Origin of the sequence: Cohnella herbarum (genome assembly GCF_012849095.1) — a bacterium.
Classification (GTDB): Bacteria; Bacillota; Bacilli; order Paenibacillales; family Paenibacillaceae; genus Cohnella; species Cohnella herbarum.
The window spans coordinates 8,194,043-8,251,713 of sequence record NZ_CP051680.1 but is presented as its reverse complement, the minus strand read 5'-3'; the positions used below and the strand labels follow the sequence as shown (position 1 = coordinate 8,251,713).

The window sequence follows — 57,671 nt, the reverse complement described above, 5'->3', positions numbered from 1 at the left end:
CGAAGTCGCCCGCTATTGGATCGAAGAGATCGGAGTAGACGGCTGGCGCTTGGACGTTGCCAACGAGGTGGACCACCGTTTCTGGAGGAAATTCCGCGACGTGGTCAAAGCCGCGAACCCGGAAGCGTACATCCTCGGGGAAATCTGGCACGATTCCCAGCCTTGGCTGGCCGGCGATCAATTCGATGCGGTCATGAATTATCCGCTAACCGACGCGATACTTGATTATGCCGTGAAGGAAACCCGCGACGGACGCCAATTCGCGGATCTGGTCGGATACTTGCATGCCGCTTACCCGCAACAAGCAGCCGAAGTCGCCTTTAACCTGCTCGGCAGCCATGACACCCCGAGATTGCTCACGATATGCGGGGAAGATAAGCGGCGGATGAAGCTTGCGACCGTAATTCAATTCACGTTATCGGGAACGCCTTGCGTATACTACGGCGACGAAGTCGGTTTGACCGGAGAGCACGATCCCGGTTGCCGCAAATGCATGGAATGGGACGAGTCGAAGCAGGATCGGGATCTGTTCCGCTTCTTCGCGGAACTCATCAAGCTTCGCAAAGACCACCGCGCTCTAAGAGACGGAACGTACGAGCTGCTTTATTCCGAATCAGGCATCCAAGCGGTAGCCTTCGCGCGCGAGTATGACTGCGAGAAGTTCTTTATCGCGCTGAACGCCGGAAACGTCGATGCAACCGTTGTTGTCGCGGCTGGAAAAGCTTCCTCGTATGAGGTCGTTTTCGGCGAGGCTCAGGTCGACTCGACAGGAACCAAGGTGCAAGTAGCGCTGCCTCCCGTCGGATTCGCGATCCTCAGAGCGAACTAAGGAAGTTATGGCGAGAACCAACATCATAAGTTGATTCGACTATTAGGATAATAAAGAAGACCGTCAGGAAATTTATCCTGATGGTCTTCTTTGACCGGTATCGGCTTGGGTTTATAGTCAGTTTTTCCGACTATGGCGAAGGGATTTCCCATTGCTCCGCTCTTATAGTCGGTTTTTCCGACTATGGCGAAGGGAATTCCTATTGCCCCGCTCTTATAATCGGTTTTTCCGACTATGGCGAAGGGAATTCCTATTGCCCCGCTCTTATAGTCGGCTTTTCCGACTATGGCGAAGGGAATTCGTATTGCCCCGCTCATATAGTCGGTTTTTCCGACTATGGCGCGGGATGCCGCCTATTTTCCGCCCCAATCAAACCAAAAATATGGCCACTAGCGTCGTTACGGCAAGACCGATAACGACCGGTTTCAAGTTGCGCCGAGCGAGCTCGAACGGGCTTACTCCGCAGATGGCAGCCGCCGGGATGAGCGCCCACGGAATAAGCGTTCCGCCGCCGACCCAGATCGCGGCAACCTGACCGAGCGCGGTTAAAGTCGCGGCTCCCGTTCCGAGGGCCGTCGAGAACATGTGCGCGATGGAGCCGACGAGAGAGATGCCTGAGAAGCCCGACCCATCCAGGCCCGTAATCGCGCCGGTTGCCGTTAAAGTAACGGAGGCCACCGCTCCGTTCACCGGCACGTGATTCGCCAACGCTACGCCCAGGTCGTTGACGATCCCGTGCGAGCCTTGCAGCATCGCGTCTCCGAATAAATCCTTGAACGCCGAGTCCCCTAGGTAGAAGAAAGCGGCGATCGGGATAACCGGTCCGAATACGCGAAATCCGAACTGAAAGCCCTCGATTAAATACGAGGTCGTTTCCTCCAGTCCTTTATTCCGATGGGCAAGCATCGTCACGCCGATAAGAATGATGACCGCGGTTCCGCCGATCAATGCGGTGGCATCTCCGCCTTGGAGATCGAACACGAACATGGCAACCACATCGATGGCGAACAAAATCGGGATCACGATCGCCAATACCCGTTTCATCGCATGCGGCAAAATGACCGTTGTTTTTCCGCCGCCCTCGACTCCGGTTCCCGCTCCGGCTACCAATCCGTCTCTCCACTTTCCGTTTTTCATGTCCTTGCGCATCATCCAGAAGGCGACGATCGTCGTCACCAAACCCATAATGATAACAAGAGGGATGCTAGCCTCCATCACTTGAGACACCGGCAGACCGGCCGCGTCCGCCGTCAGTTTGGGAGCGCCTTGAATGATATAGTCGCCGGAAAGCGCGATGCCATGTCCGAACAGGTTCATCGCGATGGCCGCTCCTAGAGCGGGCAAACCGACGCGCAGCGCTACGGGAAGCAGCACCGCACCAATCAGGGCAACCCCCGGAGATGGCCAGAAAAACAGCGACGTAACGAGCATAATGATCCCGATACCCCAGAAAGCCAGCGTCGGCGTTCGCAGAAAACCCGTAAGCGGCCTAACCATCGTTTCGTTAATCCCGGTAATAATCAATACGCGGCTCATGGCGACGATAATCGAGATAATGAAGATCGTCCCGAGCAATTCCTTAGTCGCATAGATAAAGCTGTTGAAAATACCGGATACCGAACCGTTCAAGCTTTCCGTCGCGATCAAGCCAAGAGTGAAAATCCCCGCGACGCAGATTAACGTCGTATCCCGCCGTTTGACCAGCAGCGCTAAAATAAAGGCGATAAAAGCTAGGTACACCCAATGCAACGACGTTAATTGAATGTCCACCAGAGCCACTCCCCAGTCCTTCGTGTAAGTGCTTCATTGTATGTAAGGGAGTACATAGGCGTTCGCAGAACAACGCAATCCCCCTACCGGGTGACTCTGCCTGCTAGCCGACAGAGGGCGCAACGCGAGATCTTATCATTTAGCGGTTATTTTAATTTTTTTAATCATTTTTTCCATCAACCGCTATTTCCCGGCAACCTGAGTGAACTGCATATCCCTGCACACCCATATCCGATTGGATATGGGTGCTTTGCTCAGGAGCTAGATTCCGTAGAATCAAGCAAAGAAGTTTAGCCACGCTACCAGCCGACGCGTTATCCGCAATTTTTGATCGAGTAAAATTTCCTTTACAATAAAAAATCCCCGCGAACCTGAAGGGGGTTCAGGTTCGGGGGAAACTTGTCGTCAAGATTCGGTTAAGGCTTAAGCACGACCGTTGAGTACGGCGGAAGCTCGAGAACTTGATTGTCCAGCTTAGCGTCGCCGTTATTCGTCAGTGCCAACTTTGCGAACGCAATAGGCTGCGCCTTCGTCGCTTGCAGCGTTAAGCTCTGAGGTTCCTTCGACATATTGTGAACGACCAATACCTGCTCTTCTCCGCTCGCTCTAACATACGAGGTTAAGGACGGATTGTCCGTATCATAGTAAGCGATCGTTCCTTCCCTGAGCGGCTTCTCCATCGCCCGCCAGGAAATCAGCGTGCGATAGTGATTCAGCAGAGAATCGGGCGCTTCCTCTTGCTCCTCCACGGATACTCCCTCAGCCCGGTAACTCGAGCTTTCCCAGGTCGTCTCGCCGGATTTCCCGGCTTCGGCAGCCCACGGAAACGGCTCGCGGAGCTTCTCGTCCGGCTTCATTCCGCTCATTCCCAGTTCTTCGCCATAATAGATGAAAGGATTTCCCGGCATCGTAAGCAGCAGCGAGGCTGCCAGCTTCGCATGATCGACGTTGTTGCCGACGGCGCTCATGACGCGGGTCTGGTCGTGATTGGACAGAAACGGCGCATCCACGAATTTGCCATTTGAAGTTTTCGCGAAATATTCGTGCATCCGGGACAGGGTGAAGCCGATGCTAGCACCCGACTCAGAAGTCGCCGCGCCCAGGAGCGTCCCTGCCAGATCGAAGTTAAAGGCGGAGTCCAGCGCATTGTCCAAGTAAGGAGCTACGATAGAAGCTCCGTCCCATACTTCTCCCACCAGATAAGCTTCCGGATTAACGGCGTTCATGCCCTGTCTGAATTCCTGCCACCAGGCTTTATTCTTGCCTTGAACGGCGGGAGTCGCGATCGTCGATTTGAAATCTCCGAAAATGTGCTTGGCGGCATCCAACCGGAAGCCGTCAACGCCTTCCTTGAGCCAATACTGGCCGACGGCCACCATTTCCTTGCGCACTTCCGGGTTATCGAAGTTCAAATCCGGCATCCCTCCCCAGAACACGCCAAGATATTGGCCGTTCTCGGTTTCATGCCATGGGGCGCTTCCCGTCGCGCCGTCCGCCGGCCGGGCGCTCTCGGCATCGTCTACCCAGGTGTACCAATTCCGATAAGGACTTTCCTTGCTTGCTGCCGAATCTACGAACCACGGGTGCTCCACGCTGGAATGATTGACGACTAAATCCATCAGGATGCGAATATCTCTCTTGTGAGCTTCCGCGATTAGCCGTTTGAAATCTTCCATCGTGCCGTAGTCGGGATGAATCCCGTAATAGTCGGTTACATCGTAGCCATGATAACTCGGCGAAGGTTGAATCGGCATTAACCAAAGCCCGTCTACCCCTAATCGGTCCAGATAGTCCAGCTTATCCGTCAATCCGTTCAAATCTCCGATGCCGTCGTTATTCGAATCCGCGAAAGATCGCACGAATACTTCGTAATACACGTTCGTTGGTCCTTCTACCTTCGGGGGGATAGGTTGAAGAGACTGTAACGCTGCCGGAGACTCCGCAGGGGGAGCGGAGGTACACCCGGCCAGCAGTAACGTCGCGGTGAAGAGCCCAAGCGTTTGCTTGATCGTCTTCTTCATCCTTTAGACGCTCCCGCGGTTAAGCCGTCCACCAAGAATCGTTGCGTGTACATGAACAGAAGCGTAATCGGGATCGCCACAAGGACGCATCCGGCTGCGAACAAGGTAAACTCGGTACTGTTATAAGCGTCGATGATATTCCACAGTCCGACGGCTAACGTCCAGTTTTCCGGCGTTCTTAGAATCGCTCTCGCGAAAATGAAGTCTACCCATGCGCCTGCAAAAGTCGTAAGAGAGATGTAAGTAATAATCGGTCTCGACAACGGCAGGATAATGCTGACGAAGATCTTCATATGGCTGGCTCCATCGATTCTGGCCGCTTCTTCCAAGCTTCTCGGAATCGTATCGAAGAACCCTTTGGCCACGAACATCCCAAGAGCCGCTCCGGCAGAATAAACGAGGATAAGAGCCCACAAGGAATCAAGAAGATTCAGCGTGTTAAGAATCGTAAAAATCGCAATAAGGCTTAAGAAACCCGGGAACATGCCGAGGATCAATACGATCATGAGCATGGATTTGCGGCCTTTAAAGCGGAATCGCGAGAAGGCGTAAGCCGTCAATAGCTGGATAAGCGTTCCAAGCACCATGCTTGCCACGGCCACTTTCAACGTGTTCAAGTACCAGGTCGCATAAGGAATCGCCCTATCGGTTCTCTCTACGAACAGATCCCGATAGTGGTCTAATGTCCATTTTTTCGGAATAATCGTATCGCTGAATAAGGAATTGCCTTCCCTGAAGGAGGACAAGATCGTCCATAACGCCGGATAGATACAGGCTATCGCGATCAAGATCAACAATAGGTAGCTGAAAAGTATGCGCGGTTTCATTGGATCATGTCCTCCTCCTTGAACGATCTAGTTCTGCTATATAACAGAACCGACATTACGGCGATGATCAGGAATAGCAGGATCGCTACGGTAGCCGCGATATTGTACTGGTTGAAATCGAGCGTCAGCTTATACAACCAGGTGACGAGCAGATCCGTCTGTCCCGCGTTGTTGTACTTCATCGTCGCGGGATTACCGCTGGTCAGAAGGAAGATTACGTTAAAGCTGTTGATATTGCCCGCAAACTGCGTAATCAAGATCGGCGCCGTCGCAAACAGGACATAAGGCATCGTGATATTGCGGAATTTCATCCACGCGGACGCTCCGTCTACGTCTGCTGCCTCGTACAAGTCTTTCGGGATCGTCGTCAAGATTCCCATGACGAGTACCATCGAAACCGGTATTCCGATCCACATGTTGACGACGATAACGGATACTTTTGCCCAGAACGGATCGTTCAGCCAAGGCAATCCTTCCAAACCGAAATATCTGAAATATTGGTTTATCGGTCCGAACTTCTCGTTCAGCATATTTCTCATAATCAGCAAGGAAACAAATTGAGGAATCGCATAAGGGATAATAAACAGCATTCTCCAGAAGCCTTTCAGCTTGATCCCCTGTTGATTGATGAGCAACGCAACCAGAATTCCTCCGAAATAACAGGTAACGGTAGCTAATACCGCCCAAATAATCGTCCAGGTCAGAACCCCCGTAAAGGTATCGGCCCAGACGTTCATGTTAAACAGCTTGTGAAAGGTGTCGAACCCGACCCAGTCCACCAAATTTTTCGGCGGTATATGATTGGGCGAAGCGTAGTTGGTAAATGCGAGTAAAGAAGTAAACACGATAGGCATGATCGTGAAGAACAGGACTCCGATAATCGGCAGCGCTAGAAGCGCCCAAGGGAAAATATCGTTGTTTAATCCCTTCACGGCACTGCCGCTGTCCCGTTTACGGCCTACAGCTACGGCATCGCGAATATTCAAAATATAGAAGACGATATACAGAGCCACAATAATGACAGAGAGAACCCCGTAAATCATCATGAAAATGGAGTGGTCTCCCGGAACGTTTTTGAATATTTTGCCTACTTTTTCCAGGTGCTGCCCTTGATCGCCAAGAGTAATTAGCCCTTTAATTTTAGTTAATAACGTCGTCGAGATAAGATAAACCCCAGTAGCATGAATAAGTACGAACAGCAGGCCTTTGGAGTATTGCTTGTTATACCACTGTCCCAAGCCGGCACACAATACCGAAAGCCAACCGGCGGCTACCGAATTTTGCTTCAAGCTGAGTCATCTCCTTTCTGAACCCATTACACCCGCCGATGAGCGGCGGGTGAATGGTATTTATGAATGCCGAACGAAGATTACTGCGCGGCAGCGTTGCTGTCTTTTACTTTTTTAGCCCAATCGTCCATAGTCGTTTGAGCATCCGCTCCGTCGTTCCAGAGGGAAGAGAGCGCAGCTTCATGAGTTCCCCAGAAGCCGGCCATTTCCGCGATCTTAGGCATCGGAGTGGAATTGTCGAATTGTTTCAAGAACACGCTTGCGAACGGATCGCCGCTTACCGTCGCGCTTGCCGCCACGTTTTTGTTGGAAGGCAAGCTTCCGAACAATTCGAAGTTTTTCGCTTGAAGCGCTTCGGAAGAAATAAGTTCCGCGAACAATTTCGCCGCGATCGGATATTTCGTGTTCGCGTTGACCAAGAAGCCTTTAACGCCGGAGAACGGCATCATCGGTTTGCCGTTAGGCAAGGTCGGATATTCCATTACGCCAAGATTAGCTACGGATTTTTTGAATTCCCCCACTTGCCAAGGACCGCTGACGTTCATTGCCAGTTTGCCTTCGTTGAACAAGCTCGTTTTGATGTCGGCTTTAATATCCGCTGCTTTAATTGGAAGAATTAGATTTTTTAAGCTACCGAAGAATTTAGCCGCTTCAACGCTACCGGCGTTGTTCAGACCGATATCGGCGGGATCCGTGCCGTCTTTGCCGAATACGTATCCGCCGTATCCGCCGAAGAAGCCCCAGCTCCAGTAACCATTGCCGACTTCCCACATGTACGCGTATTTTTGTGCTTTCGCGTCATTGAACTTTTTAGCGAATTCGATAACTCCGTTCCAGTCCTTCGGAGCTTCTCCGTTCGTATCGGGGAACAGATCTTTGTTGTAGAACACGGCCGTTGTCTCAACGGACATCGGATAGCCGTACAATTGACCGTCGATCGTCAATGCTTCTACCGATTTATCGGAATTGTTTGCGGTGGACTCTTCGCCGTGAAGATCGTTCGGAAGAACGACGCCGGCTTGAACCGCGGAGCCCAAACGGTCATGTACGGCCAAGAATACGTCCGCGCCTACTCCGGCAGGACCGTCCGTGATCATTTTCTCGATCGACTTATCCGGACCTACGTCTTGATATTCGATGTCGATGCCGTATTTTTCTTTGTAAAGTTTAGCCGCTTCGTCAACGAGAGCTTTCTCGCTAGCGGAATACCATACGACCAGCTTAGCTCCTTCTTCGGGCAAATACTCTTCTGCCGGTGCTTCTTCGGAGGCAGGAGCGCTTGCGCTTTCAGTAGCTGCCGGGGCGCTTGCGCTAGGCGTCGAAGATGCGTCGTTATTCTCTTTGCCGCCGCATGCCGCAAGCACGAATACCATCGCAAGCACGAGAGACACGAGTAACCATTTGGATTTGTTCATAAAAATGTAGAACCCCTCTCTTAATTCCATGATTTGGTGCGATTGCAACATCCCATAACTTAATGATTCCCAATTTCTGAATTTCAGATTATTGTGCAAACGTTTGTACAAATCCGCAAAATAATTCTGAAATCCGATGAAACCGCGGTCAGCTAAGCATTTCCGGATGATGTAAGCGCTTTTGAACATAGTTTTATAATAATTGTTTTCACGGAAAAGTAAACCGTTTGCACAGTTAAAAATCTATGGAAAAACGTATGTTTATTCAAATTTACTCCGAATATCTCCTATTTACGAAAAATCGCTATTATTGTGCGTTTGCGCCACATATGGCACAATGTAATCGCATATCTGTGCAATAATAGCACGCTGTAATCGCATACTTGCGCAACGATGGCACAAAACTCGTAATGTTCATCATTACGTATTCATCCAAGTTAAGATACAATAGGAATAATCATAATGAATCGAAAAGGAAGATCGCTATTATGACGGTAACGATAAAAGATGTAGCCAAAAAAGCGGGCGTATCTCCTTCAACGGTGTCCAGGGTCATTGCCGAACATCCCCGGATCAGCGCGGAAACGAGTAGAAAAGTAAAAGAAATTATGGAAGAATTAGGATATCATCCGAATTTGATGGCGAAAAGCCTCGTTTCCAGAACAACCCGCACGATCGCGGTCGTTCTACCGAAGCCTGCCGAAGAGTTGCTGCTCAACTTTTTCTTTTACGAATTAATAAGAGGGGTTCTTGCGCAACTGACCCGTGCGGGATACGACTTGCTGATGGCGGCGGGAAGCAACGAGCAAGAGGAGTTAGAAACCGTTACCCGGCTCGTTCGGGGCGGGCGAATCGACGGCTTGCTGTTGCTCTATTCGCGTTCATCCGATCCGATTATCGCTTTCCTGCGGAAGGAAAAAGTTCCCTTCGCTCTCATCGGAAGAAGTTTGGACTACGAAGACGTTCCGTCGGTGGACAACGACAACGTGTTAGCCGCGTATGACGCCACGAAACATTTGATCGCCCAGGGGCAGCGGCGAATCGGATTCGTAAGCGGCCCGACCAAGCTAGCCATGACGCAAGATCGCATGGCAGGGTATACCAAAGCTCTCTCGGAAGCTAATTTGCCGATCAAACAAAGCTGGGTCGTAGAAGGAGAGTTCCTCCTCGAAAGCGGATATCGCGCAATGGCATCCATCATGTCCCAGCCGGAGCCTCCTACCGCATTGGTCGTCATTGACGATTTCGTCGCGTTCGGCGTTCTGAAAGGGCTGGCCGAATTAGGCTACCGGATCCCTCAAGACGTAGCCATCGTCAGCTTCAACAATATCGCCTTATCCGAATTAACGATGCCTCCTATTACAAGTATCGACGTAGGCACCTATCAGCTCGGCTATACCGCTTCGCAAATGGTGCTGCGGATGATCCAGCAAGTCGAGATCACGACGCGCCAGATTATCCCTCACCGTCTCGTCGTGCGCGAATCTTCGCTGCAAACGGTTACTCGCGCATAAGCGATATTGTATAATAACCCTATCCGGAATCATGGAAAGGGAGCGCTGTCGCTTGCGATTCGTCAAACTCGATATCCGTAAACCATTGGAATTCCTATCCTCGGGACAATTTCATTCCCCCGTCCCTTGGACCCATTCGAGCCGTAAGATCGACAGCTACGAGTTCATCGTCGGCGTTCGGGGCACGCTTTACATCGAGCAAGACGACGAACGGTATTGCGTATCGCCGGGAACCGCCTTGCTTATCCCGCCCGGGATCCCGCATTCCGGCTATCAACCGAGCGACGGAGCGCTATCCTTCTACTGGTTTCATTTTCTATGTACGGACGCTTTGCAATTTTGCGGCGAAGAGGAATGGGAACAAGCCCGTCTGCTCGGGCAATCCAACGAATTTCTCTCCTCCATCAACGGCTCCCTTTTCCTCCCGTTATTTTTCCGTTTAAGCAGCAACGAACGTATCGATGTTCTTTTCCAACAGCTCCAGCATCTGGCGAACTCGAAGCTTCATTATCGGCGAGCCCTTCACTATGCGGCTACTTCGATCGTGCTCGAACTCGCGGAGCAAGCGGAGAGCGGCCTTATACACGGCAAACGCTATTCGCCCGACCCGCTCGTCTCCTCGATCGTGGAATGGATCCGGGTTCATGCCGCCGAGCCTTTAACCGTATCGTTCATAGCCGAGAAATACGGCTACAATCGCGATTACTTATCTAGGCTGTTCAAGAGAACGATGGGGATGAACCTTCAGGAATATATCCATATCCAGAAAATGGCCCGAGCCAAATCGCTTCTTACGAGCTCCAATCGCACGGTTAAACAGATCGCTTTCGACATCGGAATGTCCGACGAGAAGTATTTTATTAGACTTTTTCGTAAATACGAACATTTGACTCCCACCGGATACAGAAACGCCTATTATCGCAAACATTTAAACATCAAATAGCGGCCATAGCGCGGACTTAACGGAGCAAGAAGCCTCGAGGCAAAGGGTCTTCCGGGTCCAAGAGGAATTGATGGGAGCCGGTTACGAAGGCGCGACCGCGCAATTCCCATAACAGTTGCTCCCGCCCTTCGTTCACGCGGCCGCTTTTGACGGCTCCATGAAGAACGCCGCCGGAAAGTCCTTCTACGATGATGCCCGATGGGTTTATCTCGTCGCATCTACGGGACATGACTGCAAGTATCGCCCCGATTGCTCCGCCCTCGGGCGCGCGGAGCAATTTGCCATTCTCGTTGCATACCGCCATGCGAAGATGACCCTCCCGTTCAACTCTCTTATCCGCGATTACGATCCGCAAACCCGCTAGAGCGTCTTTGGGCTCGAAGAAAGGTTTTTCCCCGGCCTCCTGCCGGCGAATGGTCGCCTCCATTGCGATTTGTCTCGCTACCCGTTCCAACGCCGATCGATGAGAGAGCGACAATGCTAACCCCGCCGCTTCCGCGTTAACAATGACGTATTCGTTGCCGCAAATCGCTCGGTCCACGATGAAATCGCGGCCTCCCGCATGGATGATTTCATCTAGCGAGACGCATTCCGACAACTCCCCTTCAATAAGGATCTCATCGACGGATGTACCCAACTTACGCGTAATTGCCTTATAGCAGTGTCCTGGCGTTCGAATAGATGCATCGTTTCCAGCGATTAATTCCGCCTTAGCGACAATGGCGCACGCAGCGTCTAAGCTATCCCCGCGACAAGGTCCTTCCGAATCGAAAACGAGCATGCGAACTTCGTTAGGCCGCGATGAATCGACAATCGCCACTCTCATCGCCGCATGGCCTCGCGGCTCCCTCTGCAACCAATGAAGGATCGAGTTTTCGTCTTCCCAGATTTTTCGAGCTTCCTCGGAAAACGACATCTCGTCGTTCTCATCGCCTATTATCGTTCCGTTCACCAATCTTATCGGCCATCCCGCGACATGAACGTCGATCGTATGAATCAGATGAGATGCTTGCATAAGACCGCCTCCTAAAAATGATCATCCTCGGGAATAAACAGAAATCCTTCATTCAGCGGATCGTCGTCATGCGAATAGAAAGTATGCATCCCCATTAACCATGCCGAGCCCGCGATTTCGGTAATGACGGCAGGCAACCCGCCTACCGACGTTTCCTCGAGCACTCGCCCATGGAATAAAGAGCCTACGATGCTCTCGTGAACGAACGTTTCGTTTAATCCAATCTTTCCTTGCGCGTACAAGGTCGCCAACTTGGCGGACGTACCCGTGCCGCAAGGCGATCGGTCGATCCCTCCAGGCGGAACGACAACCGCGTTACGCAGGTTCGCGTCGACGTGCGCGGGATCGCCGTAAAATTCGATGTGCGTAACTCCTCTGATAAATGGCGATTCGGGATGCTCGACAACTTTATGCTCGTTAACGGCTTTGCGGATCAACAAAGCCGTATCGACGACTTTACCCGCATTCCCCGGTTCCAATGCCAACCCAATGCGCCTGGCGTCCACGATCGCATAGAAATTGCCTCCATAGGCGATGTCGCAGATTACGTTTCCGACACCTTCCGCCTTCACAGTCAGCTCGCCGTGCAGGAACGCAGGGATATTGCGGAACGCGACGCGCAATGCGGATCCGCCGCGCACCGTCACCTCCGCGCGTACGAGTCCCGCCGGCGTATCCAAATGAATGACGGTTAACGGCTCTTGAACCGGCACGAGTCCGCATTCCACTAGAGCCGTGCAGAACCCGATCGTATCGTGCCCGCACATCGGTAAATAACCGCCCGTTTCGATGAAAATCACCCCTACGTCAGCGGCAGGATCGCAAGGTTGAACGAGGCATGCGCCGGACATCACCTCGTGTCCGCGCGGTTCGAACATCAACAGTTTTCGTACCCCGTCATGATTTCGTTTCATGTCCAGCATTTTTTCGGCCATCGTGCTTCCGTTCAGCCGCGGTAACCCGCTAATGACCGTGCGTGTCGGATTTCCTCCCGTATGCGTATCTATCGTTCGGTAAACTCGATTCGCGCGCATGCGGCAACTCACCCTCTCGTCTCTTGGAATCGTTCGTACCGAAGCGGCTCTGCGGGTATGCATGTTTTCTCCGTTCCGGCCAGCAGTTCGCTCATCAGCTTACCCGTCACGGCCGCCAAGCTGATGCCGTCCCCCTCGTGACCGGCTGCGATATAGTACCCGGGAATAGCTTCCACTCTGGACACGATCGGCAGGTGATCCGGCGTCCATGGACGCAAACCCGTATAGGTACGAATGATCTGGAAATCCGCTATCCCGGGATAGAAACGAATCGCTCGCCTCGCCATGGCGCGTATCACCTCCGGCCGGACGGTCGTATCGAACCCGGCGAACTCCCTGCTCGAACCGATCAGGAAATTCTGGCTCTCCGTCGGCTCGAACACTAAGGCGACTCCGTAACGATCGGTATCTTCGTCGACTTGACGGCTGCCGCCGAACTTGGACATTAAATATCCGAACTCCATGACTTTGCGCATGCCTACCGGATTCTGTCGGGCAGCCACGATTAAGTGACCTTTGCGGGGAACGATCGGAATATCCAATCCGACCATCTGTCCAAGCCGGGGCGCCCAGCAGCCGGCCGCGTTGACCAGCTTGCCGGCCAGCCATCGACCTCTATCCGTCTCTACAGCAAATCCCTCCCCTTCGGATCGAACGATACTCCGAACTTCCGTGCGCAGCCGGATATCGACTCCGTGTTGCCTGGCTCCTTCGGCAAGCGCGTAAGTCAGTAAATAGGGGTTCACGGTCGAATCGGAAGCGCATTCCAAACCGCCCGCTAGATCATCGGAGAACATCGGGGATTCTTCGCGAATGTCCGCCCTGTCCAACATCCTGAAAGGAAGACCGAGCGCGGATTGGCGATCTACCCATTGCCGCGCCGCCGATAGCTCATCTTCCGTCTCGCATACGAAAATACTCCCCGGAGCCCGGTATTCGAATGCGAGAGGGAGCCGACGAGTCAGATCGGCGATGATCTTCTGGCTTTCCAGAGACATCAAGCTATCGAACCCGGGTTCCTTATCGATAACGAGAATATTGCCGTCGCATCGAGACGACGTGCCTTGAGCGATTTCTCCTTTTTCCAGTACCGTTACGGATAACCCCGCCCGAGAGGCAAAATAGGCGATGGACATTCCGACGATACCTCCCCCCATAATCAACACGTCAGCGGTTCGCCTTTCGGACATGCTCATTTCCCCCTTTCGTATGTATAAATTTATTTACATTTATTTCTGTACAGTGTAATAATTTAGATACATTCAGAATTCGGTCGGAAAAGGAGATTTCGCGCATGGTTAAGATGAATTCCGCTCATCAAGAAGATCCGTTCGCTTCACTGCTAGACACGAGCACTAGCCAGACCTATCTCGACGCGATCGACATGGCCCGCAAGCTTGCCGGTATTGGCTCTACCGTGTTGCTGACCGGCGAAACCGGCGTAGGCAAAGAACGTTTCGCGCAAGCGATTCATCGCCTGCGCGAACGGGAAGATGCCCCTTTCATCGCGGTTAACTGCGGCGCCCTGATGGCTTCCCTTGTCGAAAGCGAGCTGTTCGGCTACGAGAAAGGCGCGTTCTCCGGCGCGGATGCGCGCGGCAAACCCGGCAAGATCGAATTGGCCCGAGGCGGCACGCTATTTCTGGACGAAATCGGCGAACTCTCGTCGGAGCTGCAGGTCAAGCTGCTGCGCGTGCTGGAAGAGCGCTCCTATTACCCGGTCGGAGGCACACGGTCGGCCGATGTCGATTGCCGGTTTGTCGCGGCGACGAACCGCGACTTGGAGGCAAGGATACGAGATGGCCGATTCCGGGAGGATCTCTACTATCGGCTCAACGCGATTGCCATCGATATTCCTCCGTTGCGCTCGCGCAAGGAAGATATTCCGTTACTGTCGCGCGCGTTCCTGCGAGAGTTCAGCGAACGATATCATAGACCGGTCGCGGATTTCGGTCCTAACGTTACCGAAGCTTTATCGGCGCACGATTGGCCCGGAAACGTGCGCGAATTGAGGAACGCGATAGAACGCATAGTCGTCTTTTCTCAGAACGGAGAAGCCCGGTTATCCGATTTGCCTGCTTCCTTGCGCGATTTCATGCCGATAGCTTCTCGCGATCAGCCAACGTCCGGATTCAATAACTCGAACGTGTCGCTTCCTACCTTTGGGTCATTGCCCGAATGGCTTGCGCGGCGCGAACGGGAGTACATCGATGCCGCACTCGAGCAATGCGGCGGCAACAAAGTCGCGGCGGCGAAACGACTAGGAATTTCCCGGGTGTCTTTGTACAAGAAACTTGGGACTTCGGCGAACGTCGTGCCTACCCGTCAGCTATAATCGCCGAAATTCACGGGCAAAGTCGGTCAATCGCTCGGTTTCGCCTTGATCGTTCACGTAAATATCGTCTTCGATTCTTACTCCCCGACGCCGGGCACGTAGATGCCCGGCTCGATGGTAAACAACATGCCCGGAGCGACAACATCCCTGTTCCGTCCGTGGATCGAAGGCTCTTCGTGGATCGTCATGCCTAAACCGTGACCGACGCGGTGGATGAATCGAGCGCCGTATCCCCGTTCCGCGATCCAAGACCGAGCGGCTTCGTCGATCTCGCTTAACTGGACGCCCGGACGAATGGCGGCTATCGCTCTTCGATTCGCTTCCTTCACGGTTTCGTACATTCTCTCCTGCTCCTTCGTGCCTTCGCCGATTATGAAAGTTCTGGTCAGATCGGATAAGTAATGGCCATAGGAAACTCCCATATCGATGAGCAAGAAATCGCCTTCGCGAATGGGCGTATCTCCGGTTTCCCCGTGCGGAAGCCCGGAACGGACTCCCGCCAACACGGTAGGCGAGAAGGCGGGGCCGTCTCCCCCCAACATCCGGATATGCAGCAAAATCTTTTCCGCGACTTCCCTTTCCGTCATTCCCGTCCGAAATTCTATTAAAGCCGCTTCTACCGCTTCATTGGCGATTTTCGCGGCTTTGCGAATGAGCTCCGCCTCCTCCCTCGACTTCCGGCCTATGATCGCGCCGATATCCCCTCCTACTTCATGAAACAGAGTTTCTCCCCAAAGTTCGCCCAACCGCTCCCCGACGTGCAGCGATATCGCTTTTTTCTCCACTCCGCAATGAGCCGGCCTTGATCCGCATTCCCGCGCAAGCGTCTCATAAGGAGAACCGCTGTCGCTAATCGGAACGATACGTCCGATATTGTCCGCTTTCAGCGCTTTAGCCGCATCCAATTCGGGGACGAACAATACGACTTCGCCTACCGCGGGAATCCATAGCGCTAGAAACCGTTCCATCGGATCGGACTGAAATCCGGTCAAATAGAGCAAAGCCGTTGGCGAAGTCAGAAGCGCCGCATCGATTCCCCTTGAGGCAAGACGTTCGCGAAACTGGTCTAACCGTTGATTTCTTAAACTAGCAAACATGGCGAATTTCTCTCCTTTAGCCCGTATGTCGTTGCATTGGAACGATTGATTAGGTAGCTATCGAATACGCTATTCCTCTAACCGTATAGTAGCAAAATCGATGCCAGCTATGTTATAAGGGAAAATTTTCGGGAGCGGGGACGAAGGTAATCTTAATGTTGGCACGATTATTGCACGAACAATAGATGACAGTGATGAAGGAGGAGTCCGAGATGAACGATCCCGATATCGTCGTCTGCCGCTGCGAGGAAGTCACCTTATCGCAGATTGCGGACACTTTGAAACGATACGAATGCTCGTCGAGAGAGACGAAGCTTAGAACCCGAGCCGGCATGGGCATCTGCGGAGGCAGAACTTGCCGACCTTTGATCGAACTGCTCGTATCCGAGGCAGGCGGATCGGAATTCGATGCTTCCGCGCCCCTGAAAGTCCAACAACCCGTTAGGCCGATAACCTTCGGGAATTGGGGGGCTAACCAATGACGTTCGGACGAATCGAGCTTCACCCCGTGTTGGGAAAATTACCGGATGCGCCGCTAATAGAGGTGGTTTTCGACGGGCAACGGTTGTTCGGTCTGGAGGGGGAGAGTATTGCCGCGACGCTGCTCGCTAACGGCATTCGCAAGCTGCGGGTACAGGAGGAGAGCGATAACCCCCGCGGAATCTATTGTAATATCGGTCATTGTATGGAATGTCGCGTATCGGTAGACGGTTTTAGCGGAATTAGAGCATGTATGACCCCTGTAAAAGAAGGCATGACGATCTCTTCCGGCATCAAACTGCCCTTGCCGTTTCGGCATACGCCCCCCTCCGAAAGGAGCGGAGGCGCATGAACGGCATTCGTGACGGGAACATCCGAGATGCCTTAATCGTGGGAGCGGGACCCGCGGGGCTATCCGCGGCGATAGCGGCAGCCGGATCCGGGAACGGAATGCGGATTACCGTTCTCGACGAGTACCCCCGCGCCGGCGGAAGATTGCTCGGGCAGCTCCATCAGGAGCCGGACGGAAGCTGGTGGAACGGCATAAAGGAAGCGTCTCAGCTTATGGAACGTGCACTTCGCGATGGCGTGGACATTCGAACGGGAGTATCCGTTACCGGACTGGAAAGAAACGGGGATGAAGGGTGGACGGTCTGGACGAACGAGGGTCTGTTCCAAGCGAAGAGACTACTACTCGCGACGGGTGCCGCCGAATCGGCCATTCCGGTACCCGGTTGGACTTTGCCCGGAGTGATGTCCATCGGCGCCGCTCAAGTGATGACGAACGTGCAGAGGGTAAAAGTCGGCAATCGAGGAGTCGTCATCGGCATGAACGTGTTGGCAATGGCGATCGTCTCCGAGCTTCGACTGGCCGGAATAGAACTCGCTGCCATCGTGCTTCCGCCCAAAAACGCGTTATCGGGACATGCTTCCGATCCGAACCGCGTCTTCAACTCTCTGCTTAGATTCGCGCATATGGCGCCGAACCCGATGTTTCGTTGGGGAGCCTCCTTGATTCGGCCGTCATGGCTGCAACGGCTCGTTGTAGCCGGGTACCCCGGCAGCGGTTTGCGAATATGGGATACTCCGCTCCAACTTAGGCGTTCCGCCCTGGAGATCGTCGGCACGGATAGCGTAGAAGGGGTTCGAGTCGCGAAAATCACGCCGGACGGCCGAGTCGTCGCAGGCTCCGAACGTTTCGTGGAAGCCGACTTCGTATGCATCGCCGGCGGACTTTATCCGCTAGCGGAGCTCGCTGCCGTAGCGGGTTGCCCTTTCCGATATGCGCCGCAATTAGGCGGGCACATCCCTCTGCATGCCGAGAGCATGAGAACGCCGCTTTCCCGACTATACGTGGCAGGCAACATTACCGGCGTAGAAAGCGCCAAAGTTGCCATTGCCCAAGGCGCCGTCGCCGGTACGGCAATGGCGCTGGACGATAGCGGAGGCGCTTCGATTGCCCTGTCCGCGGAGCTTGAACGAGCGATCTCCCGGGTCAAGCAGGTCAGGCGCGAAGCGGTTATTCAATTTCACCCGGACATTGAACGATTCCGCGAGCAGATGTACTTGGAGCAGGGGACTATTTTACGCTATCGTATCAATTAAAATCGGGAAACATCCGAATGCGTTCTTCTTCCCTTCCGAACCCGACCGATTTATTCGTATATCATAGTTGTGATAATCATTTTCAGTTATACTGAGGTTCAGTCTTATATGGATACCTAACACTCGTGTATCGGGAAGTGATCAGAATGATTTGGAATGATCATCTATTGCTGTGGAACGAAGCCAGCGTCAAGCTGCTCGATATTAGACATCGGTTATTGGCCAAAGGAGACGAGCTTCGCGATTACGAGTTGCCCTCCAGCGCTTTTCTGTGGATGACGCGCGGACGCGGACGGGTGATGCTGAACGGGAACGGTTATACCGTTAATGGCTTTCATTTACTGCATGGCGGTAAAGGCATGAGTCTAGATGTATTCGCGTCTGAGGATAACTTTGAATACTATCTTATTTTGTACAAGGCTCAGCTAGCTGTTCCTGGCAACCGCTACCTGCATCGGCTGCTGAAACACGGCAATCCTTTCCGTATTCAATATGGATTCGTCCCTAATGCCCCGCTCGCCCTTCATATGAAATTCCAGATGATGGAACGAAACTGGAGGAAGTTTACTCTGCCGGATAAGCTGTATGCGAGAGGCGTTCTCTATCAATTTGCATCCGAATTGTTTGGTCAGATGGCTACGCAGAAGGCTGGAACGATGAAGATTGACCTTGTAACCCAAGCTATACGCTACATAGAGGACAGCTATTCGGAGCCGATAACGGTTGAAGGGATTGCCGGATTACTGGGCTGCAGCGCCAGCTTCTTGTCCCGTTTGTTCAAAAAGCAACTAGGAACGACGACTATTGAATATTTGACCGGAATCCGGATCGCGCACGCTAGCAGGCTTTTGTCGGAGACAAAGGCAACTCTGCAAGAGATTACGTCTAGCGTAGGATATCTGGATGTCTACTATTTTAGCCGAGTGTTCAAAAAACAAACCGGATTCCCTCCATTACGCTTCAGATCTCTGGCAACGGAGAAATCAATTCAGAAAAGTCCATTTATTCGTTCAGGCCAAGCCATTGTCCCTCCCAAAGGCGGCAGATATAATGATAATGATTCTCATTATGAACCAGAGGGAGATTTAACGATGATTAAGGATTTAAAAATGTCGGTAGGCACAGTGATGCTGCTCTGCATGACTTTGCTATTCAGCGGCTGTACAACTTCAACAGGTTCGACCGAACCAACTGCAACGTCTGGGACATCAACGACTGTCGCGCAGAACCAATTGCAGACAAAGGTAGTTAAACATATGATGGGAGAAAGCGAAATTCCGATCAACCCGCAGCGCATAGCCGTGAACGGGTTGGAAGACATCATGCTGGTACTAGATGCTCCAATGGTACTTGCCCAGTCCTTGAAGGGACAATACTTGTACGATAGGCTACAAGAAAAAAAGGTTCCTTCCGTATACACGCCAGGCAGTATAAATTATGAGTCCATTCTTGACTCCGAGCCCGATTTAATTATTGCCAATCTCTTAGCCTCAGACAAAGAGTCCTATGAACAGCTAAGCAAAATCGCTCCAACCATCGTCTATGATCGGAGCGACTGGAAAAACTCCATAGTCGCTATCGGCAAGGCAATTAACCGTGAAGACAAGGCAGCTTCCGTCATCCAAGCCTACGATGAAAAGCTGAGTAAGGCCAAAGCGGCTATTATCGCAAAAATAGGGGCTGATCGCACCTTAGCCTTTATTCGTCCGTCGAACAAGGATGTTCAGCTATTTTTTCCGGCATTCTCCTATACGAGCATCGCTTACAAAGATTTAGGCATGACATTGGACCCCGTTCTGGCGAAATTCCGTGAAAAAGAGGGTGAAGAAAGTTGGGGCATTGAAGCATCGCTTGAAACGTTGCCCGATTTAAGCGCGGATTATTTGTTTGTTACCGCAGGCGGATCTTTCGATTCCGAGGATGAAGCAAAGGTTGCTCTTGAAGAACTGACAGAAGTAGAAAACCTAACAATTTGGAATAACATCCCCGCGGTTAAGCAAGGTCATGTTTACAAAATGTCTGCCCGGCATTGGATGCTAAACGGACCTATCGCTGACAATATGAAAATCGACGATGTTCTCGCTGCCTTCGAGTTACAATAGCATGTAGGCAGACGCATCCGAATCCGATGGAACTGAACGCCGTTGTCCGCAATTCCGGACAACGGCGTTGTGTTCACTAGCTTATTTTCCAAGAGTCCTACCGACTCTAATAACCGTAAACTCTCCACTGCTCTATTCCCGTGGAGGTCGACGCCTTAGCCGTTATGTTGAGCCGAATCTTGGTCGTGGCGATCGGCGTGAACGTCGTGACGTTATACTGATTAGCTAACACGCCTAATCCCGAAGGATTGGCCACGTTCGCCCACGCGGTTCCGTTCCAGTATTGGACGGAGCTCGAGGCCGGAGTATCGATCCCTTGGTCGTCATCGAACCAATACACCTCTATTTTCGACAGCGTTTTGCTTGAGCTGAAGTCATATTGCACCCACTGCGTCGTCCCCGGATTGTTCCAGTTTCCGTACACCGGATGTCCCCGATCGTTCGAGCTTGTCACGTTATACCCGTCGTTCAGGCCGGCCAAGCTTTCCCAAGAGGAGACGAAGGAGGTCGTAGCCGTGCCCTGTGCGGCGATATTCGTCGGCGTCGGGTTCGCGGTCGCGGGATCGAGCTTAATGTAATCCAATTCCGCATACCCCGTCGCTCCTTTCGTCAGCCGTATCGTATTCGCTCCGGCATTCAGATTGACGGTAACGATCTTGTTGGCGAATTGCCCCCACCCTGACGTAGCCGGATAAGTTACGGTTTGCGACGCGCCGCCATTCACGCTCAAATTATGCGTGGAATTCGTCCCCGTACCGTTCGCGTAACGAACCGTCATGTCGTATGCTCCCGCGCTCGGCGCTTGAACGGCGAACTGGACATAACTAGTCGCGCTGTCGATCCCTCCGACGTAGGAGCCTCCGGAAGCCGACGATCCGCTATATACGACTGCGCCGTTCACAGTCGCCGTCTCGGCTTCGTAATTTCCGGTACCCGTCGATCCGCCCGTGCTAATGGTGAATGATTTCGTTACGGGTGCGCTTAGCGCGTCATAATCCTTTAATTGAACGGTGAACGAATACGAAGACTGCGGTTGGCTGCTTGATACCGTGCCGCTGATCGTTCCCGTGAAGCGATCCAAGCTTAGGCCGGCCGGCAATGTTCCGCTCGTGATCGTCCAATCGTAATAAGGAATTCCGCCCTTAACCGCGAGCTTCTGGCTATAGGCTTGCCCTGGAACGCCGGCCGGCAGCGAAGCCGTCACGATTGAAGGCGCAAGGAACGGAGTAAGGTTCTTGTTGAGCTTCCAGCCCGCGTTCTCCGCGATAAGCAGAGACAGCTTCGTATGCATCCATCTTTTCGGATGGAACAAGTTGTTCCGGCCGCTGCCCATTCCGCTCAAGCGGTCAAAATTAGCCGGATCGGTATCCGGAATATGATAGCTGCTATCCAGCGGCACGGTATGTCCCATGTAAGCTACGACTTCCGGATCGTTACCGTTGGAGTTTTTGTAAGCGGCCATACCTGCCCAATCGCTATGGAAAGCTACCGCATGGCCGAATTCGTGCATGATTAGCCCCAGGACGTCCGTCTGGCAATTCGAGACGCAGCTCGAGCCTGGCATTTGCGTTAAGTACCACTCTTCGTCGTTCAACGAGGTAAACGGCGTAAAATTCGGATAGAAATCCAATATCGTTCCCAATGACCGATGGATGGGACCGGGGACTTGAACGCCCGCTCGTTTGTGGTAATTGCCGTTAGCGGCCGGCCAACCCGTGGAATAGGGATCGTTAAGTCCCCTGAACACGATCCACATCCCGTTGTACGCGGCGTTGTTCGTCACGGTTATCGGATTCAGCCAATTATCCCCCGGAATCGTTATGCTCTCCGCGTTAACGGGGACGGTGTCGAACGATGCCATGTCGAAAAAGTAAAACCAGTCTTTGACCGCTTGTTCCGCCGCGGCTTTAATGGCCGGATCGCTAAAATAGTTCTTTATCGTATCGAACCGGTAATCGAATAATAATGGCATCGTAGGCGCCGCGTTATCGTCCTGGTCCAATACCCGAATCGGAATCGTTTGCGCGTTCTGCGTCCCGTTATTCTGGGCTACGTTAAGCGACAGCGTGTAATTCTCGATCTCGTTCGGGCCGCCTACGCGGTCGGGATGGATTTCCAAGTAAAACGGCTTCTGTTCGCTAGAGTTGGCGAATGTCAGCACTTTCGTTGCTCCCGTAGCGGACAACGTACTCGGGCTATCCATCATTAACCTTGAAGTTCCTTGGGCGTTGAGGGTGATCGTAACCGGGAAGACGGCATTCGAAGGAGGTTTCACGGTAAGTTTGACATGCGGGTTCGCGAGATAACCTTGCCAATCTAGCAGATCGATTCCGTAGTCGTTAATCGTCCGGCCGAAATTATCTACGACTTCCGCATAGTTCGCGGCGGCTTTCGCCCGTTGGATCGGCCCGTAGCAAAACAAGCTGACGACGACCGCCAAGCTTAGAACAAACGATATGACCTTTCTCATCGTCATTACCCTCCATTCATTTTTTACTTCCGTTACCGTTTCGTTCCAACCACGTGCGCCTTACGCGTTCTCCCTTCCCCTGCGATCGTTCAGTTCATCGGCCTCACCTCCCTTCCATTATCCATCGAACGGCATTCGGCAACGAAGAGCCGACGGAAGCAACCGTTCTTCCTCCCGGTACTTGGCGACCGTCCGACGGGAAACGCGAATCCCTTCCTCCTGCAGCGCCGAAGCCAGCTCGCTATCGGATAGCGGTTTGCTTCGGCACTCTGAAGCTATCAAAGTCCTTATTCTGCATTTAATAGACCGCGATGAGACGGTTTCACCGGTATCCGTTCCTAACCCGGCGGAGAAAAACCGACTCAACGGGAATACGCCGAAACCCGTCTCGACGTATTTGTCGCGAATGGCGCGGCTGACGGTTGACGGATGATATCCCGATTTGGCCGCGATTTGCTCCAACTTCAGGGGTCTGATCGCTTCCGGACCGCAGCGAACGAATTGCGACTGCTCCTCCACCACCGCTCGTATAACGGTACGAATCGCATTGCGGCGAAACCTCAGTCCTTCGATGAATATTTTCGCCTCTTCGCGTTTCATCTCGGCATTGCGTCTCCATTGCGCGGAACTTCCGTGAACGGTTGTCTTTGCGATGGGATGCAAACCGAGTGCCGGCATATCGTCGCTATTGAATCGTAGGGCATGACGTTCCTCTCGCCACGTTATTCGGGCTTCTGCAATGACATAAGGAGTCGCCGTAACGCTGAAAGCCAGTCCGGGACGCGGAGTTAATCGCCGCATATACCGGACGGCTTCCATCGTTTCCTTCTCCGTCGTTCCGAGGCTGCGGCTTATTCGTTGCCACCGTCCCTTGGCAACGTCCGTCAGATGCTCTTGAATAAGTCGCTCGATCGAACAAGGAGCATCGGAATCCCTCCGAGCTTGTAACATCAGGCATTCCGTCAGGGAACTTGCGGCGGCTCCGGCAGGCTCGCAGGACTGCAATAATCGTAACCCTTGCATGACGGATTCCGTCGATCCCCCCAAGCACGCAGCAGCTTCCTCCGGCGCGATCGCCAAGTAACCGTTATCGTTCAGATTGCCCGCGAGAAAAGCGGCCGCCCGCTTCAATTCGGCGGGAGCATCCGTCAATCGAAGCTGTTGCAGCAGCGTCTGTTCCAACGTCTCCTGCCTCTCCGTTGACCGGGAATCCGAACCGCTATTTCGCTGGAATTCGTCGCCACTCCGCGGCGATTTCCGAGCGGAACCGTATTCAGGCCAACGTACTTCCAGCAGCGGATTTTCTTGCTCCATTTCGCGAATCCGAGTCAATATATCGACCGTAGACATTTGCAGCAACCGGAGCGATTGCCTCAGCTCGGGAGCTAGAACGAACCGCAGCTGAGGCTGCTGCGCGAGCACCATCCCTTGAAACATGCCCATCCTCCTCGAGGTCTTCGTTATCGGTATTGAATGGAGCAGGTTTTGACGGCGGAGTAGAATTCGAGAGCGGATTGCCCTTGCTCTCTCGTATGCGAGCTCGATCCTTTCATACCGCCGAACGGGGCCTGATATTCGACGCCCGCGGTTTCTTGATTGACCCTCACCAAACCTGCGTCCATCTCATCGAGAAACCTGAAAGCATTCGCCAAGTTCGTCGTGAAGACCGAGGCGCTAAGACCGAATACCGTTCGATTGGCCAACTCGATCGCTTCGTCTACGTCTTCCGCGGGAAGCACGACCGCGAGAGGACCGAATACCTCCTCCTGAACGAGAGCATGCTCGGGATCGACTCCTTCGATTATCCGCGGCGCGATATAATAGCCTAGTTCGGAATCAGGCGCTTCCACGGCAGCTAAAGTCCTTCCGTCCGCTTTGGCTTGCTCGACATAAGCCATGACCGTTCGGAACTGTTCCGCCGATGCAACGGGACCCAAATACGCCCTTTCGTCCAGAGCGTTGCGGACTTGCAACTGCAGCATCGCCGTCGAGAGCTGTTGTACGAATTCGTCGTAAACCGGCTTCTCCACGATAATCCGACTGGTCGCCGTGCATTTCTGCCCGGCCGACCGGAATGCCCCGCTTAGCACCGCATTCACGGCCATCGTTACGTTCGCGTCTTTCAACACGACCGCGGCGTTCTTGCCGCCCATCTCCGTCTGATATTTCACGTTTCTGGCCGCGCAAGCCGCTCCGATCATCATCCCCGTCGCCGTCGATCCGGTAAAGCTAAGTCCGTCGATGGAAGCCTCTTCGAGCAACGTTCTTCCCAAAACGCTTCCTTTGCCGATCACCAAATTTAAAGTCCCGGGAGGCAAACCCGCTTCCGAGAATAGCTCCGCGAGCTTGGCTGCCGTCAAAGACGCGAATTCCGCCGGTTTCCAGACGACCGTATTCCCGCAAATCAACGCCGGAGCAAGCTTCCAGATCGGAATCGCCACCGGGAAATTCCATGGCGTAACGATCGCGACGACGCCAAGCGGCACTCGCTTGGCGTATTGCATCACGTTAGGCTGAGTCGACGGGATAACATCGCCGATTGCCCTAACGCCTTCCGCCGCATAATAACGCAACAATTGGACGCCTCGGGCTACCTCGCCGCGCATTTCCACGATCGGTTTCCCCATCTCCCGGCTAGCCAACCTCGCGACGTCTTCGGAGTTTCGTTCCAGCAGCAAGGACATTCGATAGAGACATTCTCCCCTTGCGGCTCCGGTCATTTTGCCCCAGATTCGCCATACCCGACGAGCCGCGTCTACCGCCTGAAGCAATTCCGCCCCCGAAGACAGCTTAAGCGTACCAACCGTTTCCGTTAACTCCGACGGGTTTCGAACGGAAACTTCCCCCGCGTTCGGCGTCGACCACTCTCCGCCGATCCAATTTCTCGTTTCCAAGCCCATTCCCCCTTCCTATGACGAACGGATCTATTTCGCTATCGCATACTCGTAGGCATCTCGAATCTCTCTCTTCTCTTCCAGCGTTAATTCCAACCTTGGCGGTCTTGTTATGCCAACCGGCCTTCCCGCCAGCTCCATCGTGTATTTAATCGCTTGAACGAGCCGTGGGCTTGCGTCCCAATGAAACAGCGGTAACATTCTACGATATAGAGCCAAAGCCTCTTCCATTTTCCCTTGCTGCGCAAGCTTGAACATCCGCACGCTATCCCCGGGAATGGCGTTGGTTAAGCCCGCAATCCATCCCGTTGCCCCCAGCAAACCGCCCTCCATCGCCAGATCGTCCACTCCAACGAGAATTTCGAGATCGGTCTCTCTCTGAATATCGTGAACCCGGCGAATGTCGCCGGAAAATTCCTTTACGGCCACTACATTCTCTATCGCCGACAGCTTGTGGAGAAGCGCCGGTTTCAAGTCCGTCGAATAATCGTGCGGATTGTTATAAGCGATAATCGGCAAGCCTTCTTCGGACAGCCTCTCGTAATGCGCGATGACTTCCGCTTCCGACGGCCTGTAATTGATAGGCGGCAAAGCCATGACACCCGCGGCACCCGCTTGCTTGGCGTGGGCGATCCATTCCGCGGCGATCTTCGTTGAAGGGGCCGCGGATCCGACCACCACGGGAACGCGTCCGTTCGCGACGTCGATAACCGTCTCCACGACCGAGGCTCGTTCCGCGGCCGTCAGCGAAGCGTATTCCCCTACCGAACCGGTCGGGACGATACCGTCGGCTCCTTCTTGGATCAGCCAATCCACGTGTTCTTTCAACCCCTGCAAATTAAGCTCCAGATTATCGTGAAACGGGGTGATGATCGCGACGTAAACGCCCGGAAAACGTACCATTCGAATCCTCCCTTTCGCTCTCTTATCGTTTGTATTTTATAGAACCATCAACTGCTTGGAAGATGAATTCAGCAACCGGATTCCATCTTCCGTAATCAATACGTCGTCTTCGATTCGGACGCCGCCGAAGCCCGGAATATAGATGCCCGGTTCGACGGTCAGAACGTTACCCGGCTCCAACAAGATCGCTTCGCTGTTCGTCGAAAGCCGCAGCTGCTCGTGAATTTCCAAACCGATGCCATGGCCTAATCCGTGGCCGAAATATTCGCCGTACCCGCTCGCGGCGATGACGTCTCTGGCGAGAGCGTCTCCTTCTCGACCGTTCAAGCCGGGACGAAGACCGTTCAGCGCCGCTAGATTCGCTTCCAGTACGATCGCATACAACTCGCGGTGCCTTTCCGAGGGCGTGCCTACGAACACCGTCCTCGTAATGTCCGACAAGTAGCCGTCCACGTTCGCTCCGAAATCGAGCGTCACGAATTCGTCCTTGCCGATCTCCTTGTCGCTGGCGCTGCCATGAGGCAAAGCCGAACGTTCACCCGAAGCCACGATGAAAGGATAAGCCCCGCAATCCGCCCCCGATAATCTCATCCGGTATTCCAGTTCCGCAGCGATGCGTCGTTCCGTAACTCCCGGTCGAATCCACTCCAGCGTTTCTGCGAAAGCGGCCTCGGCAATCGTTGCTCCGCGTTCCAAGCAGGCGATCTCATGGGCGTCCTTCACGTTGCGCAGCTTCTCGATGACATCGGTCATCGGAACGTATTCCAGCTCGCCCAGCGCTTCCCTAATTCCTTCGAACTGCGCGATGGTCAAATGCTGGCTCTCGATCCCCAATCTGCGAATGCCTAACTTTCTAACGCTTTCGGCAACGGTTTCCATTGCTTTGGCCGCGAGCTTGATGACGGTAAACCCTTCAGCTTGATCGTTCGCTTGGGAAACGTAGCGGAAATCGGTGAACAAGATCCGCTCCCGATCGGTTACTAGCGCATAACCCGCCGAACCCCTGAAACCGGTCACGTATCTTCGATTGGGCCCATGCCAGACTAGAAACGCGTCAACCTGTTTTTGCGCCATCGCTTCCCTCAAACGGATCAATCTCGACCTATCCATCGCGTATCCTCCTCGCCGCCTGCTTAACCTTGCCCATTTTCCAAACCTATCCCTTGATCCCCGTCAACGTGATCCCCTCGATGAAATAACGCTGTCCGAGGAAGAACAGCATGATGATCGGAGCAACCATAGCCATAGAGGCAGCCATGAGATATCCCCACTGCGCGTTGTACAGTCCTTTGAAGGTCGCCAACCCTAAAGCCAAGGTGAAGTTTCTCTCGCTATTCAGATAGAGAACCGGCTCCAGAAAGTTATTCCACACGTCTATAAACGTAAAAATACCGACAACGAGCAAAGCCGGAGTTGAGAGCGGAATCACGACTCGCCACAGCACCGCGAAAGGCGTACCTCCGTCCATATAGGCCGCTTCGTCCAGCTCCTTCGGGATCGTCATGAAAAACTGACGCAGCAGGAAAATCTGGAAAGCCCCTTGCCCGATATACGCTCCGCTTCCGAACCAAGCCGGAACGATTAGCGGAACGAGGGAATCCAGCGCATCAAGCTCCCTCCAAATGACGAACAGCGGGATGATCGTGACGGCGCTCGGAAGCATCATGGAGCCGAGAATGACCGCGAAGACGACATTCCTCCCGCCCCAACGCAGCCTTGCGAGACTATATGCCGTAATGACGCTCGTCAGGAGCACGCCGGCCAGCACGAACACTTCGATCGTGAACGTATTCATGAAGTATTTGCCGAATGGAACGCTCGTCAGCGCCTCAGGGTAATTGCTCCATTGGAACGGATCTGGAATCCATTGCGGCGGAAAAATGAAAATCTGCGAATTATCCATCAATGAGCTACGCACAAGCCACGCGAGCGGCATGATCATCAACAAGCTTCCGAGGATCAATATCGCGTAAGTGGCGATTCGGGAAGGCCTCCAGACGAAGGACCGCGCGGATAATGCCTTCTTCGTACGAACGACGGCCGCCGTATCCGGCATTATTTGTTCCCCCCTTCGTAGTGCACCCATTTTTTCGACGTTTGGAAAATGATGAAGGTGAGCGTCATGACGATGAGGAACAAGATCCATGCCAGCGCGGAAGCATAACCGATCTTCGTTTCCGTGAAGGCCGTGCGGAACAGGTAGTACACGTAGAACAAGGTAGAATTGTTCGGCCCGCCTTGCGTCATGACGTAGGCTTGATTAAACGCTTGGAAGGTTCCGATGAGCATCATAACGAGATTAAAGAAAATCGTCGGCGTCATGGAAGGGATCGTAATGTGATAAAACTTGCGCCAGCCGCTGCCGCCGTCTACTTCAACCGCCTCATATAAGTGGGCAGGCACCGCTTGCAAGCCGGCAAGGAAAATAATGACCGTATTTCCGACGGACCAAGTGCTCATCAGAACGATGGAGGGAATAGCCGTCGCCTCATCGTAGATCCAACGGCTACCGGAGAAGCCCATGCTTTCCAGCATGGAATTCAACAATCCGAAATCCGGATTGAACAGCCATAACCAGAGCATCGTGCTCGCGATGCTCGGCACTATGGTAGGCAAGTAAAATATCGTACGAAATATCGATAACCCCTTCACCTTCTGGTTCAGCAAGAAAGCGATCAAGAAAGCGATGGTTAGGCATACCGGAACGCTGAATAACGAGTAATAAGTCGTTACGTACAGCGACTTCGTAAAAGTCGAGTCTTCGGTCAATATCGTTGCGTAATTGTCAAAACCGATAACCGTCATTTCATTGCCGATTCTCCAATCCGTGATGCTGAAGAAGAACGATGCGATAACCGGAACTACGGTAAACATCAGTAATCCCAGCATAGCCGGCAATGCCAAGAGGATTCCCCATTTGCGCTCCATGCGCAGAATCCCCGATTTATTTCGTTTCATCCGCGCTCATCCCCTAAACGAAGTATGGTCCATAACAAGCGAACGGACGGAACGTTGCATCCTTCCGACTCGTTCCGTCCGCAGCCTGGTCAGCGAATGCTATTCGTTGGGATATCTCCCTTGGACAAGCGGCTGAATTTGCGACTCCAGCTCGTCCAGCGCTTCCTGGGCGGACTTCTTGTTCGTCCAGATCAGATCGAGCCCCGGCGCGAGCTTGGCATTGATTTCCGGCCAATTTTTAATTTGCGTAGATGGCGATTTCACCGCGTAGCCCTTCGTATACTCGATGCCCGCTTGAAGGAATTCAGGCGGGTGCGCCTCGTTATCCGTCCACGATTTGATCGCTTCGTCCTCGGTATAGTATTTTTCCTCCGTCGGCATCCACAAACCGGTTCTGTAGAGATCGACTTGCTCCGGATTGTTGTGGTAGAGGTAAAATTCCAGCGCTTCCTTCGGATGTTTCGTGCTATTGAACACGACGGTCGTACCGGCAAGGATGACGGTTTTAGGCTCCTTCAATTTAGGCAGAACGCCGATTCCCCACTTCAGCTTCTTGTTGTTCGTCAAATCTAGCAGCGCCCACGTCCCGTCGAGCACCATGGCCACCTTGCGGGTTTGCAGCCTCACGTGGTTATCGGGCATGTTCTGCTGCTGGATCAGATCCGGAGAAACATGGTGAGTGTAGATCAGATCCTGCAGCTTCTGGAACACGTCTACGGATTCCGGTGAATTGAGCGCGTATTTCGTGCCGGATTCATCCAAAATGTTTGCCCCGTTGCTCTCTAGAAGCGGACCGTAAGTACCGCGATCGCTGCCGAACGAAAAGCCGTATTGATCGATGTTCTTCGCATCGAAACCGTCTTCTCCGGGATGTTTGCCGTTCTTATCCTTCGTTAATTGCTTGGCAACCGTAACGAATTCGTCCCACGTCCAAGCTTTGGCCGGTTCGGCCGGCGGAACGGGAACGCCCGACTCCTCGAATATTTCTTTGTTATAGTACAGCACCATAACTTCAAGCGCGGTAAAGTTCGCCACCGCTTTGCCCGGTTCCGTGTATAAATAAGAAGCTTTCAACTTGTTCTGCAACGCGGGGTATTGATCGTAATACTGACTGAAATCAAGAAGCTTGCCTTCGCTTCCCCATTTATTCGTCAGGCCGTCTCCCAAATAAGCGACGTCCGGCAACTGGTTGGCGGCCATTAACGTGTTCATCTTCGTGTTGTAATCTCCCGGTACGTGTTCGCCTTTCACCGTAATTTTCGGATGGCTCTTGTTAAAGGCTTCGATCATGCTTTCCATCGCTTTCTTCTCGTCGTTGCTTCCCCAATACATGAAGGTCAGATCGACGTGTTCCGCGGGCGGAGCTTCCGATGCCGTCTCTTCGGCCGGTTCGGAGCTAGATGGGCCAGAACTGGAGCTCGCGTCGTTTCCTCCCTTATTCCCGGAGCTGCAGGCCGTTACTCCCGCTAATATCAATACCATAAGAACGGCAAGCCATCTGTGTTTGCGCAAGTTGAGCATACTTTGGTCCCCTCTCGTATCGCGTTATTGGGTTACTCAACTTGATTATCGATTTTTACGGAAAGGCGAACCATACAACCATTCCATGCCGTCTTTGTTTTGGTTCGATCATTAAACTCGAACTATAGATATCGCTTGCGGAATTCGGTCGGCGTAAACCCCGTGTTTTTCTTGAACGCGATGCTAAAATAATTCGTATCCCCGAATCCTACCGCTTCGGCGACTTCCCCGACCTTCCGCTCGGAGTCCAATAGAAGCTCTCTCGCCCGCTCGAATCTTACGCGCGTCAGGAAATCCGCGAAACATTCTCCCGTTACCTGTTTAAATCGCGAGCTTAAATACTTCGGGCTCAAATGCAAATGCCGGGATAACCCGATCAAGCTGACATCTTCGTGCAAGTGCTCCCGAATCCACGTCTTCGCTTGCTCGAACATCCGCGGCACGACCGCTTCCCTGGAGTCCCGTATGCAACGGCCCACTTGGATGAAATAATTCGTCACGAACCGAATCATGTCGTTAGCGTTATGCATCTGATTCAACGCCAATAACGGATCATGCCAACTTTCGTCCCTGTTGTCTTCCGGCAAAAGCATCAAGCTCTGACTTTGCACGACCCGCATCACGAATAGCACGAGTTGGGTCGCCATGATCTTCACCTGTCTCGAAGGCAGCTCCGCGAGCTGAGCAGACCATTCTTGCAGGATAGCAACGACCGCCCCGTCATTGCCGGCCCTGATCTCCGAGATCAGGATTAACTCCTTGTCGAGCAATGCATGCTGGGTCGTCTCGACAATCCGCACGCTCTCGTAAGGAATGACTTGGCCGTTCCCAACCCAGCCCTTATGTTCGGCCGCGCGCAAGGCTTCCCGATAGGCTTCGGGTAGCCGGTTCAAATTCGGCGCGACGGCGCTGATGCCTACCGTTACGGAAATATCCATATAATCTTGCAGCACCGAGCGCACCTGCTGAGAGACGGCCGCGATCGTCCGCCCGTCCACATTCGGCAATACGATAATGACGCGGTCCGGGGCGATTGCCGCGCCGACCGTTCCCGCGACCATCGAAGCCGCTTCCATCGCCAGCTTACTGAACGCATAGCCGTAGAGCTGCCTCTCGTCACCAGCGGACACGCGAGAGGGAATGACGTCCAGATCGCAACACATAACGACGTAAGGGGTGCCGGGTTCTAATGGAAACCGGATCCAGTCGTGCAGATCTCCGATCGTATCTTCAACCGAACGGCGCTGCAACAATAAGTCGAGCAATGCGTATTCCTGCGCGTTGCTACGTTGTTTCCCATTCCAATGCTCCCATCCTGCGACCGCTTTTCTATTTTTCTCGACGCTTTCCTGAGCACGTTTTAGCCCAATGGCCAATTCATCGTTCGCCACCGGCTTCAGCAAGTAATCCACGGCTTGCAGTCCGATCGCTTCCCGAATGTATGTAAGAGATTCGTACCCCGTAAGGAAGAGCAGCGGAGTGTCCTCGCCTCTCTCGCGAATTTGCCGGGCGACCTCCAAGCCGCTCATATCAGGCAGGTTAATGTCGAGAATCGCGATGTCCGGTCTTTCCTCCCCGAATAGCCTTAGCGCCGTTTCCCCGTCCTCCGCGAATGCCGCGATCTCGATAGGCAAACCCGTCTGCGCGACAAGATGCTTCAATCCTTCGCGAATATGGAACTCGTCATCCACGATCAATAATCGGAGCATGTTTTCTGCCTCCTTCCGGCCGATTCGCCCACCAAGGAACGGTTAACGTGACCGTCGTATACAAGCCTGGCTCGCTAGCGATCTGCAAGCCGTATTGCGGACCGTAATATCGCAGCCGAGCATGGACGTTTTTTAATCCGAAGCCGATAGCGTTCCTGTCGTCGGTTTCTTCCCCATCTCCGACGCTGCCTTCCGCGTCTTCCAAGGCATGGATAATTTGCTCTAGACGTTCCGGCTCGATGCCGTTGCCGTCATCGCTGACCGAGAATTTCACCAAGTGGTCTTCCCTGCTTCCGGTAAGCATCAAATAAGCCACTCCCTTTCGCTTCTTCAATCCATGGTAGATCGCGTTCTCGACCAGAGGTTGCAGCAATAGCTTAGGAACATAGCCGGACAATATCTCTTCGTCTACTTCCGAGATCCATTCGAATTTATCTCGAAACCGGAATTGCTGGACGCGGACGTAGGCATTCACGTGCTCCGCTTCTTCTCCGATCCGAATGACCTCGCTGCCTTGGCTTAGCGCGATGCGGAAAAACTTGCCGAGCGCCCCGATCATATCGGACATTTCCCGTTGACCGTTTGCCAATGCCAAACCATTCAGCGATTCCAACGTGTTATATAGAAAATGCGGGTTGATCTGCGCCTGCAAAGCCCGAAATTCCGCTTCTTTCCAAGAAAGCATCGCTTCGTAGACTTGGTCGTTCAGACGCTGATTTTCCCGCATCATCCGCTGCAGCCGATCGCCGATCTGCCCGACTTCGTCCCGGGTATCGAAATGAACCGCCGGCGTCGAGGCGGCTCCGGTTAAGGTCATCATTCCCCTAAGCTTGCGAAGCGGACGCCGAATCGTATCGCTCATCCGGTATGCTAGAATCCAGCCTGCCAGCAGAACGACCAGGAAAATCTGGATCGTCAGCCTTCCGATCCGATTCGCGTCCTCGAATAACGCGGAGCTTTCGACGCGATGAAGCAAAGTCCATCCGTTTAAGACCAGAGGCGCGTAACTTACCATCGAGCGTTCGCCTCTCCAATCCAACCATTCCTTCGCCCGATCCGGCCGCACCTTCGCTTCCGCCGCGATTTGGCGCAGTGCCGTCAAGTCCGCCTCGTCGTTTTCCGGTATCCGATAGATCGGATTCCCTACGCTGTCTAGAATCCAAAACTGCGACTTGGAATCGGGCTTCAAGAAAGATATTCCGTGAAAAAAACTGGATTTCTCGATTTCCAGCATCAGAAACCCCAGTTCTTCATAATTGCCCTCTGTTCTCCTAAGCAATTTACCTACGTAGAGATGTTCGTCGGGGAGAGAGTAATCGGCTCGGACGAACGGAGATCCGTTATGCCACATGAGCTGGTTATCCTTGCGAAGCCGTTCGAAGTAGTCGTTCGCTTCCCCTAAAGTGGGAAGACCGCCAAAGCGGATCGAATCGTTCCCTTGGAAGAAGGAACGACCCGGTACGCCATTGGCGGCATAAATGAGGGTGGAAATGATATAAGGCTTCGTTTGCGTTTGGGCTCGGATAATCTTGTTCACGCGCTCCACGTTGCGTAAAAATTCGTAATCGTCGGAAGAGGATTGCTGCAATATCGATTGCACTTCGGGATTCCCGAGTATCGCGTTCGTCAGATCGTTCAGGTCGGTTATCGTGCCGTTCAGGAAATTCGCGCTCATAAGCCTGGACTGGTAAGCATGCTCTTCCGCCTTGTTGCCTAAAGATTGCGCCGCTATGCGGTAAAAGAGGAAGCTAAGCGCAAACATGGGAACAACGGTGAGCAATAGCGTCAATACGAGAAACTTGCCGCGAATCGTCTTGATCTTCCCTCTGGATATCCATGGCTCCCCCATCGCGGGTCCGCTCCTCTCCCGGCTTCTGCGAATTAACGATCGAAGATTAGTTGGCCGCCGTTTCCCGTTCCCGAACCCACACGGACATCTCGCCTTCCGAGCGGTTCGCCCACGCGTAATAGGGGACGAAACGAAGCGATGCGGGAACTTTGCCGTAACGTTTTGCGACGTATAGATCGTCCGTTACCGAAGACGCTTCCGTTCTCCAACCGTCATCCGACGCGAGCACGTAGACGCCGTTCAATAGGTTCGGCTCGTACTTTCCGAAGAACGAAGCTTCGGACGAGAGCTGCACGTCCCGCAGATTATCGCCGTTATCCGTTTCTTCCATGCAATACACGACCGGTCCCCGTTGCACCGCGACTTTCCCCGCCGCTTCCCTTAGCTCCGGATGGGAACGGACGAGTTCTACGCGCATCTCCATGTCCAATTCGATCGAATCGCCCTTTTGCCATTCGCGATTGATTTTCACGTATCCCCGTTCCGTAGATAGCACCGGGTCGATCCGTTGTCCGTTTACTCTCAGTTGCGCCCGCCGACACCAGGCCGGGAGACGCAGCGCTATCGTAAATTCGGTCGGAGCTTCCGTCTCGATCCGAATGCCTACGGCCCCGTCCCACGGATAGTTCGTTTGCTGGGACACGGTCACCTGCCGTCCGCCGATGTCCTGCGTAACTTGGCTTCCGATATAGAGGTGCACGTATAGTTCATTCTCGTTCGCGGAGTAAATATATTTTCCCAGAGAAGCGATCAGCCGGGCGATGTTCGGAGGACAGCAAGCGCAGCCGAACCAAGGCTGGCGGCGGAGGGTCGCCCCCGGAATATCGTCCCTCTTGCCTGAAATGACGGGCCATACTTCCAGCGGGTTAACGTAGAAATAGCTTCGGCCGTCCAAAGATATCCCGCTTAACAACCCGTTATATAACGTACGTTCCATCGTATCCGCGTACTTGGAGTCCGCTTCGATCTGAAGAAGTCGATGGCCCCAGTTCATGAGTCCGATCGAAGCGCACGTTTCCGCATAAGCACGCTCATTCGGCAAGTCGTAATCGAAGGAGAACGCTTCGAATGAATCCGAGGAGCCTATGCCGCCCGTCACGTACATCCGTTTCTGAACCGTGTTGTTCCATAGAGAGCGAACGGCGTCCAGCAAAGAGGCGTCATCGTATTCATCCGCGATATCCGTCGCGCCCGCGAAGAGATATACGGCACGAACGGCATGTCCTTCTGCCGTCTGCTGTTCCCGAATCGGGGCATGCGCTTGAAAATAAGCCATCTTGCGCCGATCGACCCTCTCTTTCTTGCCGGCTTCGCGGCGCCGGGCCAGCTCGACGTCGAAGTAGTTAGGCTCTTTGCCCCGCTCGTCAACGAAAAACTTCGAGGTTTCCAGATAGGCAACGTTACCCGTCAGCCTGTAGAGCTTAACCAGCGCCAGCTCGATCTCCGGATGTCCGCAATATCCCGGCTTCTGACCCTCTCCCGGACCGAACACGTCGACGATGTGATTGGCGAACTTGCAAAGAATATCCAACACTTTCGGCTTACCCGTTGCTTCGTAATAAGCGACGGCCGCTTCCATGAAATGTCCGGCATTATACATCTCGTGATCGTCCCGTACGTTCGTCCACTGTTCGCCGGGCTTCTGAAGTTGGTAGTACGTGTCCAAGTATCCGTCGGACTGCTGGGCGCGGCCGATCAGATCGATGGCTTCGTCGGCGAGTTTCTCGAGCGCCTCGTCGCGCTTGGCTTGCAGCACGAAACCTACCGTCTCCAGCCATTTTGCCAGATCGCTGTCCTGGAAGACGAACCCGTGATGGGAAGCTTCCCGCTCTCCGGCCGCCGCCCTGAAATTCGCGATCGTTCCGCTCGGCTCCGCGCCGGGAATCAGGTCGTTAAGCGCCTCCCATTGATATGGGACGACGACGTCTCGCACAAGCGATTGTCTCGGCGCCCAGAACTCGTCTTTAATGCTAACCTGCGGAACGGAAACCGGATTCATTTTCCTCATCGAACTAGATCCTCTCCCATCGGTAAGTGTTCTGCCTATTACTTACAAATTAACATGGGCGAGCTAGTAGGGTCAGTCCTCCAAAACCCAACAATAGGTAGATAAAACTGACTTTTATTGCGATTGTTCGAAAATCCATGCCGAGAAATCCCACTACTTTAAACCATATTGAAAGTGCTTTATACTTACATCTAGATCATCCGTTGAATAATACAACTGAACCTATCGGATAACCCCGTGGAGGCGATTCATTTTGAGCAATTATCATCCATTAAACGAGGCGGAAGCGATCCAGATCGCCCGCACGATTTCCGGTCATTTCGATAAAGAAGGCGAACTCGTATGCCGCGAAATCGGCGACGGAAACTTGAATCTCGTCTTTCACGTAAGCCAACCCTCTTCCGGCCGCAGCCTGATCGTGAAACAAGCGCTGCCTTACGCCAAAGTCGTCGGCGAATCGTGGCCGCTTTCTCTTGATCGCGCGCGCATCGAGAGCGAAGCGTTAATCTTGCAAGAACGGCTGGCTTCCGGGCTAGTTCCGAAGGTTTATCACGCGGATCATGAACTGGCGCTAACGATCATGGAAGATTTGAGCAGCCATGCGATTATGCGTCAAGGATTGATCGACGGCGGAGTATACCCGAAATTCGCGGACGATATTTCCGATTTCCTGGCGAAGACGCTGTTCTTCACTTCCGATCTGGGAATGAATCAGCAGGAGAAGAAACTGTTGGCCCGTTCGTTCGCCAATCCCGATCTGTGCAAAATCACGGAAGATCTCATCTTCGATCATCCTTATACGGATGCGGATACGAACAGCTTCGACCCGCATTTGCAGGCAGATGCGGAACGGCTATGGTCCGACGCCGAGTTGCATTTGGAAGTCGCGATTCTGAGAGAGAAGTTTCTCACTCACGCGCAAGCGCTGCTGCACGGAGATCTTCATACCGGAAGCATCTTCATTACCCCGGAATCGACCAAAGTCATCGATCCAGAATTCGCGTACTTCGGACCGATCGGATTCGATGTCGGCGCGGTTATAGCGAATCTGTTGCTTCACTATGCCTCACAAGAACATTGGTCCGCCGATGAGACGGCGCGCGTTGAGCGCAGACAATATTTGATTAAGACGATTCGCGAAATTTGGGTTGGCTTCGAGCGTAAATTCCGCGGTTTATGGGATGAACACGGCACGGATCGAATCGCGAAAACGCCAGGCTATAAGGATTTGTACTTGCGTAACCTCCTGCAAGATACGATAGGCTACACGGGAGCGAAAATGGTACGGAGAATCGTCGGGCTCGCGCACGTCGCGGATATCGATCGTATTCCCGATCCGGCCGTACGCGCGAAAGCGCAAAGATTAGCGCTGGCGATCGGTACGAACCTGATCAAGCGCAACCGTCAACTCGCGTCCATCGAACAACTGATCGATATTGCCGATTCCGCCGCCAAAGCATAAAAGGTTTACCTTAACGAGCGAGAGTCGAGAGGAGTAATAGGAATGAGTGCGAAACAAGGGCAAGGCATTAACGAGGTATTGCAATCGTTGCGATGGGAGGACGACGCTTTATCCTTGTTGGATCAAAGATTGCTCCCAGAGGAAACGGTCTACTTGCGCCTGACGACGCCGCAAGACGTCTGGGAAGCCATTCGGGAGCTTAAGGTAAGGGGAGCGCCGGCGATTGGAATCGCCGCCGCGTACGGCGTCGTGCTCGGCGTTGCCAGATTCGCGGGCTCGACGCAGGATTGGTTGGCCGAAGTCGAACGTCATGCCGAATATTTGGCGACTTCCAGACCGACTGCGGTCAATTTGTTCTGGGCGCTGGATCGGATGAAAGCCTACGCGCGGGATTTGGAGCAGGGCGATAAGTTAACGACTGAAGCCAATCTGGCACTTCTTGCCGAAGCGCAGCTTATTCAGGCGGAAGACGAAGCGACGAACCGCCGAATCGGGGAGCATGCGCTCACGTTGTTCGAGGACGGGATGGGCGTATTGACGCATTGCAACGCCGGCGGACTCGCAACCGCCAAGTACGGCACCGCGCTTGCTCCCTTCTACTTGGCTTTGGAGCAAGGAATTCATCTTAAGGTGTTCGCCGATGAGACCCGGCCGGTGCTGCAAGGCGCTCGCCTGACCGCATTCGAGCTTCAGCAAGCCGGAGTCGACGTTACGTTGATCTGCGATAACATGGCGGGGCACGTCATGTCCAAAGGCTGGATTCAAGCGGTCATCGTCGGGACCGACCGCGTAGCCGCGAACGGGGACGTCGCGAACAAGATCGGCACCTACAGCGTTGCCGTATTGGCTAAGGCGCACAACATCCCTTTCTATGTAGCTTGTCCGCTATCGACCATCGATCTGTCGACGCCAACCGGCGCCGACATTCCGATCGAAGAACGCCATTCGGACGAAGTAGCCGTCGGATTCGGCAAACGCACCGCCCCCAAGGCGTCGCGATTTACAATCCGGCATTCGATATTACCCCGAATGAACTCGTCACCGCGATCGTTACGGAAAAAGGCATTATCAAGGCTCCCTATTCCGATAATTTACGACAACTGTTCGACAACTCATTTTGAAATGCGGATGAAACGTCAAGAAGCTGCTTTCGCCATGATGCGAATCGCTTCTTGACCGCTCATTCCTACAGTAATCCCTAATTTGCGAGCGGAATCGGTTACGGATTCGAGGGGCGCATCGAGCAACTGCTGCAGCGTCTTAACGCCGACGGCTCGACCCGCGACGATCTCGCGATCTTTAAGCCTTTCGTTCAGAAGCTGAACATCCAACGCGCCGCACATGATATAACCATCGCCAGCCGTGATCGCCAGCAATGTCGTTCTAGGCAATAGGACTTCGACGCCGACCGCCGTCCAATCATCGATTTGAAGCGGAATAACCCTTACCAAGCATATCACCTCCCTGCCTTTCGGTTGGCATAGGATCATGCGATATAGAATATGCATCGTAAGATTCATTTTTCAGGGCATTTAGACCCATTAGACTTTTTTCGACTAAAAATTCATGATATATTAGGAATTAAGGCATAGTTTCGATGAACTACGCACTCTAATGGAGGCATCAGAATGACCCGATCAAATCAAACATCAGATGGCTCCTACCGATTCCACGTGGAAATTAACGTTTCCGCCTCCAGCAAGGGCGCCGCATTAGTTCAACTTCGTCAAGTTCTAAACCATGCCGACTTCGCTGATTACAGAATCGTGGCCGATATGCAACCGACGTCAACGGTCGAGAAAGCAAACCCGCCCGCTTCTTCATCGAAGAAAGCCGCAGTAAAAGCACCGCCCCAGCCTAACCCGCTTGAAATAAAAATTCGTCAATTTATCGAGAACAACAAGCTTATTCGATTGAATATTAACAAAGGTCTGGGAGTGAAGATGAGCATTCCTTGCCGAGTAATCAATTTCGACGCCGGAACTCAGTTGCTCACGGTTTATCATGTCGACGAGAAACAAGTGTACACCGTCGGCTTAAACGAGATCGACGACTTCGTGGACTGAGACCGATTAATAGAAAAAGGACTTGAGTAAGGGATCCGAATCCCTTGCCCAAGTCCTTTTTATTTATGATTTCGAGTTGAAGTCGAAGGAGAAATCGTCGTCCGTCATCGCTTCCACGTGGATGGTACGAACGTATCCGTTTCCTTTTTTCGAGAAAAAGTCATGCTGCTTCGTACGGGTGCTGATCCCGTTGAATACGATCGGATTCACTTCTTCTTCCTCGAAGACGGGATCGAATCCCATATTCATGAACGCCTTATTGGCATTGTAGCGAATGAACTTCTTCACTTCCTCCGCCAACCCGATGGAAGTATACAGCTCGTCCGTGTACTTCTCTTCGTTCTGGTGAAGATACATTAGCAGCCCGTGCATAACCTCGTAGGCTTCCTTCTGTTCGTCTTCGTCCAGCTTGGCGTATACTTCCTGCGCAAGAACGCCTACGTACAAACCGTGAATGCTTTCATCGCGAAGGATCAAGTCGATCACTTCTCCGCTGCTAGTCATCTTGCCCTGACCGGCTAAGTAAAGCGGATAGAAGAACCCGCTATAGAACAAGTAGCTTTCCAGAAGTACCGATGCGGCCATTGCCAGGAACAAGCTCTTCGGCGTTTCGATGTTGTTATAATATTCGACGATCGTGTCCGCTTTCGTCTGCAAGTAAGGATTGCTCTCTACCCAGCGAAATACGCTATCGATCTCTTCGGTCGTTGCCAACGTCGTGAAAATACTGCTATAGGACTTAGCGTGAATCTGCTCCATCATCCCCATGAACCCGAGTACGGCTTTACGCTGAAGCCCATCTACATGCTCTAGAATCCTCGGCATGCCGACTCCGCCCTGCACGGTATCGAGAAGCGTCAAGCCTCCCAGAACCTTCATATAGAGCTCGCGCTCCGCTTCGCTTAACATCATCCAAGACATCTTATCGTCGGATAACGGAATTTCTTCGTCCGTCCAGAATTGCATAATGTTCTGATTCCAGAAAGTAATCGTGAAATCATCGTCGGGACGATTCCAATTGACGGCTTTATAAGCGCACATAATAATCCGAGTCCTCCTAATGCTTATATTAAAAGCTCAAAAAGTCAGGTTTCCTGACTTTTTGAAAGTACCTATTTTACACGGAGCAGGTTATGCATTCTTCTACGGACAACCTATTCGTTCGCGTATAATACAGCGATTTAAGGCCTTTCTTGGCCGCGTATACGTAGAAACGGGAAAGTTGGCGCGTCGTGACGTCGCTGTTCACGTGAAGAACGGTCGAGATTCCTTGGTCGACGTGAGGCTGAATCTCGGCGATCAGGTCGATGACCTTGAACTGATCCATCTGGTAAGCCGATTTATAATAAAAGAAATTGTCGCGACTCAAGAACGGCATCGGATAATAAGTCGTCGAATTCGCATATGTACGAGTCTCGATCGGCTCTACGATCGGCATGACGCTCGACGTCGCGTTCTGTATATACGAGATGCTTTGCGTAGGCGCGATCGCTAAGCGGTACGCGTGGTACAATCCGTTCTCGGCTACGTCCGCTTTCAGCTTCTTCCAATCCTCAGGGGAAGGAACGGCGATTCCTTCGAACAGCGTCTTGACCTTCTCCGTCGCGGGACGGTAATCCGTCGTGAGATACCGATCGAAGTAAGTGCCTTTCGCGTATTCCGATAACTCGAAGCCTTGGAAGGTAACTCCGCTATTCCGAGCGATTTCCATGCTTTTCTCCAGCGAGTGGAAATTCATCATCATGAAGAACGTACGAACGAAATCTCGAGCTTCCGCGCTTTCGTAGGCGATCTTGTTCTTCGCCAGGTAGCCGTGCAAGTTCATCGCTCCAAGCCCTACGGAATGCAGCTCTTGATTGGCTTTGGCAACGCCGGGAGCGTTTGAAACCGTTGTCATATCGCTAACCGCGGTCAGGGCAATGATGCCTTCGTGTACCGATTCTTTAACTTTACCCAAGCCCATGACGTTAGCGATATTCAGAGAAGCCAAGTTACAGCTAATGTCTCTGCGAATCGTATCCGGTTCGTAGTAATCGCCGATTTCCGACGTTTCTTGCAGTTGGAAAATTTCCGTGCAAAGATTGGACATTTTAACGTTTCCGATATCTTTAAGCGCATGAGCGTTGTTCGCGTTGGACTTGTTCATGATGTAAGGATATCCCGACTCCAATTGGGTCGTCGCGATCTTCACGAGCATGTCGCGCGCGCTCATGATGACTTTCTTCTTTACCCGATCGTCGGCCAAGAGCGTATCGTACATCGTGTCGATATCCAGATCGTCCAGATGCTGACCGTAGGCTTTGAATACCGTGTAAGGCGCGAATACGTGCAACTGCTCGTTCTTCTCCGCCAGTTGATAGAATTTATCGGGAACGATCAGACCGATCGACAATGTTTTAAGGCGCGTTTTCTCGTCTGCGTTAATTTTTTTGCTATCGAGAAACTCCATGACGTCCCAACCGAAGATGTTGTAATAACCCGCGCCGGAGCCTTTGCGTTGTCCCATCTGATCCGCGTAAGAGAACGCATCCTCCATCAGTTTCAGCACCGGCATAATGCCTTTCGCAGCGCCTTCGACGCCTTTAATCGCCTCTCCGCGTCCGCGGATTTTCGACAGGTTCACCGCAACGCCGCCGCCGATCTTCGACAATTGCATGCAGGTTCCGACTCCGTAGTTAATCGAATTAAGCGAGTCGTCCATTTCCAATAGGAAGCAGGAAACCATTTCGCCGCGACGGCTCTTGCCCGCGTTAAGGAACGTCGGAGTCGCGGGTTGCACGCGCTGCTCCATCATGGCGGAGGTCAGCGAACGCGCAATGCCGTAGTCGCCTCTTGCCAGATGCAACGCTACGATCGCTACGCGATCCGCGAAATGCTCTAGATATTGCGATTTATCGTCGGTCTTAACGGCATAATCCGTGTAGAACTTAGATGCAGCCATGTAAGACTTGAATTGGAAATCGTAACGATAAGCGAGTTCGTATATTTCTTCGATCTGCCGCTCGCTGAATTGGTTAAAAACATTCTCATAGAAGTCCTTGTCTACCATATATCGTACTTTATCGATCGTCGACTCAAATCGGATGCTCTTGCGATTGACGTCGGCCATGAACTCTTCCACGGCTTCGCGGTCTTTATCCAATTGGAAGAAACCTTCCGGATCTCTTTGCATTAATAAATTGTTTAACTCAATATGACGCAACTGCACGCACCTCCTGTACGAATCTTTCAACGTCCCGCGTCGTGCCGGACAGCTCGAATTTGCTGATGACGGGAACGCCGTACATCTCCGAAATGCGATCCGCGCTGAGCGCGAATCCATCTCCCCAGTTCCGATTTCCGCTTGCGGAAACTCCCCGCAGCTTCTCGTGGTTTCGCTTCAGGAAAGACATGACTTTCTCCGGTACTTGACCGAATCCGGTTGTGTAAGTAACGAGAACGAAACTCTGATCGATATCCATAGACTCCTCGATTTGAACCGAAGGAAGCTTTAATTTATCTATAAACCTCCGTACGTTACCTGTCTTGGAATCATATGCAATCAGCATTTTTCAGTTCTCCTCTCATGGCATCAAACACAATATGTATAGCTGCTTGTTATAATTTATCTCAATATATTGTATGTGTCAAGGTGACCGACGGCCTATTGAAAATGTCTTTTTTTATTGCTTAGTTCCATGCAAGCATAAGCGGCTATCGCCGTCCTTGGGGATGGCGGGATAACGTTTATGTCGGAGACGATTCAGAAATGGATAGCGGATTTTATACTTTCTGCAATCGTCAAAAAAGGAGATCGCCTAGGCAATCTCCTTTTTTGCAACCCGGTTATTTAGCTAGTTTTTTAGTGGAATAACGGAAGAGCGGGACGATTGTGTTTCTCCAAAAGCAACTCTTGAACGCCCGCGCTCGAGAGAGGTGGACTACCGAAATATCCTTGCATTTCATCGCATCTATGGGAACGTAAAAACAGAACCTGTTTCTCCGTCTCTACGCCCTCGGCGATGACCTGCAACTGCAAATTATGAGCCATCGCGATAATAGCCGCGACGATCGCGGCGTCATTGGGATCCTGTTGGATGTCCCTGACGAAAGAGCGATCGATCTTAAGTCTAGCGATCGGCAAGTTTTTCAAATAGTGAAAAGAACTATATCCCGTTCCGAAATCGTCGATGCTAATATTGACGCCCAGATCCGTTAATTCCTTCAAGCACTGGGATGCCCGCTCGACGTCCATCGTCATGCTCTCCGTGATCTCAAGCTCCAAATACCGGGATTCCAGTCCCGTTTGTTGCAAGATTTCGTTCACTTTATCCGTAAGATTGCGTTGAGAGAATTGTCTCATGGACAAATTAACGGATACCGGAATTTTGGGCATTCCCGCATCCTGCCATGCTTTATTCTGTTTGCATGCTTCCTCGATAACCCAGTCCCCCAGGGGCACGATGATTCCGCTCTCTTCCGCCGCGGGAATGAACTCCCCGGGAGAAACAAGTCCTCGTTCCGGGTGGTTCCAGCGGACTAAAGCCTCCATCCCGACGATCTGACTGGAAGCCAAATCATATTGAGGCTGATAATAGAGCAGGAATTCTTTGTTTAACAACGCTCTGCGCATCTCATGCTGTATCGTAAGCTTATGTAAGGCAATATGATCCATATCGCCATGGTGCAGCATATAATCGTTCTTGCCGTTCTCCTTCACGCGATGCAGCGCCGTATCCGCCCTCTTCAATAGGGTGGCAGCATCCTCGGAACCGTCGTCGCACACGGCGACTCCGATGCTGACCGTGATATATACCGGCACGCCGTTCAATTCGAAGGGCTCCACGAGCACGGACATTAATTCGTCCAAGCGCCTCTTCACGTCGCCATCGCCCGCTAGACGGTCGAAACAAGCGGCGAATTCGTCGCCCTCCATACGGGCAAGATCCCCCGGTTCCGTCAAGCTTCGACTCAAGCGTTCCGCGATTTGCAGGAGGAGCATGTCCCCGAAATCCCTTCCGAAAGAAGCGTTGACCAGCTTGAAATGGTCTACGTCCAAATAACAAACCGCAATGCGGGTCGCGTTCTCCCGCGCGGCCTTTAACTTCTCGTCCAACCGGTTCGAGAAATACCGACGGTTCGGCAGACCGGTCATATCGTCGTAATAAGCCATATATCGAATTCGTTCCAAAGAGCGTTTGCGGTCGCTGATATCTTGAATGAATACCAAAATACCGATCGTTTTATTTCTTCTTACTAAAGGAGAAGTTTGAATGTTCAGATCTATGGAACGCCCTTGTTTATGGACGATTCTAATGTCCTGTTCGCACTTTTCCCCATTAAGCGTTCGATTGAAGATTTTCTTCGTTAGCTCATGGGACTCCGCTTCTACCATCGTTGCAAAAGATCTGCCTTTCATCTCTTCCTTGCTGTAGCCGACCATATCGGAAGGATCCCGATTAATATCGACGAATCGCCCGTTCCGGTCGATTACCGCAAATGCTATCGGGCTGTTATTATAGAGCGAATCCAATAATTCCAATTGATAGGAGGGACCAGCGGACGCTGCTTGGTTGCGCTTACGGGCGATAAACCGTCCCAATGAAGCGGCTCCTGCGGTCAAAGCTGCGCCGGCAGATATTCCTGCCAGCCAAAGTCCATTGTCGGACCATCCGTTCACTAGGCTACGTCCTTCCTCCGCATTGGGAAATCGTTCTACGATGTATTCTTTTTTATTATAGAACAAACTCCGGCAATGTATAGCATTTTCCAATTTTTTCTCATAAAAATAACGGAATATAAAGGAATTTACCGATCGATTGTCTAATATGTCGAGTGGAGATTACGATTTCTTATCGGACTTCGCCGATAAAGCCAAACAAATCCATCCGGCGATAAACGCGACTCCGCCTATTGGAGTTATAGCCCCAAGCACCTTCACGTCGCTTAATGCCAAAGCATAGAGGCTGCCGGAAAACAGCACAATTCCGATGAGCAACAATCTAGCCGCCCAGACGGCGAGCTTAGTGGATGCCGCTCTATCCATGAACAGCGCGATTAGCAATAGCCCGGCCGAATGGAACATATGATATTGAACGCCGGTTTGGTATACGTCGAGGGCGTCCGCGGAAATCCTCTCTTCCAGCATATGAGCGCCGAAAGCGCCTAATATGACGGACAGCATGGCGGTAATCGCACCTATTTTAATATACTTATTCATTCGTAAATTTCCTCCTTGGAAAATGAAAGTCGAAACTCTAACCATCATACCGTGATTGAGGTGGAAAGTCATGAACGAGCACAACGAAAAAGATGAACATTTTGCAAACCCGAATGCCTTTACGCCGATTCACGATGCGCCAACAGGTCCACTAAAGCACAGCGGGCTCGGCATCGCTTCTTTCGTATTATCGATTTTCAGTATTTTTTCCTTTATTATCCTAACGATCGTCATCGTTTCTCTGTTCATGAACGCGATCGACTTCACCGCGATCCAGGACGCGAACGGAAATCGGCTCATGACGGATGAAGAAATCGTCGACAAGGTAACGCCTTTCATCGGATATCTTATTTTGTACCCGCTTCTACTAATCGGCGTGCTGATCGGCCTCATTCTAGGAATCGTTGCGCTGGCAAAGCCCGGCCGAAAGAAAGTATTCGCGATTCTAGGCACTATCCTAAACGGGTTGCCTCTTCTGATGCTCGTATTCTTGATGATCGTTGGAATCGCGCTTTCCTGATTCCGCTTCTCGCATCGCGCGATGCTGGAAAGCCGGTATCGACAATAAGCTCACCACGGTAACGGCGATGATCAGAATGAACCCCGTCCCCCCATATCCTTCAGTGGCAACGTTAGCCCCAACAGAACGCATCTCGTTGCCACTAGAAGGATTTCCCTCCATACGAGGAACGACGCCTGTCCCGCTGGCCCTGCGTGTTGTATAAAACGGAATTGCTGCGCGTTCCATACCGTCGTGAAGTAAAACATTCCGATAGAAGTTAACAGGTTGGAAACGATTAAAGCTGCCGGGTGTCGGAACAGGACGATCAGAAACCCGACGGCAAGCAAACCCATCCCGATTCGAAGCCAACGCATTTCGTCGAATTTTATTTTACGGTACATCCACAGACCCAACAACGAGCAACAAGTGTACACCATGTTCAGCAAGGCAATCAGAAGTTTGTCCTCCGTAACGCTGAAGGTGAACAGCAGTGTAAATAGATTCTGGAATTGCATGAATATTCCCGCCGCCAACAGGGATAACAAGATCCACTTGGAGCCCGGACGACCGAAAGCCGCGCGAAAACGAAATCGCCATGCATGTTGCGGTTTCTCCCCTTGAACGCTCTGAGCGGCAAGCGAGATTCTCGGCATAAAAAAAGAAAAGGCGAGCATCATCGCGACGAATACCGACATAAGACCGAACGAGCCGGAATACCCTTTCCAATCGATCACTTGGGCCGACACGAACGGGACTGCCATCGATAACCCTTGCGAGATAACCATCATCGTGGCGAAATAAGGAGCATATTCGCTGCCCTTGCCCCTCAATGCGAGGCTTAAATTCTGAGAGGCTTGCGATAAGCCGAACATCGCGCCTACCGGAATGCCAAGCAGCAAGATCCATACTATTCGGTTGTCCAACTGGACGGAGACCAAATACGCGAAAGCAGCGGCCCCGCAGAGCGCGGAAACCGCCAATGGCAATCGTATGGAAAATCGGGTCAACAGCTTCGCTGTGATGGCGAACGATATTCCCCAGTTAATGAACATAGACATGTTATATAGGGATACTTCCGCAATGGAATGGTTGTGCTCCCAAATATATAAATTAACGAATATCCCGATATAAATCGCGATAATCGAGCTGATCGTGTTCATGATCAGCAGTTTTCGCATTTCTTTGGACACGTTACGTTCCCCCGCGTGATGTCTGTTTTTATTTGACCGCTCCTGCCGTAATTCCGCTCGCGATCTGGCGTTGGAAGAAAATATAGATGACGAGCACCGGTACGATTGTAATGAATAGCCCCGCGAACAGAGGTCCCCACTCCGTACGATACTGCATTTCGGCCTGCATAACTCCGAGTTCCACCGGAAGCGTATATTGGGCGGGATCGTTGACCAAAATCGTTCCCACGATGTATTCGTTCCAAATGTTCAGGATATTAACAATCGCAATCGTGATCAGACCGGGCTGCGACAACGGAAGCATTACCTTAAAGAACGTCCCGAAATGGGAAGCGCCGTCTACGATGGCTGCTTCTTCGAGCTCTTTCGGTAATGACTTGAAAAATCCTACAAGCACGAAAATTCCGAAGGCGAGTACGCTTGAAGCATAGACAACGATCAAACCCGGTTTCGTATTAATGAGATTCATCGAATTCAATAGGAAGAATAGCGGGATTAATGCTAGAACGAACGGAATCATCATAGATGAAATATAGAGAAGGTATAAGGCGTTGCTTCCCTTGAACTTATATCTCGCCAGCACATAAGCCGTTGTAGCCGACAATAGCAGCCCTAATCCGGTCGAGCCGGCCGTAACGACGAGCGAGTTAACGAAATAAGTACCAAAATTGTAGGTGTTCCACACATAGGAGAAATTTTCCCATAGGAGCGGAAACTCCGGCAAGGACCAAGGCGCGTTAAGAAAAAATTGTTCATTGTTCTTCAAAGCGTCCAATAATGTCCACAGCAATGGATACAATACGGAGATTCCCCATGCGAACAGAATAACATAGCAAATTAGCTTAGTAATCGGATTTAAATTTCCTAATTTCATCTCGAAGTCCCCCTTTAGCTCATCTCGACGGTTTCATGACGCATCAACCGTTGAAGAATGATTGTCGTTATTAGCGACAGAACCAAGATGATAAACCCGATCGAAGCGCCGTATCCGAAATGGTATTGACGGAATGCCATCTGATATAAATAGGATCCCATAACCTGCGTGCTATTGTCAGGTCCGCCTTCGGTCATAATCCAGACGATAACAAACGAACCATTCAGGGTAGTCATCATGATGTTCAGAATCGACACTTTGATCTGCTCCCAAACGAGCGGAACCGTAATGTTACGGAATTGCTTCCACTGGCCTGCGCCTTCCAGACTAGCCGCTTCATAATAAGAAGCAGGTATACTCTGGATCGCCGCGATCAACAGAATCATATAGAACCCGATCCCTGCCCATATGGCAGGAGGCAACAGCATCCATATTGTGTGATTGGTGAAGCCGAGCCATGTGATCGTAACTTGATCCTTAGTGAATAACGAGAGAAAAGCATTCAAGAAGCCGATCTGCGGGTTATATATGAAATTCCACAGCACGCCGATAACGACGACGGAAATGACATTCGGAATGAAGAAAATCGAACGGAAAAACCCTGCCATCTTGAAGCCGAACCGAGTGAGCGCTACCGCGAAGAAGGTGGCGATCGCCATTATCCCGATCACTTTACCTGCAACGAGAAAATAATCGTTGCCAATCGCTCTCCAAACAATCGGATCATGATACATTTCCTTAAAATTATCAAAACCGACGAACGTCTTATTGCTCGACATCCCGGACCAATCAAAGAACGAATAATATAACCCTTGTATTACCGGATATATCGTAAATATACCGAAGAATACAAGAGTAGGGATGATGAATGCTGCGATAAATACGTTGCGCTGCCACTTTGCCGTCCCTGTGTTCATACTTCCCTACCATCCCTCCGAGTAAATTGGCAGAGGATGATCGAGGCCGATGCCTCAATCACCCTCCGCTTCAACCCTGTTCAAGCGACTTATTTGCTTACCTTTTTAACCACGTCGGTTACGCGTTTGACCCACTCTTCAGGGGTGATTTTGCTGATAGTGAGCGCATCTGTCGCGTCCATCATCGCTTTATCCACGTCCGCGTTGTAAGTAATCGTCGGGATGACAACCGTGTTCGGATCCGTCAAATACTTCGCGGCGTCTTTAACGAAGTTCGGAGCGTTGGAGCTGCTGATATCGCCTTTGATGTTAGATGGCGCTCCGCTAAGCTCTGCCCATTGGGAAGCTTGCGCTTTGGAGAAGATGAACTGCAAGAACGCTTTAGCCGCATCTTTGTTCTTACCGTTCTTAGCGACGGCTACGGTTGCGGTAGAGGTGTTAGCAACGACTTTGCCGCCTGCATCTTGCGTTACGGAAGGAATGAAGCCGAAGTCGAACCCTTCCGGGATGTCTTTAGACATTTCATTAGGCAACCAGAGCCCGTTCGGAATAAATGCGTCTTTGTTTTGCAAGAACAGCATTTGCGAGTCTGTATGGTTGATTTGAATAGACGCTTTATCGATGAACCCTTTGTCGCGCAATGCTACGATCTTGTTCAATGCCGCAAGAACGGCAGGGCTTTCGTAAGCCTCTACCTTGTTAGCGGCCATATCTTGAAGAATGCTGAAATCGTTATTGTTTGCAGACACGATAGCCGGATACAGAATGGAACCATTGATATAGTAAGGATATTTCCCCGTGTGAATGAATGGCGTTATTCCGTCTGCTTTAATCTTGTCGCTAACGTCAAGGAAAGATTGGAAATCAGTCGGCTCGGTCCAGCCTTTTTCCTTGAACAGCGCTTTGTTCCAGAACACGCCCCATGAATTGAGAACCAATGGAATGTTGAATATTTTGCCGTCGAACTGCTGTGCGGGTTGAGCCAGAATATCTGTAATCAGGTCGCCATCAACGTTCTTAGCGTCCTTCAGCCATTCCGTTAAATCTTCAAGCTGTCCGTCCTCTACCATTTGGCGATCGTTCAGACCAGCTCCGTCGATATACACGAAATCAGGTGGATTTCCTCCGATCCAGCGCGGTTTCATTTGATCGTTGATTTTCGGTCCGCCGGATTCTTTCACGTTCAGATCCGGATTCGCTGCTTTGAAATCGGCAATTACTTTTTTCCACCATTTGTCCCCATATCCGCCGACGAAGTATTGAATCTCGAAATCGCCCGTCAATTTGACCGTGTTGTCCGTCGATTCGGACGCTGGCGCGCTCGCCGACTCCGTTGCAGCCGGGGCAGACGACTCGGACGATGCGGATGGCGAAGGAGAAGGCGAATTTGAGGCTCCCTCTTTGTTCGATCCGCACCCGGTTAGCGATACGGCCGCCAAAATCGCGGCAAGACCGAGAGATAAAAACTTTTTCTTCATAATCATTAAAGCAAACCCTCCCACGAATGATGTTTTTTACGCTTTTATGTCGAGCCGCAATGCGAACTCTAGCGCTTGAATTCATCATAGAATGGGAGGGCTGAACTCTCTATTGAATATCTTCCACGAATTCTTTGTTTTCTTCTTTGTTTTCTTCCTCGCTCCATATCCCCTTGCATATCGTTTTCCAGTCTGCACCCCATTCTCACTCCTATGTCCGCTAGCGGCACACTGCCATTCCAAGCTAACTATCACCTCTCGTTTCTTAGCTGCCTGAGTCATATACACATACCTAGACCAATCCGACATTACTCCAACCATGTCGCGATTCAATGTTCCTAAGTCATATGCACATACCTAAACCAGTCCAATTACTCCTGGCATATCTCGTTTCGAAGCTCCTGAGTCATATGATGCACATACCTAGGCCAGTTAGATCTTACTTCAACCATATCTCGATTAAATGTTCCTGAGTCATATGCACATACCTAGGCTAGTCGCATCAGCCTTTATCACACATCGTATAGGTCTTCAGTCGTTGAGTAACTCTTACTCTACAAGGCCGGAGGGATATATGCAGTTTGCTCAGGAGGTAATTTTTGAGTTGCTTGGATAATTTATTTGGATATTTATAGAAAAAATATATTGAAATAAGAACATTTGTTCGTTATAATTAAAATGTAAAACACAAGTTACTAGTTAGGAGGCTCGCATTCATGTTATCCATTCGAGAGTTTATGGAGCTTTTCCCGGATGAACAAGCTTGCCGAAACTTCCTGTTCCCTATCCGCTGGCCTCGCGGGTTTATTTGTACGAAGTGCGGCGAGAGTAAATATAGCGTCATTAGTACAAGAAACTTATACGAATGCGCCAACTGCAAAACTCAAACCTCTTCTACCTCCGGCACGGTTATGCATCGTACGAAGTTACCTCTTAGTTACTGGTTGTTTACTTTCTATTGGGTCGGTTCCGGACAATATTGCTCGGCACGTATGCTTGCCAATACCCTCGACCTGAATTACCGGACAGCGCTTAAATTACTTCATTCCGTGCGGTATGCCATGTTCAAGGCGGAATTTAACGGAATGTTCGCTTTCTGGCAACCCGACAATCCTGAAGCACCAAGCATTCTTAAGAAAGCTAAACTTCGACAACTACAAAAGGCGGATTCTTTTATCCGGGGAAATTATCGTCGAGTCTCCGATAGGCTTAGATACAGATACCACTATGAATACCGGTTCAGAAGCATTAATAGTCATAATCCCTCCACAGCAGTTCAGAAACTCATCACAAGCGGATTTACTACGATCTATACAATTAATGAATATAGAAACATGAAATAGTCAACTGGGTTTTGCCATACTCGTTACGCGGATTTAACGCTACGGCGGTACCGGGTCGATGCGTTGGATTTGGTGCGTGAAGTTTGGTCCGTGGTTAGATAATGCGTTAGGTTAGTACATTGACTTGGTGCATTGGTTTGGTGCGTTGGTTTGGTGCGTTGGTTTGGTGCGTTGGTTTGGTGCGTTGGTTTGGTGCGTTGGTTTGGTGCGTTGGTTTGGTGCGTTGACTGGATATGTTGATTTGGTGGGTACGGGTTGGTACCTAGATTTGCTCATCAGTGGTACTTGGATTTCTGGTAACTGGGGTAAGTGGAGTAGCGAAAGAGTGCGAGCGATCTGAAATAAGAGTAACGGGGGATATGCACCCGCCCGTTACTCCCTGAGCTATTATTGTCTAGCGGCCGCTTTTGGTTTCGGCGAAATGCTGAAGCTGGTCTAAGGCGGCTTGAGGGGTCGTTTGCTCGTAGAGAACGGCATCCCCCATCTTGCGCGCGTAATCCAGGATGCCTTGCCACGCAGGCTCTTGTACCGGATAAAATTTAGCTTTGCTTAATGCGTCCAAATTACTTGTCATCTTGTCGTCGCCCCTCGACAATTGACTCCCTACGATCGTAGTGACGGGAAGAAACCCTTCGCGTTTTACCATTTCTTCATAGTTGGAATCATCGTATAGGAAATCCAAAAACTTGGACAGAGCTTCCTTGTTCGTATGGTCCGTCTTAAAGGAAACGAGAACATCGTGCACGCCGAAGGTAATCGGAGGCGTTCCGTCTTTTACGGGAATCGGTCCTACTCCCCATTCCAGCTCGGGAAATTCCTTCGGAACGACCGTAGAAAAATAGTTACCGGAGATCATCATCCCTAGCTCGCCATTGCCTAATATGCGCTGTTTCTCGTCGCGAGTCGTTACGGTCGGTTCCGGATCCGTCAGCCCTTGGTCGAAAAGATCCTTGAGAAATGTCAGACCTTCGACATTCGATGGCGAATTAATCGTCCAAGCCCCGTCCTTCGTCCATGATCCTCCTGATCCGTAGAAAACATATGACAAATACGCATGCGTCTCGTTGTCGGTCAGATCGACCCCGAACCCATCGGCTTCTCCGGTTTCCTTGATTTTCTTCGCCGCATCCTTCAACTCGGACCAAGTTCTCGGCGGAGAAGATATACCCGCCTTTCGGAACAACGCCTTGTTGTAATACAATTGCCGAACGGTGGCTACGTAAGGGATGGCATATTGCGTATCGTCCATCCGATCCATTTCCAGTAGATTCGGATAAAACTTTTGGGTTAGCTCAGGAGAGATAATATCTCGAAAATCATTGAGAAGGCCGTCTTGGGCGAAATGCGCGTAAACGTTCGTGTTGAGCAAATCCGGCGGTTGATTTTTACTGATCATATTCGTATATATCCCATCAAGAATATCCCAGTTGGCCACCTGGAGTTCAACCTCGATCAGCGGATTCTTAAGTTCAAAGTCCTTAACAAGCTTCTCCAGAAGCGGTTTCGTCTCCGTGCTATACTCGGATGCTAAGAACCGAATCAATGCTTTCTCTTCCTTCGGAGCCGCACTAGGACCCGCATCTGATTTCATGCAAGAGCTAAGCAACATCGGGACAACAATAAGCGCAAGGGCAAACCCTATTCTACGTGCTGGCCACTGACGGACCGGCGACTGACGGACTGGCGTTTGATGGGCTTGCGACTGGCCGGATGGCGTTTGATGGGCTTGCGACTGGCCGGATGGCGTTTGATGGGCTTGCGACTGGCCGGATGGCGTTTGTCGCACTGGCGCTTGCCGGGCTGGCCTTTGGCGTGCTGACGAATGATAGGCTGGCGAACGATAGGCTGAAGTTTGATCGGTTATCGACTGATGGACATGAGCTTGTTCAACTGGTGACTGATGGGCTGGAGTTTGGTTGGACTTCGTTGGCACGGGACTTCGCATCCTTCCAAGAGGAGGTTACTTATTATTATTAATAAACGGGAATAACAGCTTCTGGTTCTCGGGAGTATACATATTCTCTCTCGTAATGACGTTCGATTCGATATATGTAACCGGATCCACCTTGTTCCCGTCTATGAGCTTTAAGGCGGTTTTTACTCCTAAGTACCCCATGTTAAAAGGCTTTTGCACGATGGCCGCCTTTAACGTTCCCGATTCCAGAAGCTGAATCTCGTCGACCGAGCTATCAAAGCCGATCAGTTCAATGACTCCGGCCCACTGCTGTTCCTTCAACAACTTGGCCACTCCGAGCGTTGCCGTTTCGTTTAGAGTGATAATCGTGTTAAAGGGTTTATCGGCGCCTAGCAGTTGCTTAACAATTTCATAGGCTCTATCCTCGGAATTGTTCGCATAAGAAACGCCGATGACGCTGTCTTCGTAACGATTAAGAACTTCCAGCAGACCCGTTAATCGTTCTTCCGATATTTCGGAATTCGGATCATCGCTGATAATGGCTACGGTTGGATGACCTTTCGCTGCGCTCAATGCGGTTTCTCCCGCAAGCCTTCCCGCCTCCGCATGATCGTTGGAAACGATAACGGGCATCGGATTCATGTCGAGCGGAGTGTCAATAACGACTAGTTTTATTCCCGCGCTACGTGCCTTTGCGAGAATAGCGGACATCCGATCGTCCGCAAAAGGCGCAATGACGATCGCTTCCGGTTTCTGTTCGATCGCTTCCTCCAATATGCGAATTTGTTCGTCCGCATCGTTTTCCTGCAGAGGGCCTAACACGTTCAACTCCATGCCTACTTCTTTAGCAGCCGTTTCCGCGCCTTTATTCACCGTTTGCCAGAAATCCATCCTCACGTTTAACGATTTAAGAATGACCGCTATGCTGTTGTCGTGGATGCTGGGACCTCCAAACAACTTAAAATAATACACGGAATAAATAGCTCCAATTAAGATGGCTAAGATGAGCCAGATGGTGAATCGTTGCTTGCGCATGAGGCTGCTCCCTTTACTCGAGTTTGGGAATCGTAATCGTAACGCAAGTACCGACCTCGATCTCGCTGCGGATTTGAATGCCGTATTCATGGCCGAAATAAAGCTTGATCCTTTCGTTGACGTTACGGATTCCGATCCCTTGATTACGAGAATTCTCATCGCCGTTGATCCGAATTTTATCTAACTGCTCCGGAGTCATTCCAAGCCCGTTATCTTCGACTTCGAATACGATTTGATCATTCGATTCCCTGCCGCGGATCGTAATCCGTCCGTCTTCGATCCCATACATATTGCGAATCCCGTGATAAATCGCATTCTCGACGAATGGCTGAAGCAATATTTTTACCGTCTTATAACCAAGAATAGACTCATCGATATCTAGCACGTAATCCAGTTCGTCGGTGTAGCGCATTTTCTGAATCAACAAATAGTTCGTAATATGCTCGAGCTCTACGCGAATCGGCACAAGCTCTTGGTCTTTGGTAATGCTGGCACGGAACAGCTTGGCCAAAGCGGAGGTCATGAGAACGACTTCCTCATGCTGCTTCTGTTCCGCCATCCATACGATCGAATCGAGCGTGTTATAGAGAAAGTGAGGATTAATCTGCGATTGGAGCAGCAACAGCTCGCTCTTGCGTTTGTTCTCTTGGTTATGAATCGTTTCTTCCATCAAAAACTTGGTTCTGCTAACCATTAGGTTAAAGGAACGGCCCAATTGTCCGATCTCGTTCATCTGTCCGATTTCCGTCTGAATATCGAAGTTTCCTTTCTCGACTTGTTTCATGTCCGATTGCAAATCTTTGATCGGCTTCGATAACCGGTGGGACAACCATACGGATATAAGCAATGATATCGTCAATCCGAATAAAGAATAGAGCAGGATGGAATTCCTCAGCTCGTCTTTGCTTGCGATCAAATCATCCGTGTAAGCAACTCCGGCAATTTTCCATCCGAAATTCGTATCCTGAACGGAATAGATCCGTTTGCCATCCCCGTCCTTAGCAACGAAAGAGCTCCCGCTCGAAGCTTGAATAACGTCCGATATTCGTTCCGTTCGTAGTTTACTATCTATTAATTGCTGTTGTGGATGATAGACGATATTCCCGTTATTATCTACGATGAATAGATAACCCTTTTTGCCCAAGTTGATATTGCTGCAAATGTCGTTAATGATGCTCAAGTTCAAATCGACCAAAAATACGCCTTCCGCCTTAATGCCGTCCGTGCTCTTAAGTTCTCTGCTCAGCGATACGACCCAACGATACTCGTTCTGGATAATGTTCTGCACATGCGGAGCGGAAATAACGGATTTACCGCTTGCGCTCTTGGCCGTCTTGTACCAAGCTTGTTCTTCTAATATCGCGTTCGGATTCAAGCTTGTGATTCTTCGATCGGAGACGAAGCGCCCGTTATATCCGAATACCATAATCGAAGCAATATCGTTCCTCGTGTACAGAATCGCTTGAAACAAATCGGAAATTCGTTTCTCGTACGTACGTCGATTTTCCGTGCTGATGAAGCTATTATCCGAAATATAGTATTTGACGTCCTTATTCGTTAACGCGAGCAATGAGATATTTTCCATGTTATCGACGTAGGATTGGATATTCATGTTAACTTGTTTGATGACTTCCTCGATGTAGCCATTAGAATTCCGCTCGACGGCATCTACGGATACTTGGTAACTGACGAGACTCGTCAATACGATGGCGGCTAGTATTAATAGAGAGAACGCTAAAGAAATGTTGGATTGAATGCTCTTAAGTGGAAACAGCGGAATGCGGACAATGCGATCTCTGGGCATCTTAAGCTCCGCTCTCCTTTAACTGTTTTTCACGGTAGTCTTTGGGGGTCGTACCCGTTTGCTTCTTGAACAAAATACTGAAATAGTTCGGATCCTGATAACCGACTTGCTCGGCAATCTCATAAAACTTAAGCGTCGTGTTATGTAACAGCTCTTTGGCCTTCGCGATGCGCACGCCGGTCAAATATTCGATGAACGTTTCCCCCGTATGCTGTTTGAATACGAGACTGAAGTAGCTAGTGCTCATCAGAACGTGACGGCATAAATCCTGCAGCGACATTTTATCGTTCGCGTAATT

The 57,671-nt window shown here is 51.5% G+C and carries 47 protein-coding genes and 1 pseudogene (2 of these 48 running past the window's edge); 13 read left to right on the top strand and 35 right to left on the bottom strand.

The features are described from left to right. A protein-coding gene (locus HH215_RS34630) for a glycoside hydrolase family 13 protein (protein ID WP_169284070.1) crosses the window boundary here: on the top strand, positions 1–829 show its 3' end. Its footprint begins 920 nt before the window's first position; 829 of the gene's 1,749 nt are visible here — the last part of the coding sequence; its start codon lies beyond the left edge, outside the window; it ends in the stop codon at positions 827–829. Positions 830–852: 23 nt separating this feature from the next. Here HH215_RS34630 and HH215_RS34625 read toward each other — a convergent pair whose 3' ends face one another. From HH215_RS34625 to HH215_RS34600, 6 genes are all read right to left on the bottom strand, one after another. Continuing rightward, the gene (locus HH215_RS34625; protein ID WP_169284069.1) at positions 853–1,146 is read right to left on the bottom strand and encodes a hypothetical protein; all 294 of its coding nucleotides are present in this window, start codon (positions 1,144–1,146) and stop codon (positions 853–855) included. A 52-nt stretch (positions 1,147–1,198) separates the two neighbouring features. Then, positions 1,199–2,599: a hypothetical protein gene (locus HH215_RS34620; RefSeq protein WP_169284068.1), complete on the bottom strand. Its 1,401-nt coding sequence runs from the start codon at positions 2,597–2,599 to the stop codon at positions 1,199–1,201. A gap of 416 nt (positions 2,600–3,015) precedes the next feature. Then, positions 3,016–4,620 (bottom strand): alpha-amylase family glycosyl hydrolase, encoded by a 1,605-nt coding sequence (locus tag HH215_RS34615; RefSeq protein ID WP_169284067.1) that lies wholly within the window; start codon positions 4,618–4,620, stop codon positions 3,016–3,018. Beyond that, the gene (locus HH215_RS34610) at positions 4,617–5,447 is read right to left on the bottom strand and encodes a sugar ABC transporter permease (RefSeq protein WP_169284066.1); all 831 of its coding nucleotides are present in this window, start codon (positions 5,445–5,447) and stop codon (positions 4,617–4,619) included. Before HH215_RS34610 ends, HH215_RS34615 begins: the two co-directional genes overlap by 4 nt. After that, positions 5,444–6,736, bottom strand: a complete 1,293-nt coding sequence (locus HH215_RS34605) for a carbohydrate ABC transporter permease (RefSeq protein WP_169284065.1) — start codon at positions 6,734–6,736, stop codon at positions 5,444–5,446. The genes HH215_RS34610 and HH215_RS34605 overlap by 4 nt, the downstream gene beginning before the upstream one ends. Before the next feature lie 80 nt (positions 6,737–6,816). Further along, positions 6,817–8,151, bottom strand: a complete 1,335-nt coding sequence (locus HH215_RS34600; protein ID WP_169284064.1) for a sugar ABC transporter substrate-binding protein — start codon at positions 8,149–8,151, stop codon at positions 6,817–6,819. Positions 8,152–8,639: 488 nt separating this feature from the next. Between HH215_RS34600 and HH215_RS34595 the strand changes: the two genes are divergently transcribed. Further along, on the top strand, positions 8,640–9,665 hold the full coding sequence (locus HH215_RS34595; RefSeq protein ID WP_169284063.1) for a LacI family DNA-binding transcriptional regulator: 1,026 nt from the start codon (positions 8,640–8,642) through the stop codon (positions 9,663–9,665). A gap of 52 nt (positions 9,666–9,717) precedes the next feature. Next, positions 9,718–10,608: an AraC family transcriptional regulator gene (locus HH215_RS34590; protein ID WP_169284062.1), complete on the top strand. Its 891-nt coding sequence runs from the start codon at positions 9,718–9,720 to the stop codon at positions 10,606–10,608. Between the two features lie 16 nt (positions 10,609–10,624). On the opposite strand, the gene HH215_RS34585 is transcribed toward HH215_RS34590, so the two are convergent. The 3 genes from HH215_RS34585 to HH215_RS34575 are packed head-to-tail and all read right to left on the bottom strand — an operon-like array spanning position 10,625 to position 13,847. Beyond that, complete coding sequence (locus HH215_RS34585) at positions 10,625–11,623, bottom strand: proline racemase family protein (RefSeq protein ID WP_169284061.1); 999 nt, start codon at positions 11,621–11,623, stop codon at positions 10,625–10,627. A gap of 11 nt (positions 11,624–11,634) precedes the next feature. Beyond that, on the bottom strand, positions 11,635–12,657 hold the full coding sequence (locus HH215_RS34580) for a proline racemase family protein (protein WP_169284060.1): 1,023 nt from the start codon (positions 12,655–12,657) through the stop codon (positions 11,635–11,637). An 8-nt stretch (positions 12,658–12,665) separates the two neighbouring features. Further along, positions 12,666–13,847 (bottom strand): NAD(P)/FAD-dependent oxidoreductase, encoded by a 1,182-nt coding sequence (locus HH215_RS34575; RefSeq protein ID WP_169284059.1) that lies wholly within the window; start codon positions 13,845–13,847, stop codon positions 12,666–12,668. Positions 13,848–13,951: 104 nt separating this feature from the next. On the opposite strand from HH215_RS34575, the gene HH215_RS34570 reads away from it, so the two are divergent. Further along, a complete protein-coding gene (locus HH215_RS34570; RefSeq protein ID WP_169284058.1) occupies positions 13,952–14,992 on the top strand; it encodes a sigma-54 interaction domain-containing protein in 1,041 nt (346 codons plus the stop codon). 77 nt (positions 14,993–15,069) lie between these two features. Here HH215_RS34570 and HH215_RS34565 read toward each other — a convergent pair whose 3' ends face one another. After that, the gene (locus HH215_RS34565) at positions 15,070–16,089 is read right to left on the bottom strand and encodes a M24 family metallopeptidase (RefSeq protein WP_169284057.1); all 1,020 of its coding nucleotides are present in this window, start codon (positions 16,087–16,089) and stop codon (positions 15,070–15,072) included. 212 nt (positions 16,090–16,301) lie between these two features. Here HH215_RS34565 and HH215_RS34560 point away from each other — a divergent pair, with 212 nt between their 5' ends. The 4 genes from HH215_RS34560 to HH215_RS34545 all read left to right on the top strand — a co-directional run bounded on the left by HH215_RS34560 (position 16,302) and on the right by HH215_RS34545 (position 20,276). After that, positions 16,302–16,571, top strand: coding sequence for a (2Fe-2S)-binding protein (locus HH215_RS34560; RefSeq protein WP_169284056.1), 270 nt, complete (start codon positions 16,302–16,304; stop codon positions 16,569–16,571). Beyond that, on the top strand, positions 16,568–16,921 hold the full coding sequence (locus tag HH215_RS34555) for a (2Fe-2S)-binding protein (RefSeq protein ID WP_169284055.1): 354 nt from the start codon (positions 16,568–16,570) through the stop codon (positions 16,919–16,921). The genes HH215_RS34560 and HH215_RS34555 overlap by 4 nt, the downstream gene beginning before the upstream one ends. Before the next feature lie 20 nt (positions 16,922–16,941). Then, positions 16,942–18,174 (top strand): NAD(P)/FAD-dependent oxidoreductase, encoded by a 1,233-nt coding sequence (locus HH215_RS34550; RefSeq protein WP_169284709.1) that lies wholly within the window; start codon positions 16,942–16,944, stop codon positions 18,172–18,174. 299 nt (positions 18,175–18,473) lie between these two features. After that, positions 18,474–20,276 (top strand): AraC family transcriptional regulator, encoded by a 1,803-nt coding sequence (locus HH215_RS34545; protein WP_254450640.1) that lies wholly within the window; start codon positions 18,474–18,476, stop codon positions 20,274–20,276. Positions 20,277–20,382: 106 nt separating this feature from the next. Here HH215_RS34545 and HH215_RS36185 read toward each other — a convergent pair whose 3' ends face one another. The 11 genes from HH215_RS36185 to HH215_RS34490 form a co-directional block, all read right to left on the bottom strand. Further along, positions 20,383–22,746: a CBM35 domain-containing protein gene (locus HH215_RS36185; protein WP_217362266.1), complete on the bottom strand. Its 2,364-nt coding sequence runs from the start codon at positions 22,744–22,746 to the stop codon at positions 20,383–20,385. A gap of 117 nt (positions 22,747–22,863) precedes the next feature. Further along, positions 22,864–24,183 carry an RNA polymerase factor sigma-54 gene (gene rpoN / locus HH215_RS34535; RefSeq protein WP_169284053.1) on the bottom strand — a complete coding sequence of 440 codons (1,320 nt, stop codon included), beginning with the start codon at positions 24,181–24,183 and terminating at the stop codon, positions 22,864–22,866. 23 nt (positions 24,184–24,206) lie between these two features. Next, positions 24,207–25,640, bottom strand: a complete 1,434-nt coding sequence (locus HH215_RS34530; protein WP_169284052.1) for an aldehyde dehydrogenase family protein — start codon at positions 25,638–25,640, stop codon at positions 24,207–24,209. A gap of 30 nt (positions 25,641–25,670) precedes the next feature. Beyond that, positions 25,671–26,543 (bottom strand): dihydrodipicolinate synthase family protein, encoded by an 873-nt coding sequence (locus HH215_RS34525; RefSeq protein WP_169284051.1) that lies wholly within the window; start codon positions 26,541–26,543, stop codon positions 25,671–25,673. A 36-nt stretch (positions 26,544–26,579) separates the two neighbouring features. Continuing rightward, entirely contained in the window at positions 26,580–27,653 is a 1,074-nt protein-coding gene (locus HH215_RS34520) for a M24 family metallopeptidase (RefSeq protein ID WP_169284050.1), read from the bottom strand. Between the two features lie 46 nt (positions 27,654–27,699). Next, positions 27,700–28,599, bottom strand: a complete 900-nt coding sequence (locus HH215_RS34515) for a carbohydrate ABC transporter permease (protein ID WP_254450307.1) — start codon at positions 28,597–28,599, stop codon at positions 27,700–27,702. Next, the gene (locus HH215_RS34510; RefSeq protein ID WP_169284048.1) at positions 28,599–29,501 is read right to left on the bottom strand and encodes a carbohydrate ABC transporter permease; all 903 of its coding nucleotides are present in this window, start codon (positions 29,499–29,501) and stop codon (positions 28,599–28,601) included. The genes HH215_RS34515 and HH215_RS34510 overlap by 1 nt, the downstream gene beginning before the upstream one ends. A 99-nt stretch (positions 29,502–29,600) precedes the next feature. Then, positions 29,601–31,022 carry an ABC transporter substrate-binding protein gene (locus tag HH215_RS34505; RefSeq protein WP_169284047.1) on the bottom strand — a complete coding sequence of 474 codons (1,422 nt, stop codon included), beginning with the start codon at positions 31,020–31,022 and terminating at the stop codon, positions 29,601–29,603. 122 nt (positions 31,023–31,144) lie between these two features. Further along, complete coding sequence (locus tag HH215_RS34500) at positions 31,145–32,731, bottom strand: response regulator (RefSeq protein ID WP_169284046.1); 1,587 nt, start codon at positions 32,729–32,731, stop codon at positions 31,145–31,147. Then, positions 32,706–34,580, bottom strand: a complete 1,875-nt coding sequence (locus HH215_RS34495; RefSeq protein WP_169284045.1) for a sensor histidine kinase — start codon at positions 34,578–34,580, stop codon at positions 32,706–32,708. The genes HH215_RS34500 and HH215_RS34495 overlap by 26 nt, the downstream gene beginning before the upstream one ends. Positions 34,581–34,626: 46 nt before the next feature. Next, positions 34,627–36,588, bottom strand: a complete 1,962-nt coding sequence (locus tag HH215_RS34490; RefSeq protein WP_254450306.1) for a glycoside hydrolase family 127 protein — start codon at positions 36,586–36,588, stop codon at positions 34,627–34,629. A 253-nt stretch (positions 36,589–36,841) separates the two neighbouring features. Between HH215_RS34490 and mtnK the strand changes: the two genes are divergently transcribed. Then, positions 36,842–38,050: an S-methyl-5-thioribose kinase gene (gene mtnK / locus HH215_RS34485; RefSeq protein ID WP_169284044.1), complete on the top strand. Its 1,209-nt coding sequence runs from the start codon at positions 36,842–36,844 to the stop codon at positions 38,048–38,050. A gap of 42 nt (positions 38,051–38,092) precedes the next feature. Next, a pseudogene (mtnA, locus tag HH215_RS34480) lies at positions 38,093–39,171 on the top strand (S-methyl-5-thioribose-1-phosphate isomerase). A 15-nt stretch (positions 39,172–39,186) separates the two neighbouring features. Here mtnA and HH215_RS34475 read toward each other — a convergent pair. Further along, positions 39,187–39,501 carry a YunC family protein gene (locus tag HH215_RS34475; protein ID WP_169284043.1) on the bottom strand — a complete coding sequence of 105 codons (315 nt, stop codon included), beginning with the start codon at positions 39,499–39,501 and terminating at the stop codon, positions 39,187–39,189. A 177-nt stretch (positions 39,502–39,678) separates the two neighbouring features. Between HH215_RS34475 and HH215_RS34470 the strand changes: the two genes are divergently transcribed. After that, the gene (locus tag HH215_RS34470) at positions 39,679–40,116 is read left to right on the top strand and encodes a hypothetical protein (protein ID WP_169284042.1); all 438 of its coding nucleotides are present in this window, start codon (positions 39,679–39,681) and stop codon (positions 40,114–40,116) included. 63 nt (positions 40,117–40,179) lie between these two features. On the opposite strand, the gene nrdF is transcribed toward HH215_RS34470, so the two are convergent. The 5 genes from nrdF to HH215_RS34445 form a co-directional block, all read right to left on the bottom strand. After that, the gene (gene nrdF / locus HH215_RS34465; protein WP_169284041.1) at positions 40,180–41,157 is read right to left on the bottom strand and encodes a class 1b ribonucleoside-diphosphate reductase subunit beta; all 978 of its coding nucleotides are present in this window, start codon (positions 41,155–41,157) and stop codon (positions 40,180–40,182) included. 76 nt (positions 41,158–41,233) lie between these two features. After that, complete coding sequence (gene nrdE, locus HH215_RS34460; protein ID WP_169284040.1) at positions 41,234–43,318, bottom strand: class 1b ribonucleoside-diphosphate reductase subunit alpha; 2,085 nt, start codon at positions 43,316–43,318, stop codon at positions 41,234–41,236. Beyond that, positions 43,305–43,664 carry a class Ib ribonucleoside-diphosphate reductase assembly flavoprotein NrdI gene (gene nrdI / locus HH215_RS34455; RefSeq protein WP_169284039.1) on the bottom strand — a complete coding sequence of 120 codons (360 nt, stop codon included), beginning with the start codon at positions 43,662–43,664 and terminating at the stop codon, positions 43,305–43,307. Before nrdI ends, nrdE begins: the two co-directional genes overlap by 14 nt. Before the next feature lie 293 nt (positions 43,665–43,957). Continuing rightward, the gene (locus HH215_RS34450; protein ID WP_254450305.1) at positions 43,958–45,775 is read right to left on the bottom strand and encodes a putative bifunctional diguanylate cyclase/phosphodiesterase; all 1,818 of its coding nucleotides are present in this window, start codon (positions 45,773–45,775) and stop codon (positions 43,958–43,960) included. 162 nt (positions 45,776–45,937) lie between these two features. Then, a complete protein-coding gene (locus tag HH215_RS34445; RefSeq protein ID WP_169284038.1) occupies positions 45,938–46,315 on the bottom strand; it encodes a DUF423 domain-containing protein in 378 nt (125 codons plus the stop codon). 70 nt (positions 46,316–46,385) lie between these two features. Between HH215_RS34445 and HH215_RS34440 the strand changes: the two genes are divergently transcribed. Next, positions 46,386–46,835 carry a hypothetical protein gene (locus HH215_RS34440; RefSeq protein ID WP_169284037.1) on the top strand — a complete coding sequence of 150 codons (450 nt, stop codon included), beginning with the start codon at positions 46,386–46,388 and terminating at the stop codon, positions 46,833–46,835. A 71-nt stretch (positions 46,836–46,906) separates the two neighbouring features. On the opposite strand, the gene HH215_RS34435 is transcribed toward HH215_RS34440, so the two are convergent. The 4 genes from HH215_RS34435 to HH215_RS34420 form a co-directional block, all read right to left on the bottom strand. Continuing rightward, entirely contained in the window at positions 46,907–48,007 is a 1,101-nt protein-coding gene (locus tag HH215_RS34435) for an MFS transporter (RefSeq protein WP_169284036.1), read from the bottom strand. 28 nt (positions 48,008–48,035) lie between these two features. Then, a complete protein-coding gene (locus HH215_RS34430) occupies positions 48,036–48,881 on the bottom strand; it encodes a carbohydrate ABC transporter permease (RefSeq protein WP_169284035.1) in 846 nt (281 codons plus the stop codon). Between the two features lie 14 nt (positions 48,882–48,895). Next, positions 48,896–49,798, bottom strand: a complete 903-nt coding sequence (locus HH215_RS34425) for a carbohydrate ABC transporter permease (protein ID WP_169284034.1) — start codon at positions 49,796–49,798, stop codon at positions 48,896–48,898. 89 nt (positions 49,799–49,887) lie between these two features. Continuing rightward, a complete protein-coding gene (locus HH215_RS34420; protein WP_169284033.1) occupies positions 49,888–51,282 on the bottom strand; it encodes an ABC transporter substrate-binding protein in 1,395 nt (464 codons plus the stop codon). Positions 51,283–51,992: 710 nt separating this feature from the next. Here HH215_RS34420 and HH215_RS34415 point away from each other — a divergent pair. Beyond that, a complete protein-coding gene (locus HH215_RS34415; protein ID WP_169284032.1) occupies positions 51,993–52,619 on the top strand; it encodes a transposase in 627 nt (208 codons plus the stop codon). 394 nt (positions 52,620–53,013) lie between these two features. Here the strand turns inward: HH215_RS34415 and HH215_RS34410 are convergent, their stop codons facing one another. The 4 genes in view from HH215_RS34410 to HH215_RS34395 are tightly spaced (at most 27 nt apart) and all read right to left on the bottom strand, a layout consistent with a single transcriptional unit that may run on beyond the window. Beyond that, positions 53,014–54,552 (bottom strand): extracellular solute-binding protein, encoded by a 1,539-nt coding sequence (locus tag HH215_RS34410; protein ID WP_169284031.1) that lies wholly within the window; start codon positions 54,550–54,552, stop codon positions 53,014–53,016. 27 nt (positions 54,553–54,579) lie between these two features. After that, the gene (locus tag HH215_RS34405; RefSeq protein WP_169284030.1) at positions 54,580–55,569 is read right to left on the bottom strand and encodes a substrate-binding domain-containing protein; all 990 of its coding nucleotides are present in this window, start codon (positions 55,567–55,569) and stop codon (positions 54,580–54,582) included. Positions 55,570–55,582: 13 nt separating this feature from the next. Beyond that, positions 55,583–57,373: a cache domain-containing sensor histidine kinase gene (locus tag HH215_RS34400; RefSeq protein WP_169284029.1), complete on the bottom strand. Its 1,791-nt coding sequence runs from the start codon at positions 57,371–57,373 to the stop codon at positions 55,583–55,585. Position 57,374: 1 nt separating this feature from the next. Next, positions 57,375–57,671: the 3' end of a response regulator gene (locus HH215_RS34395; protein ID WP_169284028.1), read on the bottom strand. The gene runs 1,326 nt beyond the window's last position; only the last 297 of its 1,623 coding nucleotides appear in the window; its start codon lies beyond the right edge, outside the window — the gene reads right to left on this strand; its stop codon occupies positions 57,375–57,377.

What these genes read in the sequence shown, in the direction of transcription:
- HH215_RS34525 (WP_169284051.1), bottom strand. Translation starts at nt 26,543, where the DNA reads ATGGTACGTTTTCCGGGCGTTTACGTCGCGATCATCACCCCGTTTCAC.
- HH215_RS34430 (WP_169284035.1), bottom strand. Translation starts at nt 48,881, where the DNA reads ATGAAATTAGGAAATTTAAATCCGATTACTAAGCTAATTTGCTATGTT.
- HH215_RS34595 (WP_169284063.1), top strand. Translation starts at nt 8,640, where the DNA reads ATGACGGTAACGATAAAAGATGTAGCCAAAAAAGCGGGCGTATCTCCT.
- HH215_RS36185 (WP_217362266.1), bottom strand. Translation starts at nt 22,746, where the DNA reads ATGAGAAAGGTCATATCGTTTGTTCTAAGCTTGGCGGTCGTCGTCAGC.
- HH215_RS34545 (WP_254450640.1), top strand. Translation starts at nt 18,474, where the DNA reads ATGCTGAACGGGAACGGTTATACCGTTAATGGCTTTCATTTACTGCAT.
- HH215_RS34405 (WP_169284030.1), bottom strand. Translation starts at nt 55,569, where the DNA reads ATGCGCAAGCAACGATTCACCATCTGGCTCATCTTAGCCATCTTAATT.
- HH215_RS34610 (WP_169284066.1), bottom strand. Translation starts at nt 5,447, where the DNA reads ATGAAACCGCGCATACTTTTCAGCTACCTATTGTTGATCTTGATCGCG.
- HH215_RS34505 (WP_169284047.1), bottom strand. Translation starts at nt 31,022, where the DNA reads ATGCTCAACTTGCGCAAACACAGATGGCTTGCCGTTCTTATGGTATTG.
- HH215_RS34615 (WP_169284067.1), bottom strand. Translation starts at nt 4,620, where the DNA reads ATGAAGAAGACGATCAAGCAAACGCTTGGGCTCTTCACCGCGACGTTA.
- HH215_RS34570 (WP_169284058.1), top strand. Translation starts at nt 13,952, where the DNA reads ATGGTTAAGATGAATTCCGCTCATCAAGAAGATCCGTTCGCTTCACTG.
- HH215_RS34420 (WP_169284033.1), bottom strand. Translation starts at nt 51,282, where the DNA reads ATGATTATGAAGAAAAAGTTTTTATCTCTCGGTCTTGCCGCGATTTTG.
- HH215_RS34565 (WP_169284057.1), bottom strand. Translation starts at nt 16,089, where the DNA reads ATGTTTGCTAGTTTAAGAAATCAACGGTTAGACCAGTTTCGCGAACGT.
- nrdF (WP_169284041.1), bottom strand. Translation starts at nt 41,157, where the DNA reads ATGTGCGCTTATAAAGCCGTCAATTGGAATCGTCCCGACGATGATTTC.
- HH215_RS34625 (WP_169284069.1), bottom strand. Translation starts at nt 1,146, where the DNA reads ATGAGCGGGGCAATACGAATTCCCTTCGCCATAGTCGGAAAAGCCGAC.
- HH215_RS34510 (WP_169284048.1), bottom strand. Translation starts at nt 29,501, where the DNA reads ATGAAACGAAATAAATCGGGGATTCTGCGCATGGAGCGCAAATGGGGA.
- HH215_RS34440 (WP_169284037.1), top strand. Translation starts at nt 46,386, where the DNA reads ATGAACGAGCACAACGAAAAAGATGAACATTTTGCAAACCCGAATGCC.
- HH215_RS34490 (WP_254450306.1), bottom strand. Translation starts at nt 36,588, where the DNA reads ATGAGGAAAATGAATCCGGTTTCCGTTCCGCAGGTTAGCATTAAAGAC.
- HH215_RS34500 (WP_169284046.1), bottom strand. Translation starts at nt 32,731, where the DNA reads ATGCTCCGATTATTGATCGTGGATGACGAGTTCCATATTCGCGAAGGA.
- nrdI (WP_169284039.1), bottom strand. Translation starts at nt 43,664, where the DNA reads ATGCTGATTGCATATGATTCCAAGACAGGTAACGTACGGAGGTTTATA.
- HH215_RS34445 (WP_169284038.1), bottom strand. Translation starts at nt 46,315, where the DNA reads ATGAATAAGTATATTAAAATAGGTGCGATTACCGCCATGCTGTCCGTC.
- HH215_RS34400 (WP_169284029.1), bottom strand. Translation starts at nt 57,373, where the DNA reads ATGCCCAGAGATCGCATTGTCCGCATTCCGCTGTTTCCACTTAAGAGC.
- HH215_RS34555 (WP_169284055.1), top strand. Translation starts at nt 16,568, where the DNA reads ATGACGTTCGGACGAATCGAGCTTCACCCCGTGTTGGGAAAATTACCG.
- HH215_RS34580 (WP_169284060.1), bottom strand. Translation starts at nt 12,657, where the DNA reads ATGCGCGCGAATCGAGTTTACCGAACGATAGATACGCATACGGGAGGA.
- HH215_RS34495 (WP_169284045.1), bottom strand. Translation starts at nt 34,580, where the DNA reads ATGGGGGAGCCATGGATATCCAGAGGGAAGATCAAGACGATTCGCGGC.
- rpoN (WP_169284053.1), bottom strand. Translation starts at nt 24,183, where the DNA reads ATGTTTCAAGGGATGGTGCTCGCGCAGCAGCCTCAGCTGCGGTTCGTT.
- HH215_RS34515 (WP_254450307.1), bottom strand. Translation starts at nt 28,599, where the DNA reads ATGCCGGATACGGCGGCCGTCGTTCGTACGAAGAAGGCATTATCCGCG.
- HH215_RS34470 (WP_169284042.1), top strand. Translation starts at nt 39,679, where the DNA reads ATGACCCGATCAAATCAAACATCAGATGGCTCCTACCGATTCCACGTG.
- HH215_RS34415 (WP_169284032.1), top strand. Translation starts at nt 51,993, where the DNA reads ATGTTATCCATTCGAGAGTTTATGGAGCTTTTCCCGGATGAACAAGCT.
- HH215_RS34520 (WP_169284050.1), bottom strand. Translation starts at nt 27,653, where the DNA reads ATGGATAGGTCGAGATTGATCCGTTTGAGGGAAGCGATGGCGCAAAAA.
- HH215_RS34575 (WP_169284059.1), bottom strand. Translation starts at nt 13,847, where the DNA reads ATGTCCGAAAGGCGAACCGCTGACGTGTTGATTATGGGGGGAGGTATC.
- HH215_RS34600 (WP_169284064.1), bottom strand. Translation starts at nt 8,151, where the DNA reads ATGAACAAATCCAAATGGTTACTCGTGTCTCTCGTGCTTGCGATGGTA.
- HH215_RS34425 (WP_169284034.1), bottom strand. Translation starts at nt 49,798, where the DNA reads ATGAACACAGGGACGGCAAAGTGGCAGCGCAACGTATTTATCGCAGCA.
- HH215_RS34560 (WP_169284056.1), top strand. Translation starts at nt 16,302, where the DNA reads ATGAACGATCCCGATATCGTCGTCTGCCGCTGCGAGGAAGTCACCTTA.
- HH215_RS34585 (WP_169284061.1), bottom strand. Translation starts at nt 11,623, where the DNA reads ATGCAAGCATCTCATCTGATTCATACGATCGACGTTCATGTCGCGGGA.